At 45.3% G+C, this 48,506-nt stretch carries 39 protein-coding genes and 1 pseudogene; 21 read left to right on the forward strand and 19 right to left on the reverse strand.

Features of this window, described 5'->3' with window-relative positions; genetic code table 11:
• Window positions 1–535 precede the first annotated feature (535 nt).
• From QUA10_RS29160 to QUA10_RS20645, 3 genes and pseudogenes are all read left to right on the forward strand, one after another.
• Entirely contained in the window at window positions 536–1,012 is a 477-nt protein-coding gene (locus QUA10_RS29160) for a transposase (protein WP_445243597.1), read from the forward strand.
• Between the two features lie 32 nt (window positions 1,013–1,044).
• Window positions 1,045–2,685, forward strand: coding sequence for a thioredoxin-like domain-containing protein (locus QUA10_RS20640; protein ID WP_333084386.1), 1,641 nt, complete (start codon window positions 1,045–1,047; stop codon window positions 2,683–2,685).
• Window positions 2,686–3,013: 328 nt separating this feature from the next.
• Window positions 3,014–3,891: pseudogene (locus QUA10_RS20645) on the forward strand (IS982 family transposase).
• Between the two features lie 171 nt (window positions 3,892–4,062).
• Here QUA10_RS20645 and QUA10_RS20650 read toward each other — a convergent pair.
• Both QUA10_RS20650 and QUA10_RS20655 read right to left on the reverse strand, forming a co-directional pair.
• On the reverse strand, window positions 4,063–4,863 hold the full coding sequence (locus tag QUA10_RS20650; protein WP_333084385.1) for a circadian clock KaiB family protein: 801 nt from the start codon (window positions 4,861–4,863) through the stop codon (window positions 4,063–4,065).
• A gap of 68 nt (window positions 4,864–4,931) precedes the next feature.
• The gene (locus QUA10_RS20655; RefSeq protein WP_333084384.1) at window positions 4,932–6,203 is read right to left on the reverse strand and encodes a type IV pilus twitching motility protein PilT; all 1,272 of its coding nucleotides are present in this window, start codon (window positions 6,201–6,203) and stop codon (window positions 4,932–4,934) included.
• 305 nt (window positions 6,204–6,508) lie between these two features.
• Here QUA10_RS20655 and QUA10_RS20660 point away from each other — a divergent pair, with 305 nt between their 5' ends.
• Window positions 6,509–7,906: an amidase gene (locus QUA10_RS20660; protein WP_333084381.1), complete on the forward strand. Its 1,398-nt coding sequence runs from the start codon at window positions 6,509–6,511 to the stop codon at window positions 7,904–7,906.
• A gap of 50 nt (window positions 7,907–7,956) precedes the next feature.
• On the opposite strand, the gene QUA10_RS20665 is transcribed toward QUA10_RS20660, so the two are convergent.
• Window positions 7,957–8,235, reverse strand: a complete 279-nt coding sequence (locus tag QUA10_RS20665) for a hypothetical protein (protein WP_333084379.1) — start codon at window positions 8,233–8,235, stop codon at window positions 7,957–7,959.
• Between QUA10_RS20665 and QUA10_RS20670 the strand changes: the two genes are divergently transcribed.
• The 3 genes from QUA10_RS20670 to QUA10_RS20680 all read left to right on the forward strand — a co-directional run bounded on the left by QUA10_RS20670 (window position 8,234) and on the right by QUA10_RS20680 (window position 12,477).
• The gene (locus tag QUA10_RS20670) at window positions 8,234–10,177 is read left to right on the forward strand and encodes a cation:proton antiporter domain-containing protein (RefSeq protein WP_333084378.1); all 1,944 of its coding nucleotides are present in this window, start codon (window positions 8,234–8,236) and stop codon (window positions 10,175–10,177) included. The genes QUA10_RS20665 and QUA10_RS20670 overlap by 2 nt on opposite strands.
• Window positions 10,178–10,671: 494 nt before the next feature.
• A complete protein-coding gene (locus QUA10_RS20675; RefSeq protein WP_333086357.1) occupies window positions 10,672–10,803 on the forward strand; it encodes a hypothetical protein in 132 nt (43 codons plus the stop codon).
• Window positions 10,804–10,818: 15 nt separating this feature from the next.
• Window positions 10,819–12,477 carry an alpha/beta hydrolase gene (locus QUA10_RS20680; RefSeq protein WP_333084377.1) on the forward strand — a complete coding sequence of 553 codons (1,659 nt, stop codon included), beginning with the start codon at window positions 10,819–10,821 and terminating at the stop codon, window positions 12,475–12,477.
• 850 nt (window positions 12,478–13,327) lie between these two features.
• Here QUA10_RS20680 and ilvC read toward each other — a convergent pair.
• The gene (gene ilvC / locus QUA10_RS20685; RefSeq protein WP_333084376.1) at window positions 13,328–14,377 is read right to left on the reverse strand and encodes a ketol-acid reductoisomerase; all 1,050 of its coding nucleotides are present in this window, start codon (window positions 14,375–14,377) and stop codon (window positions 13,328–13,330) included.
• Window positions 14,378–14,654: 277 nt separating this feature from the next.
• Here ilvC and gloA2 point away from each other — a divergent pair, with 277 nt between their 5' ends.
• Both gloA2 and QUA10_RS20695 read left to right on the forward strand, forming a co-directional pair.
• On the forward strand, window positions 14,655–15,041 hold the full coding sequence (gene gloA2, locus QUA10_RS20690) for an SMU1112c/YaeR family gloxylase I-like metalloprotein (protein WP_333084375.1): 387 nt from the start codon (window positions 14,655–14,657) through the stop codon (window positions 15,039–15,041).
• 109 nt (window positions 15,042–15,150) lie between these two features.
• Window positions 15,151–16,443, forward strand: a complete 1,293-nt coding sequence (locus QUA10_RS20695) for an endonuclease/exonuclease/phosphatase family protein (RefSeq protein ID WP_333084374.1) — start codon at window positions 15,151–15,153, stop codon at window positions 16,441–16,443.
• On the opposite strand, the gene QUA10_RS20700 is transcribed toward QUA10_RS20695, so the two are convergent.
• The 4 genes from QUA10_RS20700 to QUA10_RS20715 form a co-directional block, all read right to left on the reverse strand.
• On the reverse strand, window positions 16,410–18,092 hold the full coding sequence (locus QUA10_RS20700; RefSeq protein WP_333084373.1) for a dynamin family protein: 1,683 nt from the start codon (window positions 18,090–18,092) through the stop codon (window positions 16,410–16,412). The two genes, QUA10_RS20695 and QUA10_RS20700, sit on opposite strands and share 34 nt — an antisense overlap.
• A gap of 14 nt (window positions 18,093–18,106) precedes the next feature.
• The gene (locus QUA10_RS20705) at window positions 18,107–20,185 is read right to left on the reverse strand and encodes a dynamin family protein (protein ID WP_333084372.1); all 2,079 of its coding nucleotides are present in this window, start codon (window positions 20,183–20,185) and stop codon (window positions 18,107–18,109) included.
• Window positions 20,186–20,218: 33 nt separating this feature from the next.
• Complete coding sequence (locus QUA10_RS20710) at window positions 20,219–20,551, reverse strand: hypothetical protein (protein WP_333084371.1); 333 nt, start codon at window positions 20,549–20,551, stop codon at window positions 20,219–20,221.
• A gap of 206 nt (window positions 20,552–20,757) precedes the next feature.
• Window positions 20,758–21,279, reverse strand: a complete 522-nt coding sequence (locus QUA10_RS20715; RefSeq protein WP_333084370.1) for a pentapeptide repeat-containing protein — start codon at window positions 21,277–21,279, stop codon at window positions 20,758–20,760.
• 227 nt (window positions 21,280–21,506) lie between these two features.
• On the opposite strand from QUA10_RS20715, the gene QUA10_RS20720 reads away from it, so the two are divergent.
• A complete protein-coding gene (locus QUA10_RS20720; RefSeq protein ID WP_333084369.1) occupies window positions 21,507–23,045 on the forward strand; it encodes a SagB/ThcOx family dehydrogenase in 1,539 nt (512 codons plus the stop codon).
• Between the two features lie 227 nt (window positions 23,046–23,272).
• On the opposite strand, the gene mnmE is transcribed toward QUA10_RS20720, so the two are convergent.
• Window positions 23,273–24,658 carry a tRNA uridine-5-carboxymethylaminomethyl(34) synthesis GTPase MnmE gene (gene mnmE, locus QUA10_RS20725; RefSeq protein ID WP_333084367.1) on the reverse strand — a complete coding sequence of 462 codons (1,386 nt, stop codon included), beginning with the start codon at window positions 24,656–24,658 and terminating at the stop codon, window positions 23,273–23,275.
• 50 nt (window positions 24,659–24,708) lie between these two features.
• Window positions 24,709–24,918: a hypothetical protein gene (locus tag QUA10_RS20730; RefSeq protein WP_333084366.1), complete on the reverse strand. Its 210-nt coding sequence runs from the start codon at window positions 24,916–24,918 to the stop codon at window positions 24,709–24,711.
• Between the two features lie 523 nt (window positions 24,919–25,441).
• On the opposite strand from QUA10_RS20730, the gene QUA10_RS20735 reads away from it, so the two are divergent.
• Together QUA10_RS20735 and QUA10_RS20740 are read left to right on the forward strand one after the other, a co-directional pair.
• Window positions 25,442–27,640: a tetratricopeptide repeat protein gene (locus tag QUA10_RS20735; protein ID WP_333084365.1), complete on the forward strand. Its 2,199-nt coding sequence runs from the start codon at window positions 25,442–25,444 to the stop codon at window positions 27,638–27,640.
• On the forward strand, window positions 27,597–30,011 hold the full coding sequence (locus QUA10_RS20740; protein WP_333084364.1) for a tetratricopeptide repeat protein: 2,415 nt from the start codon (window positions 27,597–27,599) through the stop codon (window positions 30,009–30,011). The genes QUA10_RS20735 and QUA10_RS20740 overlap by 44 nt, the downstream gene beginning before the upstream one ends.
• Window positions 30,012–30,084: 73 nt before the next feature.
• Here QUA10_RS20740 and QUA10_RS20745 read toward each other — a convergent pair whose 3' ends face one another.
• The 4 genes from QUA10_RS20745 to QUA10_RS20760 form a co-directional block, all read right to left on the reverse strand.
• Window positions 30,085–31,512 (reverse strand): protein adenylyltransferase SelO family protein, encoded by a 1,428-nt coding sequence (locus tag QUA10_RS20745; protein WP_333084362.1) that lies wholly within the window; start codon window positions 31,510–31,512, stop codon window positions 30,085–30,087.
• A gap of 285 nt (window positions 31,513–31,797) precedes the next feature.
• Window positions 31,798–34,320: a GH116 family glycosyl hydrolase gene (locus tag QUA10_RS20750; RefSeq protein ID WP_333084361.1), complete on the reverse strand. Its 2,523-nt coding sequence runs from the start codon at window positions 34,318–34,320 to the stop codon at window positions 31,798–31,800.
• Window positions 34,321–34,516: 196 nt separating this feature from the next.
• The gene (locus QUA10_RS20755; protein ID WP_333084360.1) at window positions 34,517–35,122 is read right to left on the reverse strand and encodes a Uma2 family endonuclease; all 606 of its coding nucleotides are present in this window, start codon (window positions 35,120–35,122) and stop codon (window positions 34,517–34,519) included.
• Window positions 35,123–35,151: 29 nt separating this feature from the next.
• Window positions 35,152–35,709: a gamma carbonic anhydrase family protein gene (locus QUA10_RS20760; protein WP_333084359.1), complete on the reverse strand. Its 558-nt coding sequence runs from the start codon at window positions 35,707–35,709 to the stop codon at window positions 35,152–35,154.
• 106 nt (window positions 35,710–35,815) lie between these two features.
• On the opposite strand from QUA10_RS20760, the gene QUA10_RS20765 reads away from it, so the two are divergent.
• From QUA10_RS20765 to QUA10_RS20780, 4 genes are all read left to right on the forward strand, one after another.
• Window positions 35,816–36,325: a TIGR02652 family protein gene (locus QUA10_RS20765; RefSeq protein WP_333058340.1), complete on the forward strand. Its 510-nt coding sequence runs from the start codon at window positions 35,816–35,818 to the stop codon at window positions 36,323–36,325.
• Window positions 36,326–36,521: 196 nt separating this feature from the next.
• Entirely contained in the window at window positions 36,522–36,956 is a 435-nt protein-coding gene (locus QUA10_RS20770) for a VOC family protein (RefSeq protein ID WP_333084357.1), read from the forward strand.
• A gap of 217 nt (window positions 36,957–37,173) precedes the next feature.
• The gene (locus QUA10_RS20775; protein ID WP_333084356.1) at window positions 37,174–39,177 is read left to right on the forward strand and encodes a heavy metal translocating P-type ATPase; all 2,004 of its coding nucleotides are present in this window, start codon (window positions 37,174–37,176) and stop codon (window positions 39,175–39,177) included.
• Window positions 39,178–39,378: 201 nt separating this feature from the next.
• Window positions 39,379–40,683 (forward strand): Nramp family divalent metal transporter, encoded by a 1,305-nt coding sequence (locus QUA10_RS20780; RefSeq protein WP_333084354.1) that lies wholly within the window; start codon window positions 39,379–39,381, stop codon window positions 40,681–40,683.
• Window positions 40,684–40,767: 84 nt separating this feature from the next.
• Here the strand turns inward: QUA10_RS20780 and ctpB are convergent, their stop codons facing one another.
• Window positions 40,768–42,087: a carboxyl-terminal processing protease CtpB gene (gene ctpB / locus QUA10_RS20785; protein WP_333084353.1), complete on the reverse strand. Its 1,320-nt coding sequence runs from the start codon at window positions 42,085–42,087 to the stop codon at window positions 40,768–40,770.
• 196 nt (window positions 42,088–42,283) lie between these two features.
• Between ctpB and QUA10_RS20790 the strand changes: the two genes are divergently transcribed.
• On the forward strand, window positions 42,284–43,129 hold the full coding sequence (locus QUA10_RS20790) for a hypothetical protein (RefSeq protein ID WP_333084352.1): 846 nt from the start codon (window positions 42,284–42,286) through the stop codon (window positions 43,127–43,129).
• Window positions 43,130–43,183: 54 nt separating this feature from the next.
• Here the strand turns inward: QUA10_RS20790 and QUA10_RS20795 are convergent, their stop codons facing one another.
• Window positions 43,184–43,753 (reverse strand): pseudouridine synthase, encoded by a 570-nt coding sequence (locus QUA10_RS20795; RefSeq protein WP_333084350.1) that lies wholly within the window; start codon window positions 43,751–43,753, stop codon window positions 43,184–43,186.
• Between the two features lie 213 nt (window positions 43,754–43,966).
• Between QUA10_RS20795 and wecB the strand changes: the two genes are divergently transcribed.
• Window positions 43,967–45,079, forward strand: coding sequence for a non-hydrolyzing UDP-N-acetylglucosamine 2-epimerase (gene wecB, locus QUA10_RS20800; RefSeq protein ID WP_333084349.1), 1,113 nt, complete (start codon window positions 43,967–43,969; stop codon window positions 45,077–45,079).
• Between the two features lie 109 nt (window positions 45,080–45,188).
• Here the strand turns inward: wecB and QUA10_RS20805 are convergent, their stop codons facing one another.
• The 3 genes from QUA10_RS20805 to QUA10_RS20815 form a co-directional block, all read right to left on the reverse strand.
• Entirely contained in the window at window positions 45,189–46,367 is a 1,179-nt protein-coding gene (locus tag QUA10_RS20805) for a TPM domain-containing protein (RefSeq protein WP_333084347.1), read from the reverse strand.
• Between the two features lie 287 nt (window positions 46,368–46,654).
• Window positions 46,655–47,176: a hypothetical protein gene (locus QUA10_RS20810; RefSeq protein WP_333084345.1), complete on the reverse strand. Its 522-nt coding sequence runs from the start codon at window positions 47,174–47,176 to the stop codon at window positions 46,655–46,657.
• An 8-nt stretch (window positions 47,177–47,184) separates the two neighbouring features.
• Entirely contained in the window at window positions 47,185–47,682 is a 498-nt protein-coding gene (locus QUA10_RS20815; RefSeq protein ID WP_333084343.1) for a TIGR00725 family protein, read from the reverse strand.
• Window positions 47,683–47,932: 250 nt separating this feature from the next.
• Here QUA10_RS20815 and QUA10_RS20820 point away from each other — a divergent pair, with 250 nt between their 5' ends.
• From QUA10_RS20820 to QUA10_RS20830, 3 genes are all read left to right on the forward strand, one after another.
• Window positions 47,933–48,058 carry a hypothetical protein gene (locus tag QUA10_RS20820; RefSeq protein WP_333084342.1) on the forward strand — a complete coding sequence of 42 codons (126 nt, stop codon included), beginning with the start codon at window positions 47,933–47,935 and terminating at the stop codon, window positions 48,056–48,058.
• Window positions 48,059–48,121: 63 nt separating this feature from the next.
• Window positions 48,122–48,331 (forward strand): toxin-antitoxin system, antitoxin component, Xre family protein, encoded by a 210-nt coding sequence (locus tag QUA10_RS20825; protein WP_333041441.1) that lies wholly within the window; start codon window positions 48,122–48,124, stop codon window positions 48,329–48,331.
• Window positions 48,318–48,455, forward strand: a complete 138-nt coding sequence (locus QUA10_RS20830; RefSeq protein ID WP_333084341.1) for a type II toxin-antitoxin system PemK/MazF family toxin — start codon at window positions 48,318–48,320, stop codon at window positions 48,453–48,455. The genes QUA10_RS20825 and QUA10_RS20830 overlap by 14 nt, the downstream gene beginning before the upstream one ends.
• Window positions 48,456–48,506: the final 51 nt, after the last annotated feature.

Here is a 48,506-nt window from a genome sequence, read left to right on the forward strand (position 1 = left end):
CGCTTTTACCAACAAGGTATGCGGGCTGCAACCCTGATTCGGTCTATCTCTTAGGCATCTTTGTCACCCCCCCAGGTAGTTACCACTCCTATGCGGACGATCTGTTAACTGACGACTGACGAGCAATCCACAGTTAATTGATAAAAATTGCACACGCCTCGACGATCTTGCTATTATCAATTAGTTGTCACTTGACGAGCGATTGGCTGTCGCGTTTCGATGTCTACATCTAAGCACAGCCTGTTTTGAGAATGCAAGCAAATACTAGTTTTTTAGTATTAATGCTAAAAAACTAGTATTAATGCTAAAAAAATAGCATTAATGCTAAAAAAATAGCACTACTGCCGAAAATTTCTCATTTTAGCGCTCTTTCATCACTTTAGCCATAGTATAATATTGCTGAAGTCCTCAAATAGTTAAAATGTATGGTAGTACACCGCCCACCAGTCCCTACAGTCAGTTTTGTAGACGAATAAGCTGTTACTCATTTAAATTTATTGCTTGAACCCGTTACAGCATGGGGTCTGAGCCACCAATGATGCAGTTTGAATGTCGAACAGCTTACTGTCAAGCCTATCAACATCTATTTCCCGAGGTAAGAAGTTTTGAAAACTTCAAGTATCTAATTATAGGGATTATTTCCGAAATCAAGCGAAAATCGCTAACAGGAATAGCGAAAGTTGTCGGCTTGAAAAATGAACAATCTCTACATCATCTTTTAACAGTTTCCCCCTGGGATATTAATGCTTGTCAACAATTAAGATTGTCGTTAATACTAGAGAGAGTCGATGGGAAAAAAGTCATATTAATAATAGATGAAACTCTAGACAAAAAAAGGTTGTTTTATTTTATCCAGAGTGATGAAAGAGCGTTATACGCAAAAAGGACAGTGAGACCTGCTCGCCCCTCTCGCCCCCCTTTCGTCGCACACGCATCTTCCCTGCGCCAAAAACCCTGCTTTAATCAGCTTTCCCCCCATGCCGCGAAACTTCCCGCTAAATTAAAGAAGTAAAAAAATATTCACCCCCCACCAAGGAGATATCCATGCCCCGCGTCAGAGCACCAGAATTCCCCGGAAACTACCCCTGGTTAAACACCGACAAACCTTTATCCATTGAATCTCTAAAAGGCCGGGTCGTCCTCCTCGACTTCTGGACGTACTGCTGCATCAACTGCTTGCACGTCCTGCCCGACTTAAAATACCTCGAACAAAAATATAAAGATTCCCTCACGGTTATCGGCGTTCACTCGGCTAAATTTGAAAACGAAAAAGAAGTAGAAAACATCCGCCAAGCTATCCTCCGCTACGATATCGAACATCCTGTAATCGTTGACAGTGGCATGAAAGTTTGGCAAAGTTATGCGGTTCGCGCTTGGCCGACTTTAATGGTGATCGATCCTGAAAGTTATGTCGTCGGCTTTGTTTCCGGCGAAGGCAATAGAGAAGCACTTGACGAGTTAGTTGGCAAGTTAATTGCTGAATACAAAGATAAAAATGCACTCAAATTTAAACAACTCCGTTTTAGCTTAGAAAAACAGCGCAAACCTGTATCAACACCGCTGGCTTTTCCCGGTAAAGTGCTGGCATTTGCGATCGCTGCAACGGAGGCAAAACACCTTCACCAACAGGTTGCGCTTTTGGGCGAAATGAGTCAGGAAAATGAATCTGTAGATGAAACTGTATTGCCAGGGCCTGCTAATTCAGTCATACAAAACTTAGTCGGTTCTTGCTTATTTATTGCCGATTCTGGACACAATAGGATTGTTGTCAGCACCCTCGAAGGTGAAGTGCTGCACGTCATCGGTAGCGGCAAACCGGGTTTAACTGACGGGGACTTTGAAGAGGCTGAGTTTTTTGCACCTCAAGGTATGGCTTTTGATGCAGAAAGTCAAATTCTATATGTTGCTGATACGGAAAATCATGCTCTCAGAAAGATTGATTTTACCACTCAACGGGTAGAAACTGTTGCTGGTACGGGCGAACAAAGTCACGAAATTTCACCCCGCAGCGGCAAGGCTTTAGAAACGCAATTGAATTCCCCTTGGGATTTAGAAAGAGTTGGAAATAGACTTTTTATTGCAATGGCGGGTTCCCACCAAATTTGGGAAATGCAGTTAGACACTGGCACGATCGGCACTTATGCAGGTATTGGCCGAGAATCCTGTGTTGACGGGAATCTTGCAGAATCTGCTTTTTCTCAGCCCAGTGGCCTGTCTACGGATCGATCGGAGTTGTTTGTTGCCGACAGCGAAATTAGTTCGATTCGTGCTGTGGGTATAGATGAAGACCCGAAGGTTCGCACTGTTTGCGGTAGCGGTGAATTGTTTGGTTTTGGGGATAAAGATGGTCGCGCTGAGGAGGTAAGGTTGCAGCACTGTTTGGGTGTTGAATACGCTCAAAATTACCTCTGGGTGGCTGATACTTATAATCACAAAATTAAGCGGATCGACCACCGGGGCGGTACGTGCAGAACAATGATTGGAGATGGTACAGCAGGTTTGGTTGATGCTAAAGGTCTCAAGGCTCGATTTTTTGAACCTTCAGGGTTGAGTGCGATCGGGCCTCATTTGTTTGTTGCTGATACGAACAATCATGTAATTCGGAAAGTTGAGTTGGATACGCTGGAAGTCACAACTTTGGATTTCCCCAGTTTGTGCGCTCCGGAGGTGTGTGTTCCTGATTAAGTCGATCGACATTTTTGAGATCAGGCACGGTTTTCAATTCTCCTGATTACCAGATTGATTGTGGTAAGGTAGGGTGCTCTTCGGCCCACCTTACTGCAATTTTCCAGCAAAGTAAGTTAACCTAATTATTCGCGGTAAGTGCAGTGCCTCACCCGCAATTCACTCATGGATGCAGAACCTCTATATTTAACGTCAGTACGGGTTAAAAAAAAGCTGAAGCCCTTTCCCAGCAAGACTTAAACCCAATTTACATCACCGACTAACAGGAAAAGGAAGGGGATAATGCTGAAAATCTCAAAAAAACATTCATTCAGCCCCCCTTCCTATGATTAGTCTAGAAGATCTCTTTTGCCAGATCGATGATTTTTGTCAAAGCTTTGAACCGAGATGGCAGGCAACGCTTTTAGGCAATGGCTTGAAGCACCGTCAGCGTCGCCGCTCCTTGAGTTTGAGTGAAATCATGACGATTCTCGTCAGCTTTCACCAACAGTCCTATCGCAATTTTAAGCATTTTTACGAGAAACACGTGAGTGTCTATTGGCGACCGGCTTGAACCGGACTCCCCAGTTATCAACGGTTTGTCGATTGGATGCCCTCCAGCTTGATGCCTTTATGCGTCTATCTCAAACAGTGCTTTGGGACTTGTAGTGGCATCAGCTTCATCGATTCAACTAGCACAGAAGGTGTGCCACAATCGACGCATTTCGAGCCATTGCGTGTTTGAAAACCTGGCGGCACGGGGCAAAACCTCGGTCGATTGGTTCTTTGGTTTCAAGCTTCATATCGTGGTCAACGAACACGGAGAACTGCTCAACTTTACCTTGACACCAGGCAATACCGATGACCGCAAGCCCGTCAGAGAGCTACTCTCTGAGTGCTTTGGTAAAGTATTCGCCGACCGGGGCTACGTCTCCAAAAAGTAGGCTGGGCAGTTGCTTGAGGACTTTGGTATCACATTTTTTGCCAAACCCAAGCGCAACATGAAGAATCAGTTGATGCGACGTTCCTGACAAGCTGATTTCCCGAAAACGTTCGATTATTGAAACGATTATTGACGAATTTCAGAACATCTCTCAAATTGAGCATTCTCGACATCGCAGCCCCATCAATTTTCTGGTCAATGTCGTCTGTGGGTTGATTGCTTATTGTCACCAGCCCTCCAAGCCCTCTCTCAATATACACTGGGCTTTACCCCCTGCTGCTTAACCCGTACTGACGTTATATTTAGGGTGTACAGCCCAATAACACCTAACCGATACAAGTAGAACGCCACACCACTTTTTGCGTCTAGGACTGAATTACTAAATGTTGTTAATTCCATCGGTACTAAAACCGCGATCGCCAGTAGTAAATAATCGCAAAAATCCTCGACCCTATCTAAAATTCCGAATAGCTCAGCAGCCGCACTATTTTTTCATCATCGTTCAATTCCCCGACAATTCGTCGCACGGGTTTCGGCCAGATTTTAATCAAAGTAGGAGTTGCTGAAATCTGATCTGCCTCAGCTTGGTCTGGATGTTTCAAAACATCAATTACTTTTAAAGTGTAGGGACGATCGAGGCATTGCTCTAAAAACTGGTGTAAAGTTTCTAGGGTGCGTTCGGTGCTGGGGTTGCTGCCGGAAACAAACAGACGCAAAACGTACCCTTGAGTTTGTGGCGGTGGGGTGAGTGCTGTTGGTTTGGAAAGCCGAGTTTGCTGCGCTTGCGGAAAGCCCAAGGGAGTTACTATGGAACTGCTCCAGTCCGATCGAGCTTCGGGGCTGGCATACTGTACAACTAAGTCGTGATTTTCCCAAAGTTCGGGGAATTCTTCGTGATAAGTAGCAATCGCCATCGGTTCGCACATTTCTTCGCTCCGGGGATGCCACACTAAGTCGCCAGTCCCAAAAATGGCGTTCAGCAGCGTTTGATGTCGCAGCACGGGGGGGTAAGCCTCGGCAACAACCCGCACCTGCCGATCGCCTGGATCGAGCCAGGAGTCAACGGTTGCCGTGTAGCAAGGTATCAGAAAATGCGGGGGTTCCGACAAACCGAGGAGCTCCTGTAGAGCTACGCACAACTGCAAATGCCAGCGAGTTTGCTTGTGCGGGTCTATGCAATAGATTAAGTCTCCCCCTGGTGTAAACAGCGCAATGCCTTTAAAAATTTCTGGCAAAATCGGGCGATCGACTTTCAATTCAGTACACCAATAACAGTTAACAGTTAACAGTTAACTGTTAACAGTTAACTGTTAACACTCGACCTTTAGACTCGACCTCGGAGCATCTGAGCCATTTCGTTCGGGAACGGCGAATTCTCTACACAAAGTTCTTCAGTAATCCGACCTTCTTGATACAGACCGTAGAGCGACTTATTCATCGTCGTCATGCCTTCATAAGTATCTTTGATCATGATTTGATTAATTTCCTCATTCTGACCCTTCAGAATGTATTCCTTAACCACGTCGGTATTGATCATAACGTCGTGGAAAGCAGCCCGCTTTCCGTCTGTGGTTTTGCACAGCAGTTGAGCAATAATCGCCACTAGGGATTCGGAAATTGAAACCCGTATGGCATCCTGTTCTTCCGCCCCGAACATATCCAGAATCCGGTTCAGGGTCTTAACCGCACTGTTGGTGTGCAGGGTTCCTGCAACTAAGTGACCGGTTTGAGAGGCTTTAAGGGCGATTTCCACCGTCTCTCTGTCCCGAATTTCTCCTACTAGCAGCATATCCGGGTCTTGTCGCAGAGCGCCTTTGAGAGCGCTCATAAACTTGAGGGTGTGCCTGCCGACTTCCCGGTGCTTAATCAAGGATTTTTTGCTTTCGTGTACGAATTCTACGGGGTCTTCAATGGTGATGATGTTGTAGGCTTTATTCTTATTGATGTAGTCGATCATCGCAGCCAAGGTGGTAGACTTACCCGAACCTGTCGGGCCTGTCACCAAAATCAGCCCTTTGTGGTAGCCACATATTTTTCTAAAGACCTCCGGCAGTTTCAATTCCTCCAGTGTCATTATTTTGGCAGGAATTAGCCGCAGCACCATTGCCGGGCCGGCCAAGGAGTCCATGCAACTAATCCGAATGCGGACGAACCCGAAGTCGAAAGCGCCGTCAAAGTCTAGAGTTTTTTGGAAAATTTCAATTTCTTCATCGCTCATGCACTCCCGCAACCAGCCAAAAAACGTATCTAAATCGGTCGGTGGATAGCCGATGTCGGCAATCTCGCCCCGGGTGCGGAAGCGGGGAACTTCGTTTACTCCCAGGTGAAGGTCGGATACTCCTTCATCTTTGGCTCGGATTACTAGCTCTTTCAAACTCGGAACTCCGCCGCTGCTAGAGCTCTGGCTTTTAGGTGTGGCGAAGGATTGCGGCCCTGGTGCGGGTGGCGCTGCTAGTGCTGGTGCGGCAGGCGGCGGTGCTGGCGGCATTCCTGCTGCTCTGGGGGGCATCCCTGGAGCTGGAGGGCGGGGCATTCCTGGCGGTGGGGGGGCTCCGGGTACGGGCGGGCGAGGAGCTGGCGGATGCTGTTGTGTCATATGCGCTACCTTAAGTTGGTGAGAAGGCTGACTCGAACAGATGATTTGTGGGAGTTGAACAATGCCGATCGCCATTGTGCGTCTCTTGCACAAAAGCTTAACTGTTGTTCTCAGTCTATCCCAAGATAGGGTCGTAGTGCTGCACTACTAAGGAAATATTCTGCCAATTGGAGGATGCCATCACTCTCGATATATGATCACATATGGACTTTTGACTTTTTTGGATAAATTTCTTAAGGAAAAGAGTTTGCCGCAACTCAACAGTATTAAATTATACTTTGGCCAACTATTAAGGAGTTAAACGGATGAATTCTGTCGATCGGGCTTTTACTCCTGCTCTGGAGTTGGCGAAGTCGATTCGCGCCCTGGAAGTGTCGCCTTTAGAAATTGTCAATCTTTATTTGGAACGGATTGATCGATTAAACCCTCAGCTTGGCAGTTATTTTACAGTAACGGCCGATCGGGCGATCGCCCTGGCTAAATCTCAAACCGAGCAACTAGCTGGCTTAAACAAGCCACAGGAATTGCCACCTTTTTTCGGAGTACCAATTGCGATTAAAGACTTGACACCAGTTGCCGGCGTTCCCTGTACCTATGGCACTCAAGCTTTGGTGAATAACATATCTAACTACAGCGAGTCCGTGGTATGGCGGATCGAAGCAGCGGGATTTAACATTCTGGGCAAAACAGCAACCTCTCAAATTGGCTCATTGCCTTACACCGAACCCCCAGGTTTCCTGCGGGCGCGCAATCCCTGGAATTTAGAGTATACGCCCGGAGGTTCCAGCGGCGGCTCAGCGGCGGCTGTAGCGGCGGGTTTATGCGCGATCGCCCAAGGTTCAGACGGTGGCGGTTCGATCCGAGGCCCAGCTTCCTGCTGCGGTTTAGTGGGCATTAAACCATCGCGGGGGCGAGTTTCCTGGGCCCCCGTCGGAGATTACCTCAGCGGCATTTCTGCCAACGGCCCCCTAGCGCGCACTGTAGCTGACGCCGCCGCACTTTTGGATGTAATGTCAGGCTACACAACAGGCGATCCGTACTGGCTACCAGATTCAAATCCGACGTTTTTAGAAGCTTCCACTCAAGAGTTAGGCAAGCTACGAATTGCTTTTTCTACCAGTATTTCCCCTGTGGGCGAGGCTTCGGCTATCTGTCAGCAAGCGGTACTCGAAACCGTCAAGTTACTGACTGATTTGGGTCACGATGTCGAACCGGGATGCCCTGATTTTACGGGTTTAATCGAACCGTTTATCGCAATTTGGCAGTCTGGGGCGGCGGCAAGCGGCATTCCAGGCCCTGCTTTGGAACCGATGAATCGCTGGCTGTTAGAAAGAACTATTTCCGCTGGGGAATATTTGCGGGCGGTGAATCAAATGCAGGTGATTTCACGGCGGATTGTGGGATTCTTTGAAAAATTTGATGTGTTAGTTTTGCCGACTTATATGCACTCGCCAATCCGGGTTGGGGAGTGGGCGGATTTGAGCTTTGAAGAAACTTTGCAGCGAATTATTAATTGGGTTGCTCCTTGTCCGCCGTTTAATGCTAGTGGTTTGCCTGCGATCTCACTTCCTGCCATTTTAGATAACAACGGTTTACCTGTGGGAATTCAAATTATCGGGCGGCCGGCTGCGGAAGCAACTTTAATTGCTTTAGCGGCGCAGATGGAAGCGGCGAAACCTTTCCCGGTTTTAGATTTTAAATAGGGAAGAGCAAGAAATAAAAGCACGTTTCCCTTTTTTATAGGTATGCCAAATCAGGACTTGTGCGCGGCGAACAAAAAATCCGGTTTATTGCAGAATTTTCTAGTCAGCCATCCCATATTTGACCAATAAACCGAGTTGCTCGCCCAGTCATACTTATTACCAATTACGCTGTAATTTATTGATAATACCTCTTTAGATTGATAGACATTTTGATTATTTCCTTTTAAATATGGTAGCAGTTCGCTGCCAATATTTAGGGTGAAATTCATGTTAACTTCCGGCCCGATTACCGCTCCCGTTCCCGTTTTTCTAGTTCTTTTAGCAATCATGCTAATCGCGCCGCTGGTATTTGAGCGCTTGCGACTGCCGGGAATAGTCGGTTTAATTATTGCTGGCGTAATTGTAGGGCCCAACGGTCTCAATTTGCTGCAACGGGACGCTACTATTGTTTTGTTAGGTACAGTAGGATTGCTGTTTTTAATGTTCCTAGCGGGACTGGAAACTAGCCTCGACGACCTCAAACTCAATGCGGACAAAGCTGTCATATTTGGGCTGGCTACTTTTTCGCTACCGATGATATTGGGGACAGGAGCAATGCTGCTGTTGGGATATAGCTGGCTGGCTGCAATTTTAGTCGCTTCTTGTTTTGCTACGCACACGCTTTTAGCGCTGCCAATTCTCACCAAATTGGGATTGATGCGAACTCAGACTATTACTGCGACTTTGGGCGGAACTTTAATTACCAATGTGTTGGGACTGTTGGTGCTAGCAATTGTCGTCAAAGCTTACAAAGGAAATCTTACGCTCGATTTTTGGCTGGTTCTCATTCCATCTCTTGCTATCTATACTTTTGCTACTTTGTGGGGAGTCCCCAAAATCGGTCGCTGGTTCTTTAAGAAATTCGGCCACGACGAGAATGCCGAATTTATATTTGTATTGGCTACCCTATTTCTCGTTTCTTACGCAGCAGAATTAATTGAAATCGAGGCAATTATTGGTGCATTTTTATCGGGAATTGCCATTACTCAAATTATTCCCAAAATGAGTCCGCTGATGAATCGGATTGAGTTTATTGGCAATACGCTGTTTGTGCCGTTTTTTCTGATTTCTGTGGGGATGTTAATTGACCCGCTAATTTTGGTGAAGCAGCCACAGTCTTTGTTGGTGGCGGCGGTGATGATTTTAGCAGAGGTGGTAAGCAAGTTTTTTGCTGCTTGGCTACCGGGGAAATTATTTGGTTTTGAGTTTCCGAACATTATGGTAATGTTCGGTCTTTCTGTTGCTCAAGCTGCCTCTACTTTGGCGGCGATTACGGTTGCTTTTGACATTAAATTGGTCGATCGCGTAACGGTGAACGGCATCATTGCCATGATTTTAGTAACTTGTGTCGCTTCTCCTTGGATTGTATCTCGGTGGGGTCAAGAAATGCAGCAGCCGGGGTCGAGTTTGCCGACTGCTACTTCGGGAAAGCATTCATGGGGACAGCGAGTTTTAGTCCCTGTTGCTAATCCGAATACGGAAGATAATTTGCTGCGTTTGGCTTTGATTTTAGCAAAAACATCTCAGGGAACTTTGCTACCGCTGCATATTTTGTCCGATCGCGGGGAAGCAATTTCACCGGCAGATAAAATGCAGCAAACTCAACTTTTGACGGCTGCGGAAACTGTCGCCCATGCCGCTGCTTGTGCGGTTGAACCGATCGCAAGGATAGATGATGCGATCGATCGCGGAATCCTACGGAGTGCAACCGAACGCGAGGCTAGTTTAATTGTTTGCGGTTGGAAGGGATTTTCTACGACTCGCGACAATTTTTTTGGCAGCATCATTGACAATGTGGTAAGGCGATCGTCCGTACCCGTACTGATTGCTCGATTTCCCGATCCTCTCCAGAATACAGCCAGAGTTATTTTGGCGGTAACTGACACCGAGTTGACTCGGTTTGGATTTCAGGAAACCGTGGATATTGCTAAGAGTTTGGCCGAGGAACTCAAGGCGAGTTTGCAAGTGTTGTTGGTGGCGACAAAACGGGAACAAAGCAACCAAAGTGCGGCGGAGGTGGGAATTCTCTCTGAGATACCAGTAAATCGGGTTCGGGGAAATTTTATCAAGTTAGTTTCGCAGAATTTGTTAGAACACGATTTGCTGATTTTAACAACAATTTCTCAGCAACAAAATTTGTGGGAAAAACCGGGAACTCTCAAAGAACCGGAAGCAATCGCCCGGACTCACCAAAATATTTCGATGCTTGTTGTTTATTTTCCTGTATCTTGAGGAGAAGATTAACCGCAGATGATGTTATGAATCTGAATTCATCTGCGGTTAATATTTTAGGACTAAAGCCAACTGGCAAATTAAACAAAGGTATGTATAGCCTTTCTAAGTAACATGAGGTGCTCTGGCGGGCATAGGGCATAGGGCATAGGGCATAGGGCATAGGGCATAGGGCATAGGGTTCGCCCCCATACCTCACCACGCTTGAGAACTGCTAGAGTTGCGATAGACTCGCTCTTTCCTAAGCTAAGAAAGAGCGCACAAGCGCAACTACATACCTAAAATTTAAGCCCTATTTCTGACAATTGTGTAAGTCTTATATTTAATCCTAATCCAACGGAATTGCTAGCAAAATTTCCGCACCCTTGCGCGGTTTGGAAATACACTACATCGCTCTTTTCACTCGCGAAGTTGGTATTTTTTGGGCTGCCGATTAAAAAATCCTTCAACTCATCATCATTAGCACCCGCACAAGAAGTGTACTTAGGTACGGAATGTGCGATCTGCCAGTAAATATGCGTAGAGGCTTTGCCGATCGCACCCCGATGGAGGCAATTTCTCGGCATCTAGAACAATATCTCGGTATCTGGGAGAATTTTGAGAATATGGTGATCTACCCCCTCTAGTTCAATAAGGTAAAAATGAGCATCAGACCAAATTTCAGATGGTTTTCTTCAGTGGCGAGTGTTTTGGGTTCGATTTCGATCAGCCCTTTGAGTGGCACGACATCCTCTGTAAAAGCAGCAGAAACAGTTGTTGTCCGCAAAGGTATTTTAGAATCGTCAATATCGGTGGCGGATTTGCGCGAACTCGCAGAAACAGGAAAAGTCCCCGCCAGACTGCAAGCTTATGCCAATCTCCTGTCTGAGGAACAGCGGAATAAAATTTTTCGGGCGCTGCAAGCGAAAATTCCCCTCAATGTAGTAGGTCTGAGCAACTTGCTAAATACAGGCATCGGGACTGCCATCCTGACGGATTTGACTACAGTGATACCCAGACGCGACGGTGCCGGTGTGGAAGCGCTGCGAGCCGCTTTGGTGCAGGGAGCAAACGCGCCGGAAGGCTTATCGGTATTGAGTTTTATTGAATCTTATCCGAGCTCGCGAGTAGTGGTGGATCTCGATCGAGCTTTCACAGTTTTGGGAAATATGAACGCCAGTTTTTGGCAAACTCAGCGCTTTATGGCGGCGATCTCACCTCAGTTAGCAGCGGTTAAACCCGCGTTTAAGCTGCCTTTCGATCCAACCCAGCCCGGCCCTAATTTGGTGCAGGTACGGGCGCTAGATTTGAACGATAGTGCCCGCAATCGACTTATTCCAGTTGATGTGTATTGGTCGGAAGCTGCGACAGCCGACAAACCGACGATCGTCTTTTCTCACGGGTTGGGTTCCGTCCGCACGGATTTGCGCTACTTAGCCGAGCATTTGGCGTCTCACGGCTATGTAGTAGCAGCTTTAGAACATCCGGGCAGCAACGAGACGAATACCAATGCTGCGATGGCGGGGAAGTGTCCCTTGCTAGCTCCTCAAGAGTTTTTAGACCGTCCCAAAGACATCAGTTTTGTACTCGACGAACTGACAAAATTGAACCAAACTGATGATAACTTGCAGGGGAGAATGGCGATCGACCGATCGGTAATAATTGGCTATTCATTTGGCGGCGCTACAGCCTTGTCCTTGGCCGGCGCCGAACTGCAATTGAGCGGACTCAAACAAAGGTGTCAGGGGGATTTGATTGGGTTCAGCTTAGGCGAAGGCATTCAGTGCGCGGCGGCCGGATTGCCCGAAGAACGGTATCAGTTGCGGGATGGGAGGATTAAAAGGGCGATCGCCATGAATCCGATCACATCATTATTATTTGGAGAAACGGGTTTAAGTGCAATTCAAATTCCCACCTTAATAGTAGCATCTTCTGCCGACAAAACAACTCCCGCCTTAGCCGAACAAATTGCAGGCTTTCCGAAAATTCCATCTCCTAAATGGCTAGTTGGTTTGGTAGGAGGAACCCATTTAAGTGTCAAAGATCCCAGTACAACTTTAAACCAGGTTCGTAGACCGAGTACAGTAATTACCGGGGATGAAGTTGTCGGCGACCAAGCTGTTAGCACACGCAATTATATTAAAGCTGTAAGTTTGGCTACCGCCGCGCAACTAACTGCTGAAGCTGATAAATATGCAGTTTTTCTAACACCAGAATACGCGCAATTTGCTTCCACATCGGCAATCCCGGTGCGGCTAGTAACAGAAATTTCCCCGGAAACTAATGCAGTAGTGCAAACTTTTCTTAAAGGGAATAAGTAGTGATTAGTAATTAATAATTAGTCATCAGCTAATAACTAATTATTAAGAGTTGTAGTAATATCAAATAAGGTGACATGGAAATTATAATTGAGTGCGTCTTCTCGGTCGCTCCTGAGAGCACGGAGCCACACGGGAAGCTCCCACGGCACTCGGAAAATTATGATTCCGATGTCAGCGGAAACGATATTACGACTAGCAGCTTTTCCTTTTGTATGGGCGGCCGCTTAGCCCCGAAGGGTGTATTTTTTTCTTAAGCTGTTTCTGATATATTTTTTCCGTGCAAGGGCAAAATATAACAAACTGCTTCCACAAACTCTACTCCCAAACTGCGATGCCTAAAAAAAATCTTATCCCGCTATTGCTTCTGTTGGCAGCCCTATTTACCCTTTACGGTGACACTTTAACTTTTCTCCCCAAACCTGTAAGAGATACTAGTGTGGCAAGCCGAAAGTTCTTCGTCGGGTTGTGGCCAGATTGGTTGAGGCCGAGAGATTTCAACGAGAAAAGGCAACAGGATATTGATAAATTGCAAAAAAGTCCTAGCCCGAGTCGATAGTTTTGAGCTACCAACGACAAACCCGGTTTCTCTAACAATACCTAGCCATTTTCTTGTAGTATTGTAGGTTGGGTTAAGCGAAGCGAAACCCAACAGTACGATTTTAGATTTTGGATTGTAGATTAGAGATTTTTTATCCACTCTCTAATCTGTAATCGATTAAACTTAAGATTTTAGATTTTCCTCCCAGCGGTAAGGTGTGCATTGCACACCCTACAGATAGAGGTTATGCCTCCAGGGCTGTTTTAGATTGGTCTTCCCATCTAAAATCTAAAATCTAAAATCTAAAATTGATTAGGCTTGCTTTTTCAACCAGCTAAACATAGCTCGCAAATCTTTACCAACTTCTTCAATAGGATGTTCTGCTTCCTGACGGCGCATGGAGGTAAAACCTGGTTTGCCAGCTTGGTTTTCCAGAACGAATTCGCGGGCAAATTGGCCGGATTGAATTTCGCTGAGAATTTTCCGCATTTCGGCGCGGGTTTGATCCGTAACGATGCGGGGGCCGCGAGTTAAATCGCCGTATTCTGCGGTATTGGAGATGCTGTCGCGCATTTTGGCGAGGCCTCCTTCTACTATTAAGTCAACGATAAGTTTAACTTCGTGCAAACATTCAAAATAAGCTAATTCCGGTTGGTATCCGGCGTCAACTAAAGTTTCAAATCCAGCTTTAATTAATGCGCTCAAACCGCCGCACAAAACTACTTGTTCGCCAAAAAGATCCGTTTCTGTTTCTTCGCGGAAAGTGGTTTCCAGGATGCCAGCTCTGGTGCCACCGATACCTTTAGCATAGGCCATTGCCCGATCGCGCGCTTGACCGGAAGCATCTTGATATACTGCAAACAAACTCGGAACACCTTCCCCTTGTTCGTAAGTCCGTCGCACCAAGTGTCCAGGGCCTTTGGGGGCAACCATTACTACGTCTACATTGGCAGGGGGAACAACTTGGCCGAAGTGAATGTTAAAACCGTGAGCAAATGCTAAAACATTTCCTTCAGAAAGGTTCGGTTCGATTTGTTCTTTGTAAATAGTTTTTTGAACTTCATCGGGCAATAAAATCATGATGAAGTCAGCGGCGGCGGCTGCTTTGTCTACCGGGTGAACTGTTAAACCCGCGTCGGTTGCTTTGGCTGCAGATTTGCTACCGGGATACAAACCGACAACGACATTCATGCCACTGTCTTTGAGGTTAAGCGCGTGGGCGTGTCCTTGGGAACCGTAGCCGATGATAGCAATCGTTTTGTTGGCTAAGAGGTCTAGGTTCGCGTCGGTGTCGTAATACATACGGGCCATAATCTTTGTCTCCTGAGATGCAAATTGGGTGATTGACTGCAAAACTCTCATTTTATCAAAGTAGGGTACTTTTTTTGCAGAAATTTTTAGATTAAGATTTGGACGGGGGAAAATAAAGGGCGATCGCGCTGAATTTAGCAGGGTTTCTGGCAGAGTCTGCGATCGTCAAATATAATTGTCAATAGCGTGCTGTGCTTTTGAAAAAAAACCCAACTATAGCAATCGCGCCCGACGCTATTGACATTCTTAATGGCTGAAACCATTGCTGTTACTGCTTCTTCCTTCTTCCTTCTTCCTTCTTCCTTCAGCTATAACTAACTTTTTTCAGATGAAAATAAAAGCAATACATCATGTGGCGATTATTTGCTCGGATTACGAAGCCTCGAAAAAATTTTATGTAGAAGTATTGGGATGTTCCATTATCAAAGAAACTTTCCGAACCGAGAGGAATTCTTACAAACTAGATTTGCGAGTCGGAAACGGCGACACCATCGAGCTTTTTTCCTTTCCCCATTCTCCTGAAAGAATTAACAATCCTGAAGCGTGTGGCTTGAGACATTTAGCTTTTGCAGTTGAGGACATAGAAGCATCAGTTGCTTACTTAAAATCCCAACAAGTAGAAGTAGAAGAAATTCGCCTTGACGAAATCACCGAAAAAAGGTTTACATTTTTCCGAGACCCCGACAACTTACCATTAGAAATATATGAGAATTAAGGAGTTTATTTATTTTGTCAAGCCGTTATTAAGTCAACCATTCCGGAGTGCTGACTATAGAAATTGCATCATTCATTTCCATCTAAAATATAAAATATAAAATTGTATAATGGACATATTAATCAGAAACACAATCACCATCGGATTGCCGAGTTTAATGCTATTTATCGCCATATTAGCTACAGGAAAAACAGGTGATGCAGCCGTTTGGTCGGGTTTGGTCAAAGTCGGCGGTTCCTTTGGTATGCTGATCGGTTTAGGTGTGTTGGTATTTGTAGGATTTGTTGCCAATTATTTTAGTTATTTTGTGGTAGATAGCTTGCTGGTGAGATTTTATCAAAAGCGGCGAGTGTTGGAACACCCAGAACAACTGGTAACAGAAATTGATAAATTGCCGATTACTAACGACCTTAAAATCAAGATTAAATGGGCGGTGATGCACAGCATACCAAACAAAAACCTTAGTTTAAAACACATAATTTTAAAATGGTTTATTATCGCAGCAACTGTAAATGTCGTATTGTCAATAGTCGGTTATTTAGGACAATTCAACATTTTTTTTGAGTTGAGTTCCCATTTTAAACTACAATACCTGGTGGTTGGTTTCTCTACTTTTATATTTTTCGCTCTCGTGCGCTCAAAAAAAATATGGTGGCTGGTGAGCGCATTTTGCATTATTATTAATTTAGCGGAAATTGTTCCTTGGTATTTTCCAGCGCCAGCAGTTGCCGGAGCAACTCCCGGACACAACTTGCGGATTTTGCATTCAAATGTTTTAAGGGCTAATCGGCGATATTCTGAGGTGATATCGCTGGTTAAAGCAGAACAACCTGATATCGCGGTTTTTGTGGAAGTCAACTCAACTTGGGCAAAACAGTTATCGGTTTTAAGCGAGATTTTTCCTTACTCTTCTACCCAGCAAGAATCTGAGAGATTTGGCAGTGCAATATACAGCAAGCTGCCTTTAGAAAATTCTTCGGTTAAAGCCTTTTCAACGCGAAGAAAGAGCTTGTCGGCAGATGTTAAATTTCAAGGTAAAATCATTTCTCTGATTCTTGCTCATCCGACTGTGCCAGTCAAACAGGAGAGTTTTATAAATCGCAATAAACAGCTAGCAGCCATCGGCGAGTATGCAGCCCAAATAAAAAATCCGCTGATTGTGGTTGGGGATTTAAATACCACAATGTGGTCGCCGTTCTACAAAAATATGGTAAAAACCGGAAATTTGCGAAATGCGCGATCGGGGTTTGGCATTTTACCGACTTGGCCGACTTTTATGCCGCTGGCTTATATTCCGATCGATCACTTTCTAGTCAGCAAAGAAATTGGTGTTTTGAAGATTCGTACTGGCCGAAATGTCGGTTCGGATCATTTGCCGTTAATTACAGATTTGGTCATTTGAAGGCAGGATTCAATATTTTCTAACAAATTATTGATTAACTGTATCTGGTATTGCTGAATATTGGTCTGTAGCGGTTCTTTACTGTCTTGAAAACTGATAACTTTTCCGGCGATTTCCTTGTAGTGTTGCAGCATGGAAAAAGTATCGGTACTGAAGCGAGCGAGATAGTTTTTAGCAGCCTCGCTGCAAATTTCCGTTACTTGATTTAGATAAGCTTCTGACGATTCAGGCGGCTTTTCATTCCCAGTTCTTTTATTCAAAATATAGCTAGCACCGCCGACTACTGCGGCTCCCACCGGCCCGCCCAATAGCCAACCTAAGCCTGTGGCGATCGCCACTGGAGCCACTTCGCTGTCGATCGACTTTTGAGCTGGAGGTGGTGGCGGTTCGGGTAAGCTGACTTGTGGGGATGGAGGAAAGGAAATCAAAAGTGCGATCGGCTGTTCTTTCTCAAAGAATTCGCAAGCTTTATTTACCCATTCTGCGATGGTTTGCTGCTGATGTAAGACCTCTCGCTGAAATTTTAGCTTCCACGCATCAAAACTTCCTTCCTGAAGCGACAACGCCATTTCCGATTGATAGCGCTGCAAAAGTGTGGGCTGGTAAAGCCAAATCTCGAAATCGGAAACGCTTGCTTGAAAGCCTTTTGATATTAATTTTTCGGCTTTTTGTTTAATTTCAATTTTGTCTTTGTGCTTTTTTTGAGCAGTGGCTATTTCTGCGGTGACATTTTCAGCTTTGGCTCGGAGAGATTGGCAAATTTTAGTAGCTATAGCTTCAATTCTGGGCAACTTAACTGCTAGTTGTTCCTGTTGATCTGCCACAATACTTTGCAAAGCCGATTCAAACACGGCAATTCCTGTAGTTTGGGCGGCCGCCACATCTCCTTTCAGCCTCGCCCTCAAAGCCGGCAAAGCATCGACGCGGTAGATATTGCTGATATTGTTCGGCAAGTTAGAGCGAAAACTTTCGGCAACAAACAACAACCGATTGTATACTTGTTTTTGCTCGTCTGGTTCGAGTAGATTGAGAAAATTGGCAACAAAGAGTACAGTGTTGATGTTGCGATCGCTCAACCAATCTCTCAAGTTCTCCCGTTCACCTAAAGTCATCAATTTGCGAGCATCTAAAACCTGCACAACTAAATCAGCCGTTAGCAATTTATCCCGAACCAAATTATCCTGTTCTTCCCGGTCATTGGTTCCCGGCAAATCCAGCAATTCCACACCCGTTTTCAAGAATGGATGGGGACAGTAAACATTAACGGCCGCCACATCATCCCGCATTTGTCTCGCGTCGTCAAGGATGGCGTAGCGTTTCAAAACATCAGTCCCCGGTTCGCTAACTTCCGTGCCGTCTTTCAGGGTAATTTTTGCGTGCAATTCCTCGCCGTAGTTGACATAAATGGCAGCACCTGTAGTGGGCACAAGGTCGATCGGCAAAGCACGATTTCCAAGCATTGCATTGAGCAAAGTTGACTTGCCGTAATTAAACGGGCCAAAGACAGCAATTTGAAAAGTTGGTTTGGCGAGATAGTCGCAGATTGAGGTTGTATCTCGATACAGTTGCGAGTTTTTGTCAAGTTCGAGAATACCGAGTGCTGATTTGAGATAGTCGGTCAGGTTTTGATAAATTTCGGGTTGTTGCATATTGTTGTTTTATTTCATCTAGCTGATGCTAGGAAAGCTTGATATAGCGATTCAATACTCTGCGACTCGGCAGAAACATCAGCCTCCAATTTTTTCAAGCGCTCAGATTCAGCCTGACAATTAATCTCGCGAGATTCCTTTTGTTCGAGCAAATTATCTAACTCCGCTTTCCGAGAATTAATATCCGCATTCATGCGATCGCCCACTTCTCGTCCGTAAACATCAAAACACTCTTTCACAGCATCGTGAATCGGCTGCCACTGCTCTTGAGCCACCTGCGGCAGATATTTCACCAACTCTTTTTTCGCAGCTTTCACCAACTCTTTGCGAGCTCCGTCTGCTTGCAAAAACCCAACACCCATCCCCAATAAAGCCAAGTACAGCGGTCCCAAAACAATCCCCGTCAAACTAGCAAGAATCGTACTAACGCTTAACACAGTAATTAAATTCAGCAAGATATTTTTCCAATCAAAACCCGCTCCTGCCATTGCTACGCCCGCCAGATTTCCGGTCGTTAACGAGAACAATCCCATCGCCCATTTTGCCCAAGCTGGCGAGTTATCTTCGTTGGAGTTACTGACTACTGCTGGTATTTTTTGCCCAGTCAGTTTTTCTGTGATTTTTTCGGTCACTTTCGTGTAAGATGCTCCGTAATTTGCCGCACTTTTCGATAGCTGCGAAAATGCGGAATTCATCTCTTGTTCTGCTGTGAGCGTCCAAGCTGCTAATTTGTCGTTGATGTACTGCTCTAATGCTCGTTTTAGCGATGCTTCAAAGGCTTCTCGCTTGCCTTGGCTGAAGAAATCCAGAAATTTCAGATCCGGTTGATACCGCAAGAAATCTGTTTCAAAGGTATTTTCTAAATTGAGAACGTAGGCGCGGAAAGAATCTGCGATCGCCCGCGATTTACTATCTCTAACTTCGAGAATTTCTTGTTGAAATTCATCGCGAATGTGAGTCAGCTTCTTAAACTCTGGCTCAACTGAATTAATCTTTTCCTTCAACTCATTGACATCGCGATCGAGTAATGGTAATCGGCGCCCAACAGCCTCGCGGACGCGAGCAGAAATTTGACGCGCCAAAGTCCTCGCCGGACGCAATTCTGAAATCGCTCTTTCCTGCGTCAAAAACGTATTCAGTGCCGCCATAAACTCGGGAAAACCAGTTCCTGCCAAATCCGCATCCGGGTTTTTTATCCGCAACCTGAGCGCCTTAATGGAGGTAATTGCAAACACTCGCTCGTCGTAAATATCATGTCCTTCGGTTAAACAATATTCAGCCAAATTAGCTTGAAAAACCCGTCGCAGTTTCCCTTCTGCTTCTGCCAATTCTTCAGGATCATCCGGGTCAATCAAACTTTCCCGCACTTGATCCCAAGCATTAATCAGAAAGAAAATGCTCAATCCGCGATTTTTGATGTAATTTTCTAAATAACGTCTTTCACCCATGGTGCAAGGCTGAGTTGCCCTGAGTACAAACAAAATAGCGTGGCAGTTGTTGATGTAACCGAGAGATAATTCGTTGCGGGCTTCTGTATCGTTTAGTCCGGGACTGTCTACTATTTCTATGCCTTTTTCCAGCAAAGGTAAGGGATATTCTACTACGGCACAATCGATATCTGGAAATGCTGGTTTCTTTTCTTCTTCTAAACGTTTTGCCTCAGCGGGGTCAATTGTGTAGTTCTGTTTAAAACTTTTAAAATCTAGCTGTTTTGGGCTTTTGCCGTCATTGAAATAAACAGTAACTTTTTTTTCTGAACCATAGCGCAAAATCGTCAACAAAGCTGTACAGGGATTTACATCGCTGGGCAGTAAGTTTTCGCCGATTAACGCATTGAGGAAAGTGCTTTTTCCGCGTTTCATGTCGCCTAGCACTAACAGGCGAAAGACTCCTTGGCGCAAGTTTTTACTGGCGACATCAATGTCAGCGTTGTCTGTTTCTAGACCGAGTTTTCCCGATGCTTCTCCTGCTGCTAATTCTGATTGGTTGATGGCTGTGGCGATGTTGCTGAGGCGATCGGCAATTTCTCGGCGGACGGCGGCTACTCGCTCTAAATCGTTGAGAAAGTTGCTAGTTTTTACTTTAAGGTTCATGGGTATTTCCTGATAGTTTCCTGCTTGAAATTCTCAACTTTTGTCTTCTTCAATAAACATTTTGTAAGCAATAAAAGCAATGCCTCCCACTATCAGCGCGGCTGCCAGCCAAGATGCTATCCGAACTGCAACGATAACAGCAATGACAATGCCTGTAAATTGAGCGGCTGCTATAATTTTTCTGCGCCACAGTTTTAGTTTGCCATTAACTTGGCTGTCTGGTTCTTGGTACTTACTCGTTAGATGTTCGGGCACAGAGCGGTCGATTTCGGCTTCTAGTTCGCGGAGCCGAAGTTCTTGTTCGCGCTTCCGCAGTTCTTGTTCTTTGCGCCGGAGTTCTCGGGATTTGTTGTCAGGAGAATTCATAAATTTTAGCCTGTTTTCCGCTGGAAAAATGTGTTATTTTTTGTCAATGTTGCGGAGCGATAAGTTCTCTACGACTGTAACTCACATTTTCCCCGGTGTCTAGAAATGTTAAGAAATTTTAAAAAGGGCGATTCCCTACGGGATAGCTACGCTTCACGACTAATTAAGCCGATCGCCCTACGCCCTAGATTAGCCGCTGCAAATCATCAATAGCCTTCGGGCCCGATAGTAGTGCGATCGCACTCCGCTTCCGACAAATCAACCAAGCGCGATCGAAATAAGTTGCAGCCCGCTAATTGAGCTTTGCTTAACTTTGCTTTCTCCAAATTAGCTCGACTCAAATCCGCATATCTCAAATCGGCATTCGTCAAATCTGCATTGTACAAATCCGCACCTTGCAAATTAGCTTTCTGCAAATTAGCACCTTGTAAATTTGCGTGACGCAAATTTGCTCTTGATAAGTTTGCTCTTGATAAACTTGCTTCCGACAAGTTAGCTTGATAAAGTTGAATATCGCCCAATTCAGCCTCTTGCAAATCAGTTTTATAAAGATTAGCTTGCGTCAAATTTCCGTAGGGCAGATAAGCTCGCCTCAGAACGCTACCAGAAAGATTTATTTCTGTCAAATCTGCTTGAAACAAGTTATTTTCACTTAAGTCAACGGCGTTAAAGTTTCGCTGGCCCTTAGCATACTGAGCAAGCAATTCCTCAGCGCTTAGCTTTTGCATTTTCACTCCTCATGACGACAGCTACTGCAGCCAATCCATAACAGTAATTAATGGTTATTATTCTGCGTATTTATACTTAGGCATATTCTTATGTTAAGCTTGTGTAACAACAGTCGCATTTTTTCTAAGATTTTTTTTATATTTGTAAATTTCTGCCTTGCTCGACCAGTAAGCGGTTAGTAATGTCAAGATCGATCGAGAAACCAAAGCCAATCCTCTACTGAAATATGCCAGAACATCCTCTCTCCATTGCTGAGCACTACCACGAACGCACCAAATACAACCCTGAAACCATTGCTGCTAAAAGCAAACAGCTAGATTGGACAGAGCAACCTGTGCCTTTCAAAGAATATAAAATTGGAGCGTATTTTGACCTCAAGCCTTATCTAAAAGACCCCTCGGAGGATGCCGATGCCGATCCCGATGCCGCTTGGTGGCATCGGTTATCTAGCTTGTTGCTGTGCAGCTACGGGTTGACGGCGAAAGTCCAGACGGTAGACGATAGCTACCTGTATTTGCGCTCTGCACCGTCGGCGGGTGGACTCTACCCAGCAGAGGTTTATTTAATCTCCCGTGGCACTGCCCAGTTACCGGCCGGACTCTACAACTATCAGTGCAGAACTCATTCACTTGTTCATTTTTGGGACAGTCAAGTTTGGCCATCATTGCAAGCAGCTTGTTTCCAGTCGCCAGCGCTAGAAAATACCCAATTGGCGATCGCCATTACTACTGTTTTTTTCCGTTCTTCTTGGCGTTATGAAGACCGAGCTTATAGGCGAATTTTTCTAGACACCGGTCATTTATTGAGTAATATCGAGTTAGCTTGCGCCGTCAACGATTACCGACCTCACCTGATTGGAGGATTCGCCGACGAAGCTGTCAATGAATTACTTTACATTGACTCGGAGCAAGAAGGAGCGATTTGTATAGTTGCTTTAGCCGACTTGCTAGATATTGACCAAAACTTGCCTAAATTTAAAACAGCTTTGCCCGGAAACACCACCACTGATTACCCGAAAATTTCCGAAGGTCAACTGTTAAAATACCTTCACAAAGCGACGTATTTAGAATCAGACCCTACCGGATATGACGGCTGGAAACTTGAGGAAAGTGAAGGGGAATTAGAGGATAAATATAACTTTCCATTTTGTACTAAAGTTTCGACGGTAACTCCTTCGATTCCTTGGGGAGTGAACCTAGAAACTTTAGAAAACACTATGCTCAAAAGACGTTCGACTCGTGCTTATACAGGTGCTTCTTTGAGCTTGGGCGAACTGCTAGCTATGCTCGATTTTACTTACCAGCCGCAGCACTATATCGACCAAGGGTTAGACGGTTCTCCCGACTATTTCGATCTAAGTTTGATCGAGACTTTTATTGCTGTTTCGGGAGTGAATGGGTTAGAAGAAGGCTGTTACTATTACGCTCCGAAAGCTCAAGAATTGCGGCAAATTCGGTTTAAAAATTTTCGCAGGGAACTGCATTTTTTGTGTTTGGGGCAAGACTTGGGCAGGGATGCGGGGGCGCTGTTGTTTCACACGGCGGATTTGAACAGGGCTGTAGCAAAATATGGCGATCGAGTTTACCGCTATTTGCACATGGACGCGGGTCATTTGGGCCAGCGGTTGAATTTAGCAGCTATGCAACTGCGTTTGGGTGTCAGCGGTATCGGGGGCTTTTTTGACGATCGCGTTAATGACGTTCTCGGTATTCCTGCGGGTGAAGCTGTGCTTTATATTACAAGTCTGGGAAGACCTCGATCGTGACAATAAGTTAGTTGTTATTTGTCAGTAGTATTGCTTCACTAAGCCCAGGGGCATCTAAATTTTACAGTCAAGTTTGATGAAATTAACATCTTACACCATTCTCAAGAACAGGCAAGATGCCTGTTCCACACAGAGTGAAATTCTTGTGCGGTGGGCGTCCCGCCCGCCCTAAAAATACAACTTAAATGCGAGACAGCTTACCTATTTAATTTACTCTTTTCCTATGACTATTTGCCAATACAAAACCTGCTAAATATTCTGTCGAGCACTGATTCTGTCACTTCTTCGCCCGTAACTTCCCCCAATGCTTGAATTGCGCCGCGCAAATCTATTGTCCAGAAATCTAAAGGCAATTTGTTGCTAATAGTATCCGTGCATTGTTCCAGAGACATTTTAGCTTTGGTTAACGCTGCTGCTTGCCGCTGGTTGATTGCTAAATCTGAGTTTGCTGCTTGCAAATTTCCCCCGCTGACGGCATCTAAAATTGCTGTTTCTAAGTCTTCTATGCCTCGCTCCAGGGCAGCGACTGTGGTAACTATTGGGTGAATTTCCGAGGAAAAAGGTAGTTCTGGAATTGTTTTTACTAAGTCGATTTTGTTGATAATTATAATTAGCTGGCGGTGCTTTACTTGTGCGTAAATTTCCCAATCTTCCTCTGTCCAGCCAGATTCCGCGTCAATTGTCAACAACACTAAATCGGCTTGTTTTGCTGCTGCGCGCGATCGCTCAACGCCAATTTTTTCTACCTTGTCTTCGGTTTCTCGAATTCCCGCAGTATCGAGCACCTGCACCGGAATTCCGCCCACAACTAGCTGCGATTCTACCACATCCCGCGTCGTACCGGGCAAATCCGTGACGATCGCGCGATCGCTCTTACTCCACGCATTCAACAAACTCGATTTTCCCACATTCGGCCGCCCAACAATCGCTACTTTCAAACCAGTTCTCAACAATTCTCCGCGATCTGCGGTTGCCAAAATTGTTGACAATTCCTCCAAAACATGATTTATTTCCCAAGAAGTTTTAGCTTCATCTAAAGGCGGCAAATCTTCCTCAAAATCAATTCTTGCCTCAATTTCTGCCAGCACGTCCAAACAAGTTGTTCTCAATTTGCGAATTGGCTGCGCTAATTTTCCTTGCAAACCAGCCAAAGCACTTTGTGCAGCAGCAGGCGATTTTGCTCCCACCAAATCTGCAATACTTTCAGCTTGAGTTAAATCGAGCCTCCCGTTCAAAAAAGCCCGCAGCGAAAACTCTCCCGGCTGCGCCAATCTCGCCCCATTTTCCAAACACAACTGCAAGACTTGCTGCACGGCCATAATACCGCCGTGACAGTGAAATTCCACCACATCTTCGCGAGTAAAAGAACGCGGTGCTTTCATGATTAGCAGCAAAGCTTCATCGACTAATTCTTGAGTTTTGGGGCGGCGGATGTGACCGTAAAGAATGCGATGAGACTCCCAAATTTGCCGTCCTGGGGCGCAAAACAGAGTTTCGGCAATTTTTAAGGCTGCGGAACCGGAAACACGCACAATGCCGACGCTGCCTTGTTGGGGAACTATGGCGGTGGCGATCGCTGCGATCGTTCCTCCTTTTGTTAGTGATTCAGACATATTTATTATTCACACATTCAAAAGTTCTCTCAATCTCCTGTTTTTGAGTATCAGGCAATTGCTGGTCGGTATTTGAGAGTATAAATCTCTCGTTCGTCATTCAAAAAATTAAAATAGCCGCCCTTTAGGGCAAAATGCACCAGTTTCCGGGTCGAAGCGTAGGAGATATTTGGTAATATTTTCCCTAGAATCGCTAATTGCTCGTCGGCTGCGAGAGACCAGATAACTTGAATTAGGGATTCAACCAGTTGTACGTTCATGTGACTGACCTCCGGCTTGGTTGTTAAATTATACATATCTCATTGACAGGATAAACAATTTCAGCATTTTTTTTCTAAAATATTAGAAGAGCGTGACAACAGGGAGGGACTTAGCGAGCCAATCCGATCGCCCGTTTGTCCAGTCAGTCGATTTTAGATTTTAGATTTTAGATTTTAGATTTTAGATTAACTCCACAGATGAATCGGGGAGCTTTAACTAGGGTCTAAAATTTTGGGATGCTAACGACTCCTGTGGGAAAGCAACTATCCGTTTTTGGGTAGGAGTCACGGCTCGATCGAACTTAAATTACTCAGCCACATATTTTGGCTATTCTGATTTCATGCGATAATGGAAAATTGACCGAAAGCATCCAGGATACAAGCCCCCGGATTCATCCGTGGAGAAATAAAAAACCTGTATCCGATGAAACTTGCCCCCCGAATTTATCTGTGGGGTCAATGCTTCAATTCTTTAATCTAAAATCTAAAATCTAAAATCGATAGACAGGGTAGAGGGCAAAGCATGATTGGTCAACTTCTAGACAGACGTTACCGCATCATTAAAGTCACAGACTCAAGTGACGTGGGAAAAACTTATCTAGCAGCAGATACTCACCGTCCCGGGTATCCGCAATGCACGGTTAGAGAAATGCGACTCCCCGGCACAAGTTCACAAACTCCAGAATTAGTCAAAGTTATATTTCAACGAAACGCCGAAATAATTGAAAAGTTGGGAAAACACGACAAAATCCCGGAATTATTGGCGTATTTTGAGGAAAATCAAAGTTTATACTTAATTGAAGAATTTATTGCCGGTTCACCTTTAAGTCAAGAACTAATACCCGGTCAACCTTGGGAGGAAGACGAAGTAATTGGTCTGCTATCAGAAATATTAGAAATTTTGGTGTTCATACACGACAAAGGTTTCATTCACCGCAGAATTCAACCAGACAGAGCAATCCGGCGCGAGTCAGACGGTAAATTTGTATTGGTAGACTTTAGCTTAGACAAAGAAATTAACCCGGAACTTGCTAACTGTCATTTGTTGTCGCAAACTTCCCCGAACTCTGTTAAACGGCATGAGGCAAAAAAACAAGATTTGGCGGCCCAGGAGTTATACGTGCCGATCGAGCAATTGAACGGCAACCCCCGGTACAATAGCGACATTTACGCTCTAGGTACGATCGCCCAGCTTGCGGTGACGGGACTCTCACCCAACGAACTGAGTGCCTTAAAAAACAACAAAAACGAAATTCCCTGGCGAAACCGGGCAACTTGTTCATCGGCCCTAGCAGATATTATCGATCAAATGGTGCGCCCCGACTGCGAGGAACGTTATCAGGAGGCCGCCGAAGTTTTAGCAGACCTCAAACAAATCGCCGTAAAATTGGAGGTTGAGCCGCCGCCAGCCACAATCATCACGCACGCTATGAGTCAACCGCGAAGACAAAGCCAAACCAAACTGCTGCTGTTGGCTGCAACAGCGGCAGCTTTAATTCTGACGGCACTGATAATTTACTTTTGGCAGAGTCACAGTCCGGCGAGGTCAAAAGAATTGTTAGCCCGCGGTGTTAACAAGGCGCAGCAAGGTGACACAACAGGCGCGATCGCCGATTATACTCAAGCGATTGCCCTGAATGCCAGCGATGCAGAAACTTACTACAAGCGGGCAAACGCTCGCTACGACATGGGCGCAACCGAGCAAGCAATACAGGATTACACGCAAGCAATTAAAGTCAATCCTCGCCACACCAAAGCTCTCTACAATCGAGGTATGGCCCGCCTCGAAATCGGGGACAAGCGAGGGGCCGTGGAAGATTTCACCCAAGTAGTGCGACTACATCCCAGCGACGGTGAGGCATACTCTCAGCGGGGTTTAGCCTACTACGATTTGGGCGACTACCGCACAGCAATTGAAGACTACACTCAAGCAATTCGGCTCAGTCCCAACGATGCTACAGCTTACAGCAATCGCGGTTTAGCTCGATCGGCTGCAGGCGACAAAACAGGAGCAATGGCAGATTTTACTCAAGCGCTTCAAATTAGCCCCAAACAAGCTGGCGTATACTACAGTCGTGGTCGATCGCGGTTTAATCTGGCAGATTATCAAGGAGCGATGGAAGATTATACTAAGGCGATCGAATTGCAACCAGATCTCGCTGATGCTTATACCAATCGGTGCAGCGCTTACTTGAATTTGGCCACCTACGACAAAGCGATTGCAGATTGCACCGAAGGAATTCGCCTCGATCCAAAAGATGAAGCAGCTTACAACAACCGCTGCATTGCTTATCTGAATTTAAAACAATTTCAAAAGGCCAGCGAAGATTGCAGTTTGACGATCGGACTCAACGGCAACAATCCCAAAGCATACAGCAATCGAGGATTAGCTCGATCGGCTTCGGGAGACAAGCAGGGAGCTTTAGAAGATTTTACTCAAGCAATTCGACTCAATCCCAGCGATGCAGTAGCTTACAGCAATCGCGGTACTATTTACTCAGAACTAAAAAATTACCCTTTAGCGGTTGAGGATTTCGCTCACTCGCTACGGCTCAACCCCAACAATGCTAGCGCTTTTTACAGCCGAGGCCTCGTCCGCCGCCAACTCAAAGACCGTGCTGGGGCGATCGAAGATTTTCAGAAAGCTGCAACCTTGTTTCTAGAACAAGGAAGAGCCGATGGTTTCCAAAACGCACAATCACAAATCAACGACCCTAAATAAACTCTTAGTTTCCATTCAGATGTTAAAAAAACCAGAAAAAAGGAAGAAGGAAGAAGGAAGAAGGAAAAAGGAAGAAGCTCAAATTACCAACTTCCCCTTACCAACTTCCCCTTACCAACTCCCCCTTACAAATTCCCAATTACCAACTCCCCGTTACCAATTCTCAATTATAGATATGAACATGGTTGGTCAACTTTTAGACAGGCGTTATCGCGTAGTGCAAATCCTCAGTTCAGGAGCTTTTGGACAAACTTATTTAGCTGTCGATACTCGCCGGCCGGGCCATCCTCAATGTGTAGTCAAACAACTGCGCCCTCCCAGCAACACTTCCACAGTTCTCAAAACAGCTTATCGCTTATTTAAACAAGAAGCAGAAATATTAGAAAAGCTGGGAAAACACGATCAAATTCCATTTTTACTAGCTTATTTTGAAGAAGCAAATCAATTCTACCTCGTCGAAGAGTTTGTGCCCGGACACGCCCTAAATAGGGAAATTGTGGCCGGTCAACCTTGGCGAGAAGAACGAGTGCTGGATCTGTTGCAAGAAGTGTTACAAGTTCTCGCCTTCGTACACTCTCAAGGAGTGATTCACCGCGATGTTAATCCCTCCAACTTAATCCGCCGCAAACCCGACGGCAAATTAGTTTTAATTGACTTTGGTTCGGTTAAAGAAGTTGCGAGTCACGTCAGCGATCACGATACAGAGTTTCCGCGAACCATTGCTACTGGAACTCCGGCTTATATGCCGATCGAACAATTTCAAGGCAACCCGCAATTTAGCAGCGACCTCTATGCAGTCGGGATGATGGCAGTCCAAGCTATCACTGGTTTACCCGGTACGGATTTGCCCAAATTGCAAGATCCGAGTCCTTCTCATACGGGGGAAATTGTTTGGCGAAACCGATCTCAATGTTCTGTGGGATTAGCCAATATAATTGACAAAATGGTCTGTCACCAATTTGCCAAGCGCTATCAATCTGCGGAGGAAGTTTTGGTAGCTCTCAGCAAGTTGAGACACCGCCAAGAGCCTGTGAATACGGCTAACAAGAAAAGTATTGCTCCCAGCTTAGTGTCTTCTGATAGTTTTTATTCACGTTTGGGAAGTCGATTTTGGTTGCTGATTTTGGCGGGCGTCGGGGCAGCGATAGTTCTGATATTTCTGTTTAGTTATTGGAGCCGGCCGAATCCGATTAAAGCTAAGGAATATTACGAACAGGGAGTGGAAAAGTCTCGCAATCAAGATGCGGATGCAGCTTTGCAGGCTTTTAATAAGTCAATTCAATTGAATCCTAAAAATGCTGAGAGTTTTTACCAGCGCGGTAATGCTAATTATGATTTAAAAAAGTATCAAGAAGCAATTGCGGATTATTCTCAGGCGATCGCTCTCAATCCTAAATATGTTCAGGCTTATTTTAACCGCGGCCTAGCCCGTCACGATTTTAACGATACACGGGGAGCGATTGAGGATTACACTCAAGCTTTGAATCTCCAGCCAAACGATGTTGATACATATTACGAAAGAGGAGTTGCTTATTTAGAACTGCAAGATTACAAGGCCGCTATTCAGGATTTTACCGGAGTAATTCGGCTGCAGCCGAACCTTGTTAAAGCTTATCATTCGCGGGGGTTGGCTCGTGCTGGGAGTGGCGATTTGCAGGGGGGAATTGGAGATTATACTGAGGCAATTAAACTTGATCCTAAGAATGTTGATGCTTTTTACAGTCGCGGGAGAGCTCGCTTTCACCTAGGAGATTATCAGGGAGCTTTGGCGGATTATTCTCAGGTAATTGCGATCGATCCCAAGAGTGAAGATGCTTACGCTAATCGTTGCAGCACGCAGTTGAATTTGGGAGCACATCAAGCGGCAATTGACGATTGCACTCAGGCAATTTCGCTGAGTGAGGAGGATGGGGTTCCTTACAACAATCGCTGCATTGCTTATTTAAATTTGAAGGATTATCCGAAAGCAATTGCCGATTGCACTCAAGCGCTAACAGTAAATCCGAATGATTTTAATGCTTTTAACAATCGTGGTTTAGCTCGCAGTGCCGGGGGTGACGCCCAGGGGGCGATCGCAGATTTTACAGCAGCAATCGGCTTCAATCCCAACAATGCGGAAGCTTACGCCAATCGGGCTAAGATTTATCACGAGTTAAAGAATTACAATAGTGCGATCGCAGATTACGTGCAAGCTATTCGGATCAGTCCGAATTATGCTGCTGCTTACTACGGTAGAGGCATGGTTCGCCGCTCCTTGGGAGACAAAGCAGGAGCAATTAGCGATTTAGACAAAGCCGGCAAAATGTTTCTCGATCAAGGACTTACTGGGGGTTACAAAGATACACAATTTGAGATTGAAAAGCTCAAGTAGTCAGTTGTTAGTTGTTAGTTGTTAGTCAACAGTTAACAGTTAACAGTCAACAATGCCCCCTGCCCAATTCCCTTTAAGAGTTTTGAAGTCTCTTCACCAACTCATAAAACGGTTCCCAATTATCCTCAATAGCAATGGGCTCCCAAACAGCCTCAATTGTCGGTCTCAAGAGCGATTGTTCGGGATTGTGCTTCCGCAACCTGTCCGCCATTTGATCCATATCATCCGTAGACAAACTTTGCAAAACGTGATAATAAAACTGTCGCCAAGGTGCTATCAAGTCCGCCGGTTCCGCCTCAGCAAAAATTAGACTAGCATCATCTCGCCAAGTGCGATCGAACTGTCTTCGCAATTCAAAAAAGAAATCGTGATACTCAACTTGAGACTCCGCCAGCATTTTAATTGTCACCTTCAACAACTCATCTCCATCAGCTTCTGGCAAATCCTCAAATCCCAATCTATTGAGCATCAACCGCCGATAAGCTGCATTATAATAATCGCCAAACTTTGCCAAACCCGCATCCATATCAGCTTGAGGAATTGCCGCTGCTAGCGGTTCCTGGAGTTTCTCTAAATTGTCCCTACAAATCAACGGTTGATTGCCGTAACAATAAAGACCCGAATAGTCAAAATAAGCTGCTGTAAATTGCGGCTTGTAAGTTGGAATAAAAGCGAAAGGCCCGTAATCGAAACTTTCTCCCGTAATCGACATATTATCAGTATTTAGCACGGCGTGGCAAAATCCTGCTGCCATCCACTGAGCGACTAATTCAGCGACTCGCTGGACTAAATCTGCATAAAATAGCGCATACTTTTCCGGGGCCGAAAAACCAGCCTTGCTTGCTTCTAAATGCAGTTCTGGATAGTAATATTCAATAACAAAATCTAAAAGTTTTTTAGTTAAATCCGGGCGGCGGATATAGTGCAACCTTTCAAAAGTTCCAAACCGAATGTGAGAATGACTGAAACGCACCATTACGGACGATCGCGTCGGAGATGGTTCGTCGCCCCGCCACAAAGCATCTCCAGTTTCAACTAAACTAAAACAGCGAGATGTCCGCACTCCCAATCGGTGTAAAGCTTCGGCCGCTAAAACTTCGCGAATTCCCCCTTTGAGAGTAAGTCTACCGTCACCGCCCCGCGAGTACGGAGTGCGGCCAGAACCTTTAGTGCCGAAGTCGTAAAGTCTGCCGTCAGTGCCGCGAACTTGGCCGTATAAGAAGCCTCTACCGTCACCTAAATTGGGGTTATATGCGTTGAATTGATAGCCGTGATAGCGGAGTGCGAGAAAGGGACGGACGCAGTGAAATTTGCCGAACGCTTCGATGAAATGTTGGTCGGTTACTTGCGCTGGATCTAAACCCAATGTTGGCAATAATTGGTCATTGCGGAAGCGGAGAATATGCTGCGGAAAATCGGCTGCAGGGACTTCATCAAAATAGTCGCCACCGAGGGATTCGAGGGCGGGTTCGTAGTTGAGGGAAAGCAAAGGATTTGACATTTTTCTATTTTATCTTGAAATTGGCGATCGCTCCAAATTATATACAACTAAGGTGCGGACTGCATTGGTCTCAACAATTGCCTCAGACCCTTTTTCTCTCTCATTTATAGCCGAGTTCGATACCCTCCCATCTCCGGGCTTTTTCATGCTCAAATTTTAGCCAAGCTGAAGTTTGAGCATGAAAAATTAATGTTTTCCTCGAAGGGAAAAAGTTTTTACAGTCAATTTTATTGATAGTTGAATTAACCGTTTTCCTTGCTAAAAAGCGACTTTAAGGCTTGAATTTTAGTCGGATTCACCAGCTAATATACCAATTCCCTCTTTAAAATTGGTCAACACCCCGTAAATTGCCCAAATAGCCATTGCCCGCAAATAGTGACTAGCCCGAAAAGTTCCCCCCGCCGTAATCGCTTCCGGCGTCCGAAACTGCAACCCATTTTCATAAATCTGCTTCACCACCGCATCCGTCAATTTAAATGCTTTCTCCTCCATCCCCATCTGTACCAAAAAAGCCGCCAACCCAAAATTAATCCCCGTCCAAACTTCCAAAGGATGAGTTGCATTCGGATTTTCCGGCGAACCATTCAGCATCACCCCATTGGCCGCACCGAACTCGCCATCGTTGAACTTCAAAAAGCAAGAATCGTACACAGTTTCTAAAGCACTAGCTGCACATTCCGGTGGCACAATATCCGGCAATCCTAACAGTTTCGCGTAAAATTGACCGCACAGTTGGTCAGCCATCACCACTTCGGAATTACTCTCGCTGTCCAAACGGTAATATTGACCGTTCCACAGTTTTTCTTGATAGCTCGGTCTTGCTTGTAACAGCCAACTGTGATATAATGCAATCTTTGCTTGAGGGTTAGGAATTATCTCCGGTGCTGCATCTTCCAAGATTTCGCCGATCGCGATCGCAGCCTCCAGTGCCGCCAACCACAAACCCCCGCAATACGCACTGATTCCTCGCATTTGCCAATCATCAAACGTCTGATCCGGTGCTCCAGAATTCTCAGGAATTCCGTCCCCATCCTCATCAAAAGTTTTCAGATAAGCCAAAGCCTCAACAATTGCCGGCCAACACTCTTGCAAAAAGTCACAATCTGTGCCACCAGTCAACAAAAAGTCACGATAAACCTGCAACACAAAATCGCAAGGCAAATCCTTCCACAAATTGCAATCTTGATAGCTAGTATAATTCGTTTTCTCCCAAGGATGTTCATTAGGAGCACCCAAATCGTGGGGCGTCGCACCGACAGCTTTTCTAATAGCCGAAGCTTGATTCCAGCCAATAATTCTCGGCGTATCATCTCCCGCAGAAATTGCCCTAGCAAACGCTAAAACCACCGACTTTTCCAAATCCGGCCACAGCATCAACAAAGCAAAAGAACCGTAAAGCCGCACGTCCAAACTTTCGTACCAGCGGTAATCAATGCACTCCAAAACCGCAAATTGGCCCTTGGGATCGCGTTCGTCAGCCGCACTCCAAAGAGTACCGCCGTCTGTCAGGGCGTATAACTCGTTAAACAGCGCCATTTTAAAACTATCTGACAAATCTTTCCGTTCTAAAATGGGTTTTTGCCAAGCTTCAATATTTTCGCGCCAAGTATCCGAATGCTTCATTGCAGTACGAATAATCGGCCAAGCATTTTTGCCGTTGCGGCCGAAGAAATCCGTATAGCGACGGTAGTACCAAACTCCCGATGCAAACTCAGTAACGGGCAAATCCCAAGCTATAATAAAGGGAATTTTGCGAGTTTTTCCCGGTCGAAGAGTAAAGCGAACTGCGATCGCACAAGCCAACTGTTCTCCTGCGGCTGCGGCTGTCTCGTCTTTATCATCCAACAAGAAACCTTCAGCAGAAAAGTTGCGCCAAATATCATCACCGTTCCCCGCCGGGTTCCAGCGAGTTTGATAGAATACTTCTACCGCCGGATTAGTAATAGTTGCGATCGCCCATTGTCCATCCCCCTCTTGCGGTTCGTCCTCAGCAGTCAACCGCGTCATCACGCAACCGATGCGGTGAAAATCTTCCACCAACAAATTCAAATTGCCGGCACTTTCTCCCCACCGGGGTTGATAGTCATAAAATGGACTACCATCATCTCGAACCATCACTTTCGGCGACTTGTTGGCATTAGTAAACCAACCGACAATATTCTCCCAAGTCAGCATGATGCTGAGAGTAATCGGCGCATCTGTAGGATTGTGCGCCACCCATTCAAACATGGCAACTGGGTAACTGCTTTCCTGATAATTTTTCGGCAAAATTGGCGAAAATTGCTCGCAGCTTAATTGAGCCTCAAATACATTTTCGTAAACATACCAACTGCGCGGATACAAAGCATGATAAGTGCCAGAATTAGACTTTACCCCTCTCCCTTCATCCTGGTGTATTCTATCCGTTACATCCGTTACAAAATCCGCTGCCGAACTTCCTTCTTCCTTCTTCCTTCTTCCTTCCGATGGATACCATTTCCAACTAGATAAACTGCCATCAGTAGGCGGTTCAGTGGACAGTGCGAAAGCTTGTTTATTGCCTTGAGTTTCTTCAAAAACGCTGAACTGACAAGCGGGCAAACTGCGAAAAATGTGTTCGCCGCCGTCAATGTGCCAGAGGTTGAAGTCGCCACGGGGCGATCGCCCGATGCAGCCTGCACCGAACCCGCCCAGAGGCATTCCGTGCCAGGGTCCGTCGTCGAGATTGCTTGCGTAGCGGACTGTATAGGGATTCTCCCAACCGAGGCCGATGGGACGTTTCCAGGCCTGTGGGGGGATGTTTGGAGTTGATGTGCGATCGTTATTCATGTGATTAATCTTAGCGCTCGATCGAGACTTGACAATTTTTTTATTTAATTTTAAACTTTTATCGATCGAACAAATCCCGAATTTTCCGAAGATTGTTGACCGTTGATTGTTGGTCTAAAGCAATTGGTTTTAGGTTCCTAGCCTTCATCAATTCTCCAATCTAAAATCTAAAATCTAAAATCGCTTGGGCGATCGTCTAACGGGGCAGAATATCATCCAGGCGAAGTTGCAAGCTTTTTAACAGAGGAGAAATAATCGGTTGACCGAGGCGAAATTGTTGCTGGATGTAATCTTGGTCAATGAGTTGGCAAACGGTGATAGTAGGTTGTTTTGGTTTACCGATAAAAGCCACGCCTCCCAATCCGCGATAATCCACTATCCAATATTCTGGAATTCCTAAAAGAGCATATTCTTCAACTTTTCGGGCGTAATCTGTTTCCCAATTAGTGCTGACTACTTCTACCACCAATTTAACAGATCGCCCCAGCGTAATCACAGGTTCTCTTTCCCACAGAGGTTCGCTGACAATAGCAGTTTCATCTAATACGACAATATCAGGACGGCGGGCAGTAGCTGCATCGGAAAATGGACGGATCAAACAAGTGCGGGGAATGAACCAGAGTAGTTTTTCGGCTGCGATGGCGATGCCGATTTGAGTTGCCAGTTTACCACTGACGGTTTCGTGCGGACCTGTTGGTTCCATGTCAACTAATTCTCCGTCAGCGAGCTCGTAGCGGAAGTTGTCACAATATCGATCGAGGAATGTTTCAAAAGTTAGGATTTTTTGCGCGGTGTAAGCCATTGGAAACTAATAGTTTTTTGCTGAAAATCTTATTCTATCAACTCACCAAATCCCAACTCAGAACCTTTTCCGGCGTGTACCAAAGCCAACTTTTCGTAACGCTTAGCGTGTTCCACCAACTCGGCTGCTTCTTCCTCAGAGACATCCCGGAGGCGTTTGGCAGGCACTCCCGCAACTAGCGTGTGAGGGGGAACGTCTTTGGTGACAACCGCCCCTGCACCGACGATAGAGCCTGTTCCTACCCTGACTCCATCGAGGACGATCGCCCCAATCCCGATCAGGCAGCCCCGTTCAATGTAAGCTGAGTGAATCACGGCTCGGTGTCCCACTGTCACGAAATCCTCCAAAACCGTCGGTTTCCCCGGATCGCCGTGCAGAATTGCTCCATCTTGGATATTGGTACTTGAGCCGATCGCAATTCGCTCTACATCCGCCCGCACCACCGCCCCGTACCAGATACTAGCGCCCGCAGCCACCTCAACCCTGCCGATCACAACAGCGCCTTCAGCGACAAAAGCCGCTTGGGACAGATCCGGCCGGGGCCAATAGGAAGGAAGTGCAGACTGAGATTCGTTGAGATTGCTCATTAGTTGGTCGATCGTTATACTTCTAGCAGATTAGCTGGTTGTTGATACGGGATATAATAAAAGTATTTGGGACTTTTGCAGAGAAAATAGGCTGGGACGCAAATAAATGATTGAAGTTGCCTTGCAATACCCGATGTTTGGCCCGGAAATTCAGTGTCCCCACTGTCGCCAAACAATTCCGGCTCTAACGCTAACGGATACCTATTTGTGTCCGCGTCACGGGGCATTTGAGGCAGATCCAAAAACGGGGGAACTGGTTCACCTTCAGTCTGGGCGGCACTGGCGCCGCTGGGAGAATGAATGGTATCGCCAGCACACCCACCCCGACGGAATTCGGTTTGAAATTCACGAAGCGCTCGATCGACTTTATACTCAAGGCTACCGAGCAACTCGCGTGATCGTTGCTCAACGCTATCGCGACTTAATCAGCGCTTATTTGGAACGCAGTACGCCTTGGCGCGGCCAAGCGGAATCGCCCCGGCCGAGACTGTACGGTTTGCCTGTGGATTTTAGCCCCGATCCTCAAGAAGACCCTTGTTGGGAAGTGATTAATTTTGATTTGGAAAAAGAGCCGGGAGTTCCGATTAGATATCCGTATTTTCGGTTGTTTGAATAAGTGAATAAGTGAAGGAAGAAGGAAGAAGGAAGAGGGAAGAAGGAAGAGGGAAGAGGGAAGAAGGCTCTATTGCTTTTGCGTTAAAGATGCGACCATTTTTAATTCCGACTTCCGAGTTTACCCTCTCAAATATAAAATCTCAAACCGCAATTCCTACTTCCCAGTCTAAAATCTCAAATATAAAATCTAAAATCGAATGCACCACGCCTCGATTCGCACTGCTAACATTCACCGGGCGATCGCCTTTTACGAACAGTTGGGATTTACTGTGAGCGATCGCTTTACTACTGGTTACACTCTAGCCTGTTGGATGGAAGGTCTCAACGGACGCATCGAACTGATTCAAATCCCGGAACCAAAACCCGCACCGGATGCTTTCGGAGACGAGCATTATGTTGGATATTATCATTTATCTTTCGATTTAACTGAGGCGACAACTGACTTGCCTAGCTGGTTGGACTCTATGAAAGAACGGTTTGAGGAAGCAGTTAAAGAGCAACCCAATCAGTTTCAACCTTTGAAAGTTCTGTTAGAACCGACTCAACAGGCGATCGGGCAAAATGTTTACGAAGTAGCTTTTATTGCCGATACTGATGGTTTGCCTTTAGAATTTATCCGGCGGCTGAATTAGTTAATGACTAACGACTATGGATAATCATTCTCTCTCTCAACCGGAAACTGAGAATAGTTATTACTCTTAATCCCTCATAACGTTCCCTACCAACTTAACAATATTTTTATAAAATCTAGTAGATTTTTAACTAAAAATCTACTAGATTTTATTTTTGAATCTATAATATGAATATCTATTCATATTATCATTGGTTATAATATACCTAGGAAAAACCATGCAAAAAGCCAAATCGAGCGATTCCGGCTGCTGTAGTCACGACAACCACCACGATCGCAGCCATGAGAATCATAACCACACCGACCACAGCCACGACCACGACCACGACCACGACCACGACCACGGGAACGGAGATTTTAACCTCAAGCAAGAATTGATTCCTGTGATATTGGTTGTTGTACTATTTGTCGGCGGTTTAATTTTTGAAGAAAAACTCCACAACACCCCCTATTCTATAGGTGAATATCTGGTTTTCATCCCAGCCTATCTTTTAAGCGGATGGAACGTTTTAACCAATGCGGGTCGCAATATTTTGCGAGGGCGATTTTTTGATGAAAATTTCTTAATGACTATAGCAACACTCGGCGCTGTCGCTATTCACAAACTCCCGGAAGCAGTCGGGGTGATGTTGTTTTTCAAAATCGGAGAACTTTTTCAAGAATTTGCGATAGGGCGATCGCGTCAATCGATCCGATCGCTTTTAGAAATTCGCCCAGACAGCGCCAACCTCAAAGCAAATGGCGACATCAAAAAAGTTTCGCCAGAAACCGTAGCCGTCGGTGATATCATCCTTGTCAAACCGGGAGAAAAAATTCCCTTAGACGGTGAAATTATCGACGGCAACTCTCAGATTGACACATCTGCACTCACTGGAGAATCAGTACCTCGAACCGTGAAAGTTGGAGAAACAGTTTTAGCAGGAACAATTAACCAGACAGGAGTTCTCACCGTCAAAGTTACCAAACTATTCGGCGAATCTTCAATCTCCCGAATTCTGGAATTAGTAGAAAATGCCAGAAGCAAAAAAGCTGAAACAGAGAAATTTATCACCAAATTTGCCAGTTACTACACGCCGTTTGTAGTATTTGCATCGCTAGCAGTGGCTTTAATTCCGCCTTTGTTCATTTCAGCAGCAACTAATGCAGACAGATTTTTATGGGTTTACCGCGCGCTAGTCTTGTTAGTTATTTCCTGCCCTTGCGGATTGGTGATTAGCATTCCTCTGGGATACTTTGGAGGAATTGGCGGTGCAGCCAAGGGCGGTATTTTGGTTAAAGGCTCGACTTTTTTAGATACCCTGACAGCAGTCAAGACAGTTGTTTTGGACAAAACAGGAACTTTGACAAAAGGAGTTTTTAAAGTAGCACAAATTGTGCCTATAAATGGTTTTGCCCAAACAGAGTTAATGACAATAGCGGCTAAAGTAGAATCTCAATCAAATCACCCAGTCGCGAAATCTATTATGGAAGCTTACGGCGGAAAGATAGATTCATCGGATGTTAAAGATTACGAAGAAATAGCGGGACATGGCATCCGAGCAAAATTAAATAATCAAATTGTGCTGGCGGGAAATGACCGTTTGCTGCACCGAGAAAACATTCTTCACGATGTCTGCAATGCTGAAGGTACGATCGTGCATTTAGCGGTAGACAACCGCTATGCTGGGTATATTTTGATTGCTGACGAGTTGAAGGAAGACGCAGTACAGGCTATTCGCGACCTCAAGAAACTGGGTGTTGAGCGAATCGTGATGCTCACAGGAGATAATCAAGCTGTAGCCGATAGTGTTGCGAAAAAGCTCGGTTTAGATTCCTATTTAGCCGAGTTATTACCCGAAGGAAAAGTCGAGGCGATCGAAAAACTGATCGGTCAATCTAAAAAAGGCGATAAAATTGTCTTTGTCGGGGACGGAATTAATGATGCACCCGTGCTTGCTAGAGCTGATGTGGGCATAGCGATGGGGGGTTTGGGCTCCGATGTGGCGATCGAAACTGCCGATGTTGTGATTATGGCAGATGCACCGTCTAAGGTGGCTGAAGCCATTAAGATTGCCCGAAAAACTCACAATATTGTCTGGCAAAATATCATTTTTGCCCTGTCAGTCAAAGCGATATTTATTGGTTTGGGTGCTTTTGGTTTAGCGACAATGTGGGAAGCAGTTTTTGCCGATGTTGGGGTGGCTTTAGCGGCTATTTTTAATGCGACTAGAGTTTTGAAATAGAGTATTCGTAGACAAGAGTGATTTTTGCCGATCGACCTAATCTTAGTCGATCGCGCGTACCTCGCTTCAACCTCAAAAATATACACAATTTATTTAATATATACGCTGATTCCGCCGGAATTTTACCCATAGAACCGATCAAATTTAGCGGAATTTGTGAGATTATGAAAATAATATGAAAAAGATTGAACGGTAAAACCAATGACTGACTCGGAAAATAGCCCCAGCCTTCCTGAAGTCCACCGCAGCATCCCCGTTCCCAACAGCAAAGGTTTCTGGCGTACAATGCTGGCCTACGCAGGGCCTGGATATTTGGTTTCAGTGGGTTACATGGACCCCGGAAACTGGGCGACTGACTTAGCGGGGGGAGCAAAGTTTGGCTATGCGCTATTAAGTGTGATTTTGCTATCTAATTTGATGGCAATTTTGCTGCAATCACTCTGCGTGCGTTTGGGAGTGGCAACGGGACGAGATTTGGCACAAGCTTGTCGAGATTACTTCAGTCCGCAAGTCAGTTTTTTGCTGTGGATACTTTGTGAAATTGCTATTTCTGCTTGCGATTTAGCTGAACTTGTTGGCAGTGCGATCGGACTGCAATTGCTATTTGGCATACCCTTAGTTTGGGGCGTGTGCATCACTGCACTAGATGTGATAATGGTGTTATTTATACAAGGAAAAGGCTTTCGTTATATCGAAGCTTTAGTGATTACAATTATTGCAATTATTGGCGGTTGCTTTATCGCAGAAATAATTTTTGCCAAACCAAATGCTGGAGGAGTTTTAATCGGTTATGTTCCCAGCCTAGAGATTTTGCAAAATCAGGCAATGCTTTATATTGCGGTTGGTATTTTGGGAGCAACTGTGATGCCGCACAATCTCTACCTGCATTCATCGATCGTGCAAACTCGCTCTTGGGAAGAAACTGCTGATAAAAAATGGGAAGCAATTAAATTTGGCACAATTGATTCTACCGTAGCGCTCTCAATAGCTTTGTTTATTAATTCAGCTATTCTGATTTTGTCTGCTGCCAGCTTTCATTTTTCCGGCTATCAAGAAGTAGCAGAAATTCAAGATGCTTACAAACTGCTTTCTCCAGTGCTGGGTGTGGGTTCTGCTAGTGCAATTTTTGCCTTTGCTTTATTGGCTTCGGGCCAGAATTCAACCTTGACTGCAACTCTAGCAGGACAAATTGTGATGGAAGGGTTTCTAAATTTTAGACTGCGACCTTGGTTGCGGCGCTTGCTGACTCGACTGGTGGCCATTGTGCCAGCTTTAATTTCAATTATCCTGTTCGGTGAAGGCAGTACAACTAATTTGCTGGTTTTCAGTCAAGTGATTCTCAGTTTGCAATTACCCTTTGCAGTAATTCCCTTGGTAATGTTTACCTCAAACCAGCGCTTAATGGGAGAGTTTGTGAATCCATTTTGGCTGAAAGCCTTAGCTTGGTTAGTGGCTAGTATTATAGTAGGATTAAATAGTTGGCTGTTATTACAAACCATTTTCTAGCAATCTGAGGCTAAATAAAATTACAAAAACAAAACCCGCCGGCGCGGGTTTTACCTTAAAGCTAATTGCTAATGACGGTTTCAACTACTTCTTAGGAACAACAACCTCATTAGCAGCAACGGGACGCGCCGAGGAAGCGGTAGTTTTCAAAAGTGCGATCGCCTGCGCGTAGCAAGGATCATCCTTAGTCGCAACCAACATCGGTTTGTTAGCTAATTTCAGCTTTTGTTCGTCGGTGATTTCCACCTTAACATCAGGAGTAACCCCCTTGTGGCTGATATCCGTACCGTTGGGAGTATAGTAGTGAGCGATCGTCACCGCCAATCCCGAACCGTCAGCCAAAGAATGCACCGACTGCACCAAAGCTTTGCCAAAAGTTTGGCCGCCCATCACAGTTGCGCGCTTGTTATCCTTCAGAGCACCAGCCAAAATCTCGCTGGCGCTAGCCGAGTTGTCGTCCACGAGCACCACCAAAGGCTTGTCAGTGAGCGCAGTGCGATTTGCCTTCATTTCCTGAGAATCGCCCGCGCGATCGACTGTGCGGACGATCGCCCCTGTATCCATCCACATCCGAGCGATATCAATGCTTACTCGCAGCAACCCGCCGGGATTCCCCCGCAAATCCAAAACAAAAGCGTCAGCTTTCTGAGCCGAGAGCTTTTTAATCGCCGCCTCCATTTGTTCGCCCGCGTGGGAGCTAAACTCTTGCAAACGGATGTAACCGACATTCTTACCGCCTTCATTCTTGAGGCTGTAGCGAACCGCTGCTACCTCAATTCTCGCCCTAGTCAGAGTGATATCAAACTCGCTTTTGCCCTCACGAGCAATCCGCAGCGTTACTTTCGTGCCTTCCTCGCCCCGAATTATCTGAGCCGCATCCGAGACAGTCATGCCTTTGGTAGTTTTGCCGTCAATCACCAGAATCGTATCGCCCGCTTGAATCCCTGCCTTCAGGGCCGGGGAATTTTCCATCGGCTCGACTACGGTAATCGCTTTGGTTTTCTCGTTTTCTTCCAGCCTCATCCCCACCCCTGTCAGTTCCCCAGAGGTTTGATTCGTCAGCGCTTCGTACTGCTTCGGGTCCATGAAGCGCGTGTAGGGGTCGTTTAATTTCTCTAGAGCTTTGCGGAGGGCGGTGTAGGCAGCTTCGCGAGAGGTATAATTTTTGCTCAGCAGTTCTTGGCGGGTCACTTGCCAGTCAGTCTTGTTAAAGCTGCCATCAACATAGTCTCGGTTTACAATTTGCCAAGCTTCGTCTAAGACAGCTTTGGGGCTATCTTGAAGCTCGGCGCGGACTGATTGACTCAGGCCGGGAACGAGTAAAGATATCGAAGCGGTTGTTGCCATCGCCCCACTGAACAGGGCTGCCTGTAATTTAGAAAAGCGTCTGCGGGCTTGATTCATTGAATTTGGCTCAATTCGATTTTAGATTTTTGATTTGAGATTTTATATTGCTAAAAAATCTCACACTACTACTTAAACTATTGTGTGGAGGCTCCACCATCCCTTTGGACAGTTTAACGAGATTTATTGTCGATCGCCAACCAATTATTACTCTCTTTCAATAAACTTAATTTAAAACTTGGATTTATAAAGTGCCGTGGAAGCTAAAATCGAACAATTTTCGCGTAAGTGGTTGAGCCTGCTCGTTAATGGAGCTATCGGTCTAGCAGCGCTGGCGGGGGTCGTCGCCATGCAGTCTAGCCGGGAGTTGGGCGGAATGTCCCTAGTTGGCATTCAGGGGCAAAAGCCGCTGTCTGCAATGTCTGCTGCCAGTTTCAAGCAAGCCGCACAGCAAGAAGCGCAGCAAGAAGCCCTGCGGCTAAAAATGCTCAAAACAGTCCCTAGTTTTGGGTTTGATAATTTAATTGCAGATTGGACATTTCTCAAATTTTTGCAGTATTTTGGCGACGATGAAGCGCGAGATGTAACGGGCTACAATCTGAGCCAAGATTATTTTGACATAGTTACGCAGCGCGACCCGCGGTGGGCTGACATCTACCTGTTTCTTTCCACAGCTATTTCTTTTTATCAGGGAAAGCCTGAAACCGCTGTTAACTTTATAGAGCGTGGTACTAGGGCCCTTGCCGTTTCGCCGCAACTTCATTCCCAATCATGGATAGTGTGGCGAACTAAAGGTCTTGATGAGTTGCTGCTGTTGGGGGATATTCCCGACTCAATTCGCTCCCACGAAATGGCCGCTGATTGGGTGGAAGGAAGCCCGGAAGGGCCGAAATTGGCGCCGATATTTCGAGCAACTGCTGAGTATTTACGCCGAGATCCCGATAGCGTGCCGGTGCGGTTTACTGCTTGGAGCACGGTTTATGCTCAAACAACTGATAAGGTGGTGCGTCAAAGGGCGAAACAAGCTCTTGTCAAGTTGGGAGCTCAGGTGCAAAAAGATAAGGATGGAAATGAGAGTTTTATTTTGCCGCCTCGAAAGTAGTTGACTGTTGACTGTTGACTGTAATTCTCCAATCCAAAATCTAAAATCTAAAATCTAAAATCTAAAATCAGCTTGAGTTAGTTCGCGCCATTCACCGGGTTTGAGGCCTTCGAGACGCAAATGCCCGATCGCGCATCTGACCAGCCGCAGCGTCGGAAACCCTACTGCTGCGGTCATCCGGCGGACTTGGCGGTTGCGCCCCTCTGTGAGAGTCATTTCCAGCCAAGCTGTCGGCACGTTTTTACGAAATCTAATCGGCGGTTCGCGGGGCGGCAAAGGTGGTTCTTCTAACAATAATTGCACTTTTGCCGATCGAGTCCGATAATCTTGAATTGTGACACCTGTCTGCAAAGCGGAGATCGCACTTGCATCGGGAATTCGTTCCACTTGCACCCAGTAAGTGCGGGGATGAGCGAATTTCGGGTCACTGAGGCGGTGCTGCATTTGTCCATCATCGGTTAGCAGCAACAAACCTTCACTATCGCGATCGAGCCTTCCTACTGTATAAATGTTAGGAATAGGAATATAGTCTTTGAGAGTGCTGCGTTTAGTTTCGCTGGAGTTGTCAGTGAATTGAGTTAAAACATCGTAGGGTTTATAAAATAGAATGTAGCGATAAGGCATGACAATTAAACAATAAAAATGTACCAACAGTGCGAGATAAAACTATATAACATCCTCAATAAACCCCTTCCTCTCTATCTTTTCTCCCTCCTCTGCGCCCTCTGCGCCCTGTGCGGTTCTTAAAAAAATAAATCTTATTAACCAACGATTCAAACCTGCTATAAAATATTGAGCCTTTAAAACCCTCACAAATCTCAACTACCCAATTTTACCATGCCCGAAGCCACACACCGCGTTTGCATCGTCTTAGGAACTCGCCCGGAAGCGATTAAACTAGCCCCAGTCATTCAACTGTTCAAAAGTTCTCCAACCTTTGACACCCAAGTAATTTTAACCGGTCAGCACCGAGAAATGGTCGAACAAGTAATGCGAATGTTCGATCTAAAAGCCGATCGGGATTTAGCAATTATGCAGCACCAGCAAACCTTGACAGATATTACATCCCGGAGTTTGCAGGGTTTGGAAGCCTTGTTTAAAGAATTGCAGCCCCACATCGTCTTAGTTCAGGGCGATACAACGACAGCATTTGCCGCTACTTTGGCTGCATTTTACCAAAAAATACCCGTAGGTCACGTAGAAGCCGGATTGCGGACAGACGACGTGTTCAATCCTTACCCTGAAGAGGCTAACCGACGGTTGATATCTCAGCTCACAAGGCTGCATTTTGCCCCGACAGAGCTGGCCCAAGAGAATTTAGGGCGATCGGGCGTTTTGGGAGAAATTCACCGTACAGGCAACACAGTAATCGATGCTTTGCTTTCTGTCGCCAAACGCGAACCAGAATGCAACATTCCTAACTTAGATTGGAGCAAATATCGCACTATCTTAGCAACAGTTCACCGCCGCGAAAATTGGGGAGAACCTTTAGCAGGAATTGCTCACGCATTTCGCCAAATTTTAGATAATTTTCCCGATACAGCCTTGCTCTTACCTCTACACCGAAATCCAACTGTTAGAGAACCTTTGCAAGCTCTTTTGGGCGACCATCCAAGAGTCTTTTTAACTGAACCTTTAGATTACGCAGAATTAGTAGGAGCGATTCAGAGATGTCATTTAATTCTCACGGATTCCGGTGGATTGCAAGAGGAAGCACCTAGTTTGGGCAAGCCAGTTTTAGTATTACGAGAAACCACAGAAAGACCAGAAGCAATTTCTGCAGGTACTGCTAAACTGGTTGGCACTAATTCTGATATAATTTTCACAGCAGCAGCAGAATTGCTCAGCAATTCCGAAGCTTACAACGCAATGGCAATGGCAATTAATCCCTTTGGTGACGGTTTGGCGGCTTCGCGGATTTTGAAAATTGTTGAAGAGTATTTTAGTTAGCTACCCCTCGATTATTCGCCGGTTGAAGCCGCAACTATACAAAATTTAGTCCCCGCAGAGGGAGACTAATTCTTGTTAAAAAAAGTCGGTTTCTGCCTCCCTTCCCGAATTACCAATCCCCACCGCCACCCCCACTACTAGAGTCGCTACTGCTACTGCTGTAGTCGCTACTGCTGCTACTGCTGTAGTCGCTACTGCTACTGCTGCTGTAGTCGCTACTGCTACTGCTGCTGCTGTAGTCAGCACCCGCACCGCCACCGCTGGAATTGCCACCGCCAAAGCTACCCCCGCAGTCGCTGTTGCTAATACTGTAGTCGCTGCTATTAGTGCTGTAGTAGCCACCGCAATCATCGCTACTACTGTTACTGCTGTAGTCCCTAGTGCTACTGTCATCAATGCTGTGACTGCTGTAATTGGGACTGTGACTGCTGTAATTGTGATTGTTACTGCTGTAATTGGGAGTGTGACTGCCGTAATTGCGATTGTTACTGCTGTAATTGCGCGGATAACGGCGGTGGCGGTAACGAGATATCCGAGAAAATAAGCTGCGAAATATCCTGAAGATAATGAAACAAGGTATAAATGCTATGAATGCTATGAATAACAACCCTAGTAAGCCATAGATTAAATTCGATGAATCTTCACCTGTGGATGTACTATTGCTAATAACTGGCGATTGACTAGGTATTGGTGACGGTTTCACCCCTTGAGATGGTACGATTGGAGCAAAAGGCAGCGTGGTTTGAGATTGAGCATTTACCATCGGAGTTTGTAAAACATTTACTAACTCCTTTGTCCCGGCTAACGTGCCCCCATCAAAGTCCTGCTGTTTAAATCTGGGCGTAATTTCGTTTTTAATAATTCCCACTACCTGTGCATCGGGTAAAATGCTTTGAATGCCAGAACCTGTTTCAATTTGAACGCGGCGTTCACCAGACGAAATCAACAATAAAACTCCGTTATTTTTACCTTTTTTGCCAATACCCCAAAAGTTAAATAATTCAGTAGCAAATGCTTTTGGTGTCGCAGATGGTTTAGTATCAGGCACTGTCACAACAGCGATTTCTGAACCATTTTTCGCATCTAAATCCGAAATCATTTGATTTAGTTGAGTTTCGGTGCTGTCGCTGAGAATGTTTGCCTTGTCCGTTACCCAAGTATTATTGAGTTGACGGGGATTCGGTACTTCTTGTACTGTTATAGCTTGGCTCGTTAGGGGAAATGCAATTGCCGCAAAGCACAGCCAACTGCTCCAGATGATTTGTTTGTTGCTAAATTGTAACTGCATTGCTTCAGTCTCCTGAATAACTGCTAGTCTGAAAATGACATATATCTGTCCGCCTAATTACAATTAAATAACCAGCTCACTGTCATGTCAATTCATATTATTCAGAAGTTGGGTTCATAAAAATCATAATTTTAGGTGCGCCATCAGCACTTTACATTTATAGTCCTGGACGCAGGGTGGCGAGAAACCGGGTTTTTAACCAAAATAATTGCTGAAAACCGTTAATCTGGGTTCAAAAACCCGGTTTCTTAGTGGGCGAGTGCGAGTGCGAACTAATTTAGATATTGTTAAGGAGAGGGAACTGGTGGCATAAAATTGCTACTGCCTTTATAACCGGATAAAATAGCCAGTTTTTCCAAAGATTGCCTGCCCGTGTAATATTTTCCCCGAATTTCCCAAGTGGGATAAGCTTTAATATTGGCAGCTTTGCACAAATCCGGTTGAGCATCTTTGCCTCTGGGATCGCACTCAATGTAAGTAATTGCGGTAAATGCTTCTTTGCCGAAAAGTTCTTGTTGCGTGTGACAGTGAGGACACCAGTAAGCACCGTACATTCTAGCTTTGATTGTCTGCAAATGGGTTGCTAAAGCTATTTGATCCGGCACGGATTCACTGCGAATAGGTGGCGCTTCTTGTTCGGTAACAGGCCGTGCAAAAGGGGGAGGAGGAGGGAGGGTTTGTGCTAATTTTTGAGTGGGTTTGTTGCTGAAACTGAACTGTGCAATTCTTCCGTCTGCTTTGGTAGTGACGAAAATCCCCAAAGTCAGGAAAATGCCGATCGCACAAAAATTAAACTTGCTTACTCTCATCTTGGATTTCATCTTGAATTTGCTAGGATTTCGCGAACTTGATTCATAGCCTCTACAGCATTGTTTACCACAAAGATGTTAAATTGTGCTAAACCTTGAAAAAAAAGTTGACTTTCACGGCTGTGATTTAACAATATAACTTGTTTGTTAGCTTTGAGTGCGAGGGCAATTTCCGAAGCTGTGCCCGTCCCCATACCGCAGGCAATTATTACATCTGAAGAAAGAACGTTAATGTTATTTCTGGCGTTTCCCATATCGGTGACAATGGCAATATCTACAGCTTCAAAAATGCCGCGAGTGTCATTTCCCGGAAGGATGCCGACTGTTAAACCGTTAGCTGATTTTGCTCCTTTGTTGGCGGCATCCATGACGCCGACATTTCTGCCACCAGTTAGCAATATCCATCCTGCTTCGGCGATGAGTTGTCCGAGTTGATAGGCGTTTTCTAAGTCGGTTGATGTGGCACTTTCGCCGGCGCCCATGATGCCAATGATGATTTTTTTCATAGTTTTGGGGTAAATATGGTGTTATTAATACTTGCGAGTTTTTGGCACTATCTACGAATGTATTTTATCATATAAATAGTGGCTTATCAAAACAGCTTTTGACACAATTAACTTCCTGAATTTTCCTAGTATTTTTACTATGAAATAGCAAACATTTAAACTAGATGAATCTCAGATAAAATTTTTAGAACTCTGTCAAAACTATGGATTTAAAGATCCTAGTGAATTGGTTAGGATAGCGATTCAACGGTTGGAATTAGCGTTAGAAACCGAGCAGTTGAAAGAATCGGCGATGCTCTATGCGGAAGTCTATGCAGAAGAGACAGAGTTACAGGAATTCGGGGAATTAGGTTTAGAAGAATGGCTGAGGGAATAAATTAGATTAAATTGAGAGAGTATAAAATGTAGGCTAAGTTAAAATTAACAAGTGAGAGATAACATGAGTGTCGCCCAAAACCCGGAAACAAAGCTGATGGAAAAAATCCGTAGTTTACCGCCCGATAAAATTACGGTATTAGAAGATTTTATCGATTTCCTTTTAACGCGAAGTGAAGATCGTCTGCTCGTTTATACTGCAACTAAACTCTCAGAAGCAGCTTTTGCTAAAATTTGGGATAACCCAGAGGACGCGGAGTATGACGAGTTATAATTTTGGTGATGTGGTTTTAGTTCCGTTTCCTTTTACCGATCAAACTACCACTAAAAAAAGTCCAGCAGTTGTGATTAGTTCTGACGTTTATAATGCTGAATACAGCACTTTGCTTAACGATTAGGTACAATATTAGAGGTGGTAAGAAAGAGAACAATGAAACCCTACTCCCTAG

Source organism: Microcoleus sp. Pol8_D6 (genome assembly GCF_036700965.1).
Lineage (GTDB): Bacteria > Cyanobacteriota > Cyanobacteriia > Cyanobacteriales > Microcoleaceae > Microcoleus.

Excerpts from the sequence above, each read along its gene's own strand:
- QUA10_RS29160 (WP_445243597.1), top strand. The coding sequence starts at position 536 with ATGATGCAGTTTGAATGTCGAACAGCTTACTGTCAAGCCTATCAACAT.
- QUA10_RS20640 (WP_333084386.1), top strand. The coding sequence starts at position 1,045 with ATGCCCCGCGTCAGAGCACCAGAATTCCCCGGAAACTACCCCTGGTTA.
- QUA10_RS20655 (WP_333084384.1), bottom strand. The coding sequence starts at position 6,203 with ATGACACAACAGCATCCGCCAGCTCCTCGCCCGCCCGTACCCGGAGCC.
- QUA10_RS20660 (WP_333084381.1), top strand. The coding sequence starts at position 6,509 with ATGAATTCTGTCGATCGGGCTTTTACTCCTGCTCTGGAGTTGGCGAAG.
- QUA10_RS20670 (WP_333084378.1), top strand. The coding sequence starts at position 8,234 with ATGCTAATCGCGCCGCTGGTATTTGAGCGCTTGCGACTGCCGGGAATA.
- QUA10_RS20665 (WP_333084379.1), bottom strand. The coding sequence starts at position 8,235 with ATGATTGCTAAAAGAACTAGAAAAACGGGAACGGGAGCGGTAATCGGG.
- QUA10_RS20675 (WP_333086357.1), top strand. The coding sequence starts at position 10,672 with ATGTGCGATCTGCCAGTAAATATGCGTAGAGGCTTTGCCGATCGCACC.
- QUA10_RS20680 (WP_333084377.1), top strand. The coding sequence starts at position 10,819 with ATGAGCATCAGACCAAATTTCAGATGGTTTTCTTCAGTGGCGAGTGTT.
- ilvC (WP_333084376.1), bottom strand. The coding sequence starts at position 14,377 with ATGAGAGTTTTGCAGTCAATCACCCAATTTGCATCTCAGGAGACAAAG.
- gloA2 (WP_333084375.1), top strand. The coding sequence starts at position 14,655 with ATGAAAATAAAAGCAATACATCATGTGGCGATTATTTGCTCGGATTAC.
- QUA10_RS20695 (WP_333084374.1), top strand. The coding sequence starts at position 15,151 with ATGGACATATTAATCAGAAACACAATCACCATCGGATTGCCGAGTTTA.
- QUA10_RS20700 (WP_333084373.1), bottom strand. The coding sequence starts at position 18,092 with ATGCAACAACCCGAAATTTATCAAAACCTGACCGACTATCTCAAATCA.
- QUA10_RS20705 (WP_333084372.1), bottom strand. The coding sequence starts at position 20,185 with ATGAACCTTAAAGTAAAAACTAGCAACTTTCTCAACGATTTAGAGCGA.
- QUA10_RS20710 (WP_333084371.1), bottom strand. The coding sequence starts at position 20,551 with ATGAATTCTCCTGACAACAAATCCCGAGAACTCCGGCGCAAAGAACAA.
- QUA10_RS20715 (WP_333084370.1), bottom strand. The coding sequence starts at position 21,279 with ATGCAAAAGCTAAGCGCTGAGGAATTGCTTGCTCAGTATGCTAAGGGC.
- QUA10_RS20720 (WP_333084369.1), top strand. The coding sequence starts at position 21,507 with ATGCCAGAACATCCTCTCTCCATTGCTGAGCACTACCACGAACGCACC.
- mnmE (WP_333084367.1), bottom strand. The coding sequence starts at position 24,658 with ATGTCTGAATCACTAACAAAAGGAGGAACGATCGCAGCGATCGCCACC.
- QUA10_RS20730 (WP_333084366.1), bottom strand. The coding sequence starts at position 24,918 with ATGAACGTACAACTGGTTGAATCCCTAATTCAAGTTATCTGGTCTCTC.
- QUA10_RS20735 (WP_333084365.1), top strand. The coding sequence starts at position 25,442 with ATGATTGGTCAACTTCTAGACAGACGTTACCGCATCATTAAAGTCACA.
- QUA10_RS20740 (WP_333084364.1), top strand. The coding sequence starts at position 27,597 with ATGGTTTCCAAAACGCACAATCACAAATCAACGACCCTAAATAAACTC.
- QUA10_RS20745 (WP_333084362.1), bottom strand. The coding sequence starts at position 31,512 with ATGTCAAATCCTTTGCTTTCCCTCAACTACGAACCCGCCCTCGAATCC.
- QUA10_RS20750 (WP_333084361.1), bottom strand. The coding sequence starts at position 34,320 with ATGAATAACGATCGCACATCAACTCCAAACATCCCCCCACAGGCCTGG.
- QUA10_RS20755 (WP_333084360.1), bottom strand. The coding sequence starts at position 35,122 with ATGGCTTACACCGCGCAAAAAATCCTAACTTTTGAAACATTCCTCGAT.
- QUA10_RS20760 (WP_333084359.1), bottom strand. The coding sequence starts at position 35,709 with ATGAGCAATCTCAACGAATCTCAGTCTGCACTTCCTTCCTATTGGCCC.
- QUA10_RS20765 (WP_333058340.1), top strand. The coding sequence starts at position 35,816 with ATGATTGAAGTTGCCTTGCAATACCCGATGTTTGGCCCGGAAATTCAG.
- QUA10_RS20770 (WP_333084357.1), top strand. The coding sequence starts at position 36,522 with ATGCACCACGCCTCGATTCGCACTGCTAACATTCACCGGGCGATCGCC.
- QUA10_RS20775 (WP_333084356.1), top strand. The coding sequence starts at position 37,174 with ATGCAAAAAGCCAAATCGAGCGATTCCGGCTGCTGTAGTCACGACAAC.
- QUA10_RS20780 (WP_333084354.1), top strand. The coding sequence starts at position 39,379 with ATGACTGACTCGGAAAATAGCCCCAGCCTTCCTGAAGTCCACCGCAGC.
- ctpB (WP_333084353.1), bottom strand. The coding sequence starts at position 42,087 with ATGAATCAAGCCCGCAGACGCTTTTCTAAATTACAGGCAGCCCTGTTC.
- QUA10_RS20795 (WP_333084350.1), bottom strand. The coding sequence starts at position 43,753 with ATGCCTTATCGCTACATTCTATTTTATAAACCCTACGATGTTTTAACT.
- wecB (WP_333084349.1), top strand. The coding sequence starts at position 43,967 with ATGCCCGAAGCCACACACCGCGTTTGCATCGTCTTAGGAACTCGCCCG.
- QUA10_RS20805 (WP_333084347.1), bottom strand. The coding sequence starts at position 46,367 with ATGCAGTTACAATTTAGCAACAAACAAATCATCTGGAGCAGTTGGCTG.
- QUA10_RS20810 (WP_333084345.1), bottom strand. The coding sequence starts at position 47,176 with ATGAGAGTAAGCAAGTTTAATTTTTGTGCGATCGGCATTTTCCTGACT.
- QUA10_RS20815 (WP_333084343.1), bottom strand. The coding sequence starts at position 47,682 with ATGAAAAAAATCATCATTGGCATCATGGGCGCCGGCGAAAGTGCCACA.
- QUA10_RS20825 (WP_333041441.1), top strand. The coding sequence starts at position 48,122 with ATGAGTGTCGCCCAAAACCCGGAAACAAAGCTGATGGAAAAAATCCGT.
- QUA10_RS20830 (WP_333084341.1), top strand. The coding sequence starts at position 48,318 with ATGACGAGTTATAATTTTGGTGATGTGGTTTTAGTTCCGTTTCCTTTT.